Raw genomic sequence first — 57671 nt, 5'->3', positions numbered from 1 at the left:
GGTTGCAGTCACTCGGCGCCGATCAAGTTATCGATCACAACGCATCGATGAGTGAACAATTAGGCATGAAAGATTGCATTGATTATGTGGTGAGTTTGAACAATACCGAGCAACACATGCCAGAGGTGGTGACGCTAATTAAACCGCAAGGCAAATTTGGTTTAATTGATGATCCTATGACCTTTGATATTCGCGCTTTAAAAGCCAAAAGTATCTCACTGCATTGGGAGTTTATGTACACCCGCTCGATGTTTGAAACCGGCGATATGCAGACTCAGCATCATATCTTAGCCAATGTGGCGAAAATGATAGACGACAAGCAGATCACCACCACGCTCGGTGAGCATTTTGGCACTATCAATGCGCAGAACTTAAAGCGCGCTCATGCACTTTTAGAATCGCAACAAGCGCGAGGTAAGATAGTGTTAGAAGGCTTCTAAGTATTGCGCTATTACTTTATGCGCTATTGCTTTACTAGTGCGTGATTAAAACAAAAAGCCCCGTTTACTGTTGATCAGTAGACAGGGCTTTAGTTTGTGTCAGTCGCTATTTTATAGGGACTGATGTAACTGATAAAAACGACCTTGCTGTTTCAACAGGGCGTTATATTGCCCTTGTTCAACAATTTCGCCTTGCTCAAGAATCACAATGTTATCCATTTGACTTAGGCCGACTAAACGGTGTGTCACAAAAATCACCGTCTTATCTTGATAGTGCTGCTCTAACAAAGTCATGATTTGTGACTCTGTTGAACGATCTAAGCCTTCTGTGGGTTCGTCTAACAATAGGATAGGGGCGTTGTGCAATATGCCGCGCGCAATACCAATGCGGCGTTTCTCACCGCCAGACAGTTGACGACCGCCATCACCTAACCATTGTCCAAGCCCAGGCTCTTGCATTAAGTACTCAAGTCCAACGTTTGATAATGTGGTTGCCAATTCTTTATCAGTCGCGTCAGGTTTTGCGATTAATAGGTTATCGCGCAAGGTGCCGTTTAAAATATCGACTCGTTGGCTCACTACAGAGATAAGACTGCGCAACTCGGATTCTGATAGTGAAGTTAACGGTTGTCCGGCAACATGGATTTGCCCTTGCTTCACATCCCAGTAGCGAGTAAGTAATTGAATTAACGTTGATTTACCACTGCCAGTTTTACCTAAAATAGCCACTTTATCGCCTTTGGCAATGTTTAGAGACAGCTCTTTGACCGCTAAAGGAGAGTGCTGTTCATCGGTATAACCAAACGAGATATTGTTAAATTGAATGGCATCGTCTTGATCAAAGCGAGCGCGAGGCTCAGAGTAGTTGGCAAATTGCACTTCTGGCTCAGCGCCAATTACCTCGTTAAGGCGTCTAGCAGAGGCAAGAGTTTGCCCTAAGTATTGGAAAGCACCGGCAATAGGCATTAGTAATTCAACACTCGCCAGTGTGGCAAATACCACTAAGGCAATTAATGGACTTGGCCCTGCAGCGCCGACGCCATCAGCTGACATCCATAGGATTAAAATTAGGGTAAAGCCACTGGCCATTAACAGCAGGGCATTGGCAAGACCTGTAATGTGCGCATTGATGGCTTGATTACTCATCAGTGCCATTTGAGCTTGATCTATTTTCTCGCGGTAACGTTTTTCTGCGCCAAATAACAGCAGTTCATTGTGCCCTTCAATCCAATCTAGGGCGCGAATGCGCAGATCGGCGCGGTTTTGCGTCAGTTTATGACCGTTGCCTTTACCAAGCTTGTAAAACAATACCGGCCACACCAAGACTAAGATCATGAGTATCACGCCAAGCGTTAGGCCAATGTCACGATCAAACCAAATCAGGAAGCCTGATAAACAGAAGATTCCCAAAATGCTCAGAATCACTGGGCTCACTAAGCGCAGATAAACGTGATCCATTGCTGAAACGTCTGCAATTAAGCGGTTTAACAGATCTGCATCTCGAAGTACGCCAATACGACCGGGGATCAATGGCGTAAGTTTTTGGTAAAAGTACACACGTAAATCGGTAAGCAATTTAAAGGTCGCGTTGTGCGAGACTACACGTTCACCCCAACGACCCGCGGTGCGTCCCATGGCAAAGCCTCTTACGGCGCCGCCCGGCAACATATAGTTAAAGGTTTCGCGAGCAATCGTCAGTCCTGCCACAGCCGCCGCCGATAAGAACCAACCAGATAGCGTTAATAGACCAATGGACGCAAATAGGGTTAGAAAACCCAAGATCATACCTAGCGATAGGCCAAACCAATGTTTTTTATAAAGTTTAAGGTAGGGCAGTAACTCACGCATCGATATCGCCTCCCAATCCTTGTTGTTGCTGATTTAACATTTTCTCGAAGGTGCCTTGATGTTGTAACTCTGCAAAAGTGCCTTGCTGGGTGAGCTTGCCACTTTCTAAAACGAAGATTTGATCCATCATTTGTAAGTTGTTCAATTGGTGAGTCACCATCAGTGCCGTTTTGTCCACCAAAGCGCTTTGTAGGCTTTGGTTAATCAATGATTCACTGCGTGCGTCTAAACTGGCGGTTGGTTCATCGAGAAGCCAGAATTGACCGTCTTGCAATAATGCGCGAGCAAGGGCAATACGTTGCGCTTGACCCACAGACAATCCGCCTGAGCGATCCGAGATAGGGTGTTCAAGGCCCAATCTATCGATGAACTCATCGGCATGCGCTTGTTTGATTTTCTGTTGCAGTTCTTGCTCAGTAAAGGGTTTTTGCGCCAGATTCAGGTTATCGGCAATGGTGCCGTGTACTAGCAATGGGTTTTGTCCCACCCAGCTGACTAAGCCGCGATAGCTATCTAAATCCGCCTCGGCAAGCTCAATGCCATTGACCTGTAAGCTACCTTGATAAGGTAAAAAGCCAAGTAGGGCATTCATGAGCGAGGTTTTACCTGCGCCACTTGGGCCAACCAGTGCCGTTTTCTGACCGTTTTGTAAGGTAAAGCTAATCGGGCCAACCAATACTTTGCCTTCAGCGCTTGTGACCACTAGATCGCGCGCTTCAATAATGCAGTGTGATTGTTTATCAATTGCTTGCAGGTTCTGCTGTTTTTGCTCTGGCTCTTCGATATTCAAAAATTCAACAATGCTTTCAGCTGCGCCAATCGCTTGTTGTTTGGCATGATAGAAAGTGCCTAAGTCGCGCAGTGGCTGATAAAACTCAGGGGCCAGAATTAAGATAAACAGACCGGTAAATAAGGTAACGCTAGTACCGTAGTGACCAAAGTTCAGCTCACCGATAAAGGTAAAACCAAAGTACACCGCAGTTAAGGCGATAGAAATTGAAGTGAAAAATTCCAATACCGCTGACGATAAAAAGGCAATTTTTAACACGCTCATAGTGCGTTCGCGAAAGACTTCCGATGCGGCGTGTAACTGCTCTTTTTCGTCTGCAGCTCTATCAAACAAGCGAATGGTGGTCATTGCTTGCAGTCGGTCATAGAAATGCCCGGATAGGCGTTGCAAGGCTTTGAAGTTTTTGCGGTTAGCATCAGCGGCGCGTTTGCCCACTAAAGCCATGAAAAAAGGAATAAGAGGCGCAGTCAGTAAGAAAATAAGGCCTGCAAGCCAGTTTTGTGGGAATACCACCACCAAAATCATCAACGGGACTAGTGTTGCCAGCGCCATTTGCGGTAGGTATTTAGCGAAGAAATCTTGCATCTCTTCCACTTGCTCAATCAGCATAGTGCCCCAAGCACCGGCAGTTTTGCCTTTAATGTGTGCAGGGCCTAAACGGCGCATTTTATCAATGATAAGGCCACGGATATAAACGCGAATTTGCTCACCGCTACGGTAGCCAGCGATTTCTCGTACCCATGCCAATAGACTGCGCACCACAACGGTTGCGCCAAGGCCAACAAATAGGGGGATGAGTTCTGATTTATTTTGATGGCTAATGATCAAACTATGCAGAATTTGCGCAATCAATGACGCTTGAACAATCAAGGTTATTGCCGAGGCGACGCCGGCCACCACAGTGAGGGTTAGCCATCGCTTTGCCAGTTTACTTTGCTGTTTTAGCCATCGGCTTAACTCGCTTTGCGTTTTCTTATCCATGAATTAGGTACTAAATGAGAATAATTTTGATTTGCGGAGTATATCGAAAAACGTCCACGGTTGTTACACGTGGACGCTAAGATTTCAATACAAGAGGGTATTATTTAACTTAACTATCAATTTCATCAAGATAGCGTTCAGCATCAAGTGCCGCCATACAACCTGTACCAGCAGAAGTAATGGCTTGACGGTAGTGACTGTCCATTACATCACCTGCGGCAAAGACACCGGCAACACTCGTTTGAGTAGCATTACCTGCAAGGCCAGAGTTGATCACAATGTAGTCGTGGTTCATCTCTAGTTGCCCTTTAAAAATACCGGTATTTGGCTGATGACCAATGGCGATAAATGCGCCCATTACTGCGATATCTTCGGTTGTGTCTGATTTAGTATCTTTAAGGCGCACACCTGTTACACCCATATCGTCACCCAGCACTTCATCTAAGGTGCGATCAGTGTGCAGAACAATGTTGCCTGATTCCACTTTGTCCATTAGGCGCTTAATCAAAATCTTTTCCGCGCGGAATGAATCACGGCGATGCACAAGATGTACTTTAGCTGCAATGTTAGATAAATAAAGCGCTTCTTCGACTGCGGTATTACCACCGCCAACAACCGCAACTTCTTGATTGCGATAGAAGAAACCATCACACGTGGCGCAGGCTGATACACCGCGGCCTTTAAAGGCTTCTTCTGATTCAAGGCCGATGTATTTCGCCGAAGCACCGGTTGCAATAATTAAGGCGTCACAAGTAAATTCTTGGCTATCACCAATCAGGCGATACGGCTTTTGGCTAAGATCTACCGTATTGATGTGGTCGAAAATGATTTCAGTTTCAAATTTTTCGGCGTGCGCTTGCATGCGCTCCATCAATGCTGGGCCTGTTAAATCACTTGCATCACCGGGCCAGTTTTCTACTTCTGTGGTGGTGGTTAACTGTCCGCCTTGCTGCATACCTGTCACGATCACCGGATTAAGATTGGCGCGAGCGGCATAAATTGCCGCTGTGTATCCTGCAGGACCAGAGCCCAAGATAAGAAGTTTGCAGTGTTTAACATTGCTCATAAGTATTTGATCCTTTTTAATTCCGACTCGATTGTAGGTAATTAATGAGACGAATAGAATATGCTGATTATAGGTATATTGGTTCTAATTTTTAAAACTCAAGGATGGGTCAAGTTTTGTGAAAAGCATTACCGCAAAATGCGCCCAATGACAGTGAGTATTATTACGGGTCAATTCCCCTCGTTGTCGTCAGAATCGTTATCTTTAGGCACAAATCTAGGCATGATTGGCCCATAATCGTAGGTGGGCAACATTTCTAAAATAGGCTGTTGCGGGCCCAAAAATTTAGGTTGTGTATTGATGATGTATAGGTCGAGCATGGCTTTAGTCCGAGCAAACACTTCTCTAAAACGCACATTAAACCAAGAGGAAGGCATTGGAGAAGGCACCCCTAAACACACCGCATCCACGTCATAATAGTTCGCGATAAACAGCGCTCGGTCACAATGGAAAGTCTGGGTAACGATAATAAAATCATCCAGATTAAAGATCTGTTTAGCGCGTACCACCGAATCTAAGGTGCGAAAGCCGGCGTAATCTAAGAAGATTTGTTGTTCAGGAATACCTGCCGCAAGCAGATCACGCTTCATCGTCCAAGGCTCATTGTATGAGCGATGGGCGTTATCGCCGCTTAATAGAAATCCGCGCACTTTGTTTTGTTTATAAAGCTCAATGGCTGCGTCTATACGATAGGTGTAGTAAGGGTTGCGCGTTCTGCCAATATATTTGCTAGTGCCTAAGATAAGGGCAATGTCTCTTTCTGGCGTCGATTTTACCTGTTTATAAATGTGGCCTTTAGCCTGATAGCTCATCCAAAAATCCACAGAGCTGAGCAATAAAATAATGGATAAGCCAACCGCACCCGTAACAAGCACTAGCACTTTTATCAGGTGCATGACAATGCGCCAAAGGGAAGTTTGGCGCCAATATTGCGTAAGTCTATCTCGGGTGCGTGTTATCACTAGAACGCGGTACGTTTGTAGCGGCGATACACAGGTTGCCAGAAATGGTTGTCGATGGATTCTTTAATGGCTTGATCGGTAATTTCTAACGCTACGCCTTGTTTTATGGCCTGTTTTGCAACGATAAAGGCGATTTTCTTCGATACGGAATGGATCTCTTCAAGCGGTGGTAATAGTGCGCCACTGCCTGTAATCGCCAGTGGTGAACATTCGGATAATGCGCGGCTGGACTCCATTAACATTTCATCGGTAATGCGTGATGCTGATACTGCCAATACGCCAAGCCCGATCCCAGGGAAAATATAGCTGTTGTTACACTGCGCTATCTCTATGCGTTGCCCATTCACTATCACAGGTTCAAAAGGGCTACCGGTTGCGACAAGTGCTTGGCCTTGTGTCCATTCCAAAATATCTTTTGGCACCGCTTCTACGCGACTGGTTGGATTCGATAATGGGAATACAATTGGGCGAGGGCAATGCTTATGCATCGCTTCAATCACTTGCTGACTGAATACCCCTGGCGCTCCTGATACGCCAATTAATACAGTTGGCTTAGCATTTACAACCACATCCAATAGTGAGTAATCAGGGCCTTCAGCTTGCCATTGGCTTAAGTGTGAGGCTTTTTGCGCCAAAGGTTTTTGGAAGTCTAATAGGTTGTGCATACCATCTTGCAATAGGCCCCAACGGTCGACCATATAGACGCGCTCTCGCGCTTTGTCTTCATCAAGCCCTTCAAGCTTCATTTGTGCCACTATTGCCTCAGCAATGCCGCAACCAGCGGATCCTGCGCCAACAAAAGTGACGCGCTGCTCTGAAAGCTTACTGCCGGCAGCGTGACATGCCGCCATCAAAGAGCCGACAGTTACCGCTGCGGTACCTTGAATATCATCGTTAAAACAGCAGATGCGATTTTTGTAGCGTTTAAGCAGTGGCATGGCGTTTTTCTGCGCAAAGTCTTCAAACTGAATCAGCGCATCCGGCCAGCGACGTTGCACTGCTTGGATAAATTCTTCAACAAACTCGTCGTATTCTGCGCCAGTAATACGAGGATGACGCCATCCCATATACATAGGATCAGCAAGACGTTGTGGGTTGTTGGTGCCAACATCTAACACTATCGGTAAGGTATAAGCAGGGCTGATACCGCCACATGCTGTGTATAAAGAGAGCTTACCAATAGGAATGCCCATACCGCCGATACCTTGGTCTCCCAGACCTAAGATACGTTCGCCATCAGTAACAACAATGACTTTTACATTGTGCGTTGAAGCGTTGTTAAGCAGATCGTCAATACGTTCTCTGTTTGAGTAAGAGATAAACAGACCACGTCCGCGACGGTAAATGTTAGAGAACTTTTCACAAGCCGCACCAACCGTTGGCGTGTAGATGATTGGCATCATCTCAGTAATGTGGTTTTGCACTAAGCGATAAAAGAGCGTTTCGTTAGTATCTTGAATATTACGCAGGTAAATATGGCGATCCATATCGTTATCAAACTGCTGATATTGCTGATAAGCACGTTCGACTTGTTCAGCAATGGTTTCAGTATTCTCAGGCAACAAGCCGTCGAGATTAAAGTAAGAGCGTTCAGCCGCAGTAAATGCGCTGCCTTTGTTGAGTAAAGGCGTACTTAATAATGCAGGTCCTGCGTGTGGAATATACAGAGGTCTTTTATCGTTATTCATTATTTAACCTAGTTATTGGGAGAGGGCACGTAAGGGAAAAGGCATTGTAAAGTATCCCTTTTATAAATTGAACGCTATCAGGTTCATTTTTTGTCAAATGTAACAGTAAGATCTTAATAAATAGTGTGTTGTTGGAGGTAAGTCGAGGTTTTTGTGGCACTGCGCAAGGTTTGCTGTGAATAGAAAAATTGGGCATCTGACTTTCGATAGCTAAATGCTTGGCTGACATTAGAACATTGCTGTTTATCGTTGTGCTTCCGTGTCGGCTTTTACAGCGAATGCGCCATGAGCCAATTGGACTAAGGTATCAAATTTTGGCGAGGTTCTTGGGCTTAGAGCCTTATAGATACTCGGTCTGCTTTTAAGGTTGGTTTTGGCTTGAACTTTTTGCACCCCATATTCTTCGATATAACCTCGAATAGCCGCTTGTAATATGTCTGGGCGATTTAGGGTGATTGAATCCCAAGCGGCTTGCTTGATGACCGCTTCCATGTCGTTGGCTGAAATCGTTCGCTGTTTTGCGGGTAGGTAATCACCATTATTTTGCGCAAGCTGTCGTAACTTGTTTGCGGATATTTCAGCATTACCCCAGTCAAGGTGTGAACCTTCCAAGGAAAATTCAGTGAAAGACTCGACGTGAGCAAATGCTGCAGATTGGAAGATTTCAGTAAGATCTGCTTTGCCTTTAAAGCCATCGCTAAACTCTAGCTCCAGTTCAAAGCCGTTTTCCCAATCAACATCAATGATCTTTAGCATTAGTTTACTCTCCGAATAGATGTACCTTGTATTGCGCCATTCCATGCGATCAATAATGCAGCTTGGTGCTCTAGAATGTACTTCTCAGCTGTTTTTAATTTTTTAGGAGGAAGATAGCCTGCAAGTAGCTCTATATCATCGATAGCGATAGAAGCTTGATGTTCGCCATACCTAACGTGAATGTGTGGTCGATTATGAGCCCCATCATCCAATAGATACATTGCAAAGCGTAACCCTAGCAGTTTCCTTAGTATCTCAGGCACGCAACACGCTCTTTTTCTACGGTTAATAGACTAGCACTGTATCCTTAAGGATACAAATAAGTTCTGCCGAAAATCGTTGTAGGTATCGGTAAAGATTCGACCCTATATACAGATAGAGTTTATTCTGTGCTGAATAGTTATTTGTGTAATAAAGACTGATTTTTATCTATGGTTGAACCCGAGAATTTCACTTGGTGCCTTTTAAATTGTTCTGCTTCAGTTGGTTAGAACAGGATTTGTAGATATGATGATTGGATAAATTCGTAGTTTTACGATTTTAAAATGAGACGTGAATTAGGGAAATTGAGTATATGAGACAGTTTTTTGCCGCAGTTGTCGCGGTTTTATGTTTATTTTCCATTGGCGCTCACGCCAATAACCTTAAACTGAGACAAGCCTATCAAGATCATCAAAGCAATCTTCAAATTCAAGGTTCAGGAACTGTCATTCGCTTATTAGCCGACGATAATGTGGGCAGCCGACATCAAAAATTCATCCTGAGAGTGGACAGTAAACAGACTTTGCTTGTTGCTCACAATATTGATTTGGCGCCAAGAATCCCGAATTTACGGGTAGGCGATCGAGTTCATTTTTACGGCGAGTATGAATGGAATAAAAAAGGTGGCGTAATGCATTGGACGCATCACGATCCTAGTAATCGACACCCAGATGGCTGGTTAAAGCATAAAGGTAAGAAGTACCAGTAAAATGGAGGCAACATGAGCGCAGTGTACTTATTTGATTGGGGCGATACGCTTATGGTCGATTTTGCTAATCAAAGTGGGAAAATGTGCGAATGGAGCACAGTTCAAGCTGTTGATGGCGCACAGCAAACCCTGAAAAAGTTATCCGCTGTTAGCACAATCTATGTAGCAACCAATGCGGCAGATTCGTCTGAAGCTGATATTAAATCTGCGTTTGAGCGAGTCGGGCTATCGCCATATATCACAGGCTACTTTTGCAAAGCAAACCTTGGAATAGGAAAGGGCACACCTGAGTTCTTTCATAAAATTATCGAGGTGTTGGGTGTCGATCCTCAGTCAGTGGTGATGGTTGGAGATAGTTTTGATAATGACATTCAACCAGCCATTGCTGCAGGAATTAAAGCCATTTGGTTTAACCCTACACCACAAGCTTGTAATGCTAGTCTCAATATTAAGCAGAGCTATTTAACCCGGAGCACCGTAACCCAGAGCAGGGTAAAACAGATAAGTCATTTAACGCAAATGTGCATATAGCTATCCTTGGCTATAGAGATCTCTGGTGTGAGAGTGAAAGAGAGTCGCACTCAATATGACATAATGAATGCGACTTTCTACTAAGTGCGGCTCTCTACCAAGTGCGATTCTTCACCAAAGTAATTAATTAACCCAATCTTTGAGCGTAAACGTTAACGTATGTTCTGGATTTTTTAGCTCTATTTCTTTTTCGGTTAAGGTCAGTTTGTTCCATTGTGCAAGAGATTTTAGGTATAACATCTCAGTAAGCATAATGTTGTCTGGACACATTTTCATCGTGGCGCCAATTTGCTCAATGCGGAAATTACTGCCATCGAGTTCACTTTGACCAAAAAAGTTATTACAGCCCGCGGTGCCGTTGGCGGCCATTTTTTCACCTATCTCTAGCGTTGGCGCACTGAAGTGCTCATCGACTCGCAATTGCTTGCCGTCTATTTTAGTGAGTACCCAATGATGGTGTTGTAGGGTGCTTTCGCTGACTTGAAGGGTTGCAGGCATAGTTGACGTCATTTTTGCGTCTGAATTATCCGATGTTGCCGATTCATTGCTTCCCATTGTTGAACATGCAGAGATGAGTAGCGCTGAAGAAATAGCGACTGCTTTTTTGTACATTAAGTGGCTCCAAAAGGGTGAATAAGTTATTTTAAGTGTATAACAAATAACAGAAAGCATGTCAGCGATAGGTGATAAGTTTCAGTGGTGTTGTTTGAATAATGTTTGGCTTTGATAAATACTAATACATCGATTGGGCAAAATGAGGGAGGCAAAATGGAGCAGTTAGACTTTTTTGATGTCCCTAGCCCTTGTATTGGCGTGTGCAGTTCGGACGATAAAGGGTATTGTCAGGGGTGTATGCGCAACAGGGATGAGCGCTTTTCTTGGCAGACGCTGTCTTGCGCCCAGAAAAAGCATGTGATTCGATTATGTCGGCAACGATATTTGCGTAAAGTGAAGAAAAACAGCGCAGCGGCGAATGCGATAGAAGAGGCTGAGCAGAGTCAGCAGAGAGCGTTGTTCTGACTTAAGCTTTATTTTTCTTTGTTTAAAGCATCTATATAGAATGCAGTAAACAAAATAGCGAAAGCCCGATTGTTGGTAGCAATCGGGCTTTCTAATTTTTAAGAATCTACAGTTGGTAAGACTGAGTTCTTGGTATACGCAAAAGGCTGGATGTTATCCGATTAATTCCTTGGTAGGGAATTAGATGCGGATGAAGTCCATGTGCTCAACTTTTGGCTTGAACGCGTGACGTTGAACGTCTTGTGGCTTAACCTTAACTTCTGCGCCGTCGATCACAAGAGTGATTTCTTCGTAGAATTCTGGTTTGTCCATTTGGTTGATTACGTCAGAATGAACTAGCGCGATAGATACTGGCGCTGCTTCACCACCGTAAACGATTGCTGGGAATTGGCCAGCGTGACGTAGGCGGCGGCTCGCACCCTTACCTAGTTCAGTACGTACTACTGCTTCAAATTTCATAGTATTTACTCTCAAATTAGTAAAATAAAAAGGATTTTCATCAATCACTTAGCGACCTAGTATTGATGACGTTCGTTTAATAACGAGAAATCGTTAAAACGAGCGCGGATACTACCACTCTAAAGGTCTATGAGCAATAGTCTGCGTGCGTATTTTAGCAGAATAGTCGCTAATAGTTATAGAGAAAACTCATTGTCAAAGATCACATCTCTGAGTTTCCAAAAACGGCCGTCTTTTCGAGCAATGACAAATTTGGGTAATTTAAAGCGATGTTGCTGATTGACGACCTTGGTCGGGGATAATCCTTCAAATGGATGATGCTTGTCTGCCAAATGCAATTTTACAAAACGCGCATGAAAGCTTTTCTTTTGCGCTGGGGTATTAAGGTAATAAAAAGTGCTGACTTTATTACCACTTTCTCCAAGGTAAGCCACTTTCAGATAATTCTTACCTTTACTGTCTTTTGCCACCTCAAATTGCAGGTCGGTACATTCAAAGACCAGTGCATCTTTTAAGCTTAAGGCTTCTTTTAACTTTTTATCAGGGTCGACTAATACCGCTTCACATTCGTGACAAATTCGGGCCGCAATATCATTGTCTGCGCCACATTCTCGGCAATACTTGGCGCGAAAGCGGTAATTACAGTGTTCTCGCTCGCCATCTTCATCTTCAAAATACCCTTGGCATTTTCTGCCATAGTGTTCGATGACAAAGCCGTTATCCGCGGTTTTACCCCAGAAGTTATTGTTAAAACCGCAAGCAGGACAGGGCACAGTCACGATTTCACTGTCAGGGTCGGGTTTGGGCGCGCCAACTTCAGGTTGATATAGGTCATAACAGTTACCCGCGTATTCCAATACCAGACATTCGGTTTTGCCTTCCGATAGACGTAAGCCTCGGCCAATGATTTGCTGATATAAACTGATGGATTCGGTTGGGCGTAATACCGCGATTAAATCGACGTGCGGCGCATCAAAGCCTGTGGTGAGCACAGAAACATTGACCAAATACTTAAACTTTTGCTGTTTGAATTCGTCGATGATGCGATCGCGCTCTTTAGTGTGAGTATCACCAATCACTATAGCCGCATCCCCTTGCGGCAATAATGAAAACACCTCTTGTGCGTGTTTTACGGTCGCGGCGAAAATCATGATGCCTTTGCGTTTTTTACCTAAGGTCATAATTTGATTGAGTATCTGCGGGGTGGCGCGTTTTGATTTTTCTATGACTAAATCCATATCCGATTCGCGATATCGACCCATATGCGTAGGGGATATTTCCGAAAAATCGTAACTAAACAGCGGCGCATCAATAATTTTAGCGGGCGTTAAAAACTCTTGGTCGAGCAAGTAACGAATAGGCAACTCAAACACGCAGTCTCTAAAAAAGCGCGCCTCTTCTGAGCGCACTTGCCCGCGGGTGTGATATTGATAAATCCAGCCTAATCCTAAGCGATAAGGCGTGGCGGTAAGGCCCAATATTTTTAAGTTTGGATTAAGCGATTGTAAATGACTGATGACTTTTTGATAGCTGCTGTTTTTATCTTCAGGTACTCGGTGACATTCATCAATAACCAAAAGGGAGAAAGGTTCGTTAAAGGCCTCTAGATTTCTGGCGACCGATTGAACCGAGGCGAAGACAACTTGTTGCTCGGTCTCTTTACGACCTAATCCCGCGGCAAAGATGGCCCCAGTTAGCCCGTAGCTTTCATATTTAGCGTGGTTTTGCTCAACGAGCTCTTTAACATGAGCCATAACCAGTACCTTGCCGCGAGCCAGCCTTGCCAGCTCTGCAATCACAAGGCTTTTACCCGCCCCCGTAGGCAGTACAATCACCGCAGGTTCACTGCGCTTGCGAAAATAGTGTACAACGGTTTTAACAGAATCCGCTTGGTAGGGCCTAAGTTGATACATAAAAAAGAGGGTATTTCCTAAAAAATTGAAGTTTGAGCTGTGCAAAACAGGTATACTAACGGACTTCCCATAAAAGGAATATCCCTCCTCAGTGTAACTTTTCTCTTTTACCGCAAACAAGCGGAATTGACGACACTTATCATGTTGCATTGAGTGAAATCTCAACTCAAATAACGACCCCTAGGTAAAAATGCGTATAGATAAATACTTGTGTGATGGATTGGGTATTAGCCGCAAAGAAGCGACTAAACTGTTAAAAAGTGGCGACGTGACGCTCGATGATGCGATGATCAAGTCAGGCTCGGTAAAGGTGAAAGAAGGCCAAACCGTGGCATGGCAAGAACGTCCCATCGTGTTACGCGGCCCTCGCTATTTAATGATGAATAAACCCGAGGGCGTAGTTTGCTCTCATGAAGACGGTTTTAATCACACAGTGTTTGTTCTTATTGACGAAGTTCGCTACGAAGATTTGCATTTTGCTGGACGTTTAGATGTGGATACCACAGGCCTACTGCTGATTACCGATGACGGACAGTGGTCGCACCGCATTACTTCGCCAAAACACAAATGTGATAAAACCTATCGTGTTTGGCTTGCCGATCCTGTTCAGGATGATTACCAGCAAAAAATAGCCGAAGGTATTTTACTGCGCAATGAGCGCGAGCCAACGCTACCTGCGCAAATGGAAGTGGTAGCAGAAAACGAAGTGTTGTTGACTATACATGAAGGTAAGTATCACCAAGTGAAGCGTATGTTTGCTGCTTTAGGTAATAAAGTGGTGGGTTTGCATCGTGAGCGTATTGGTAACATTACGCTGGATGAAAATTTAGAACTGGGTGAATATCGCGACTTAACAGAGCAGGAAATCAACTCCATTTTTAATAAACCAGCGGGGTGAGCACTATGAGCAAACAGTCAGTGGTTAAGCTAAGTTTCGCCATGTTCTTAGTGTTAGGGGCGATATCAGCACTAACGCCTCTTGCTATTGATATGTACTTGCCAGCCATGCCTGCCATTGCTGATGATTTTGGCGTGATGCCCGGTGATGTGCAAATTACCTTGACCATCTATACCTTGGGCTTTGCCATTGGTCAGCTATTTTATGGCCCATTAGCCGATAGCATTGGTCGTAAACCGGTATTGCTCGGTGGTGTAGGACTATTTTTATTAGGTGCGATTGCCTGCACCTTTACCCAATCGATTGAAGTCTTGGTGTGGGTGCGTTTGTTGCAAGGCTTTGCTGGTGCGGCCGCTGCTGTGGTTATTCAAGCGGTGGTTCGCGATATGTTTGAAGCTGAAGACTTTGCGCGAACTATGTCGTTTATTACTCTAATCATGACTGTTGCACCTTTGGTGGCACCGTTAATTGGCGGTCATGTTTCGGTATTAATGGGCTGGAGGGCGGTATTTGCTATTTTGGCTATTTACGCCGCGATTATGTTAATTGCGATCAGCATTAAGATCCCTGAGACATTAGCTAAAGAAAATCGGCAACCGTTTCGCCTGCGAACTTCATTACGAAACTACGCACAACTGCTAAGAAACCGCCAAGCTATGGGGCTTATCATGTGCGGCGCGTTTTCGTTCTCGGGAATGTTTGTGTTTTTAACCGCAGGTTCGTTTGTTTATATCGATATCTACGGCGTTGCGCCGCAAGATTTCGGCTATTTATTTGGCCTGAACATTTTGACCTTAGTGCTGTTTACGACCTTAAACGGTAAAGTGGTTAAAAAGTACGGCTCTAACAAGATGATCATGTTTGGTTTGACCATTCAGTTGCTTGCAGGGCTAGGCTTAGTGGTTTGTTGGATTGCTGACCTTGGGCTGGCCTTTATTGTGCCTTGTGTGATGTTTTATGTGGGAACCATCTCCACAATTGGCAGTAATGGTATGGCATTACTGCTAAACAAATACCCAAATATGGCAGGAACCACGTCATCTATGGCAGGCACGTTACGTTTTGGTCTGGGCGGGTTGATCAGTTTGATCGTCACTTTATTACCGGGCGAGAAGAGTTGGCCAATGTTGACTATGATGGGACTGTGCGCCGTCGCATCCATCGTGATTTATAAAGTATATGGAGAAGTGAAACAGTGAGAAGCTACGCAGAGCAAATGCTAGAGCTTGTAGATATTGCGTTGTTGGACATCCACCAAGAGCATCAATCTGGGAAATTGGCTGATACGCCAGTCAGCAACACTAACTTTTTATTGCGCTGGATTACCAAAAGTATCAAAGAAAAGCGTTTTGCCACTTTAATGGCAAAAGATCTGATTGCGTGGCAAAAGCTCGGCCGCAGCCAAGGCAGTAAGACCGCGCTCTATCAACGCTTTCAAACCTTGTCTGAATTTTATGGCATCTTCTTCGGTAAAGATAAAACCGTCAAGCCTGTGCTGGATAAGCAAATAGAGCAATTGATGGATGTGATGGAAGAGGCCGGTTGGAGCGTGACCAACGAATATGATTTAACTGAATCAGCTAAGAGTCAGGTCTTCACTGACGGCGAAAGTTCATTTGTGTTGTGCGCGGATCAGTGTGAGTCATGTTTTGATGGTGGTGAAGAGCTCATGCGCCCGATGAGTTTTTATGTGCGTGGTAATCACAGCCAGTTCATCGAAAAGGCATTGCAGTGTGGCATGATGCTGCACAAGCAAACGGACTATAAATCGAAAGTGAAATATCACGGAGAGTATCTGATTTATCCAAGTAATCAGGGTCCGATATTGGCTGAAATCCCCCTTGGATTTACTTTAGCTGAATATCAGTCTCAGTCTTAAGCGGATGAAATATCAGCATAGTTTGCACAAGCTATGCTGATATTTGTTGTTTTAACAAGCGTTAAGCCTTACGGCAAATGGCTTTCACCATACCTTTAAAGATAAAAAGATGCGCAGGAAACATAGCGTACCAATAAAGCAGCCCTAAAAATCCTTTAGGATGCCACCAAGCCCGTACATCCAACTCTCTATAATCGCCATGATCAATGATGGAACACTCAAGCCGTCCTAATCCTGGGCCTTTCATGCCAAACAGTAGCGACAGAAACTGCTGATCTTTGATGCGTATTACTTTCCAAGAATCAATGTAATCGCCCAATTTTAAGCTAGGGCCTTCTGGCACTTGTCGTTTGGGGCGACCGCCACCAAAAAACAAATCCAGCCACTCACGAGTTCGCCATAGAATATTGGCAAAGAAATACCCTTGTTGCGGGCTTCCTAGTTGCGTAACAACTTGCCATAACTCCTCGGCGGTCTTGTCGGTTTTAATGCTCGCGCCGGCCTGCTTTGGATAATAACCATATCCCGGTTGCCAACGTTTTAGAGCGCCGGGATCAAAGCCCCATACTTTTCCTCGCGCAAATTCATCTTCACGGCTTAAGGTGTCATCAATCATCTCTTGATAGGAGTATAAATTTTGCGGAAAGCGCACGCGTATGGCTTGTGCATCGGCAACAAAGTCATGACTGAGCCCAGCCAGCAGTGCTCGTCCTACATTGCTGGGAACAGACGTCACCATACCAAGCCAACGAGACGCCATTGACGGAGTCAGCAGGGGAGTCGCTAATAAGCGATAGCGATTGTTGGTGGCATGACACAGCACTTTAAATTGTTGTCGATAGCTCAAAGTATCAGGGCCACCCACTTCATAAGATTGATTTTCGCTGGCCGCTTCTTGCACTAATGACAGTAGATAATGATTGAGATTTTGCAAAGCGATAGGATTGGCTTTGGAATCGACCCATTTTGGCGTAATGAGTATGGGTAGGTTGTAGACAAAGTCGCGCATGATTTCAAAGGCGGCGGAGCCGGGCCCAATAATGACCCCAGCGCATAGCTCAACAATAGGAACAGGCGTGTTGCGCAGAATATTACCGGTTTCTTTGCGAGCGTTAAGATGTTCGGAATACCCTGTTTGGGGTTGCAAAGAACTTAAATAGATCACTTGGCCGATGGTATTTTGTGTTAGCGCCGCGGCAAAATGCTGCGCCAGAGAAAGCTCATAATCTAAAAAATCATGGCCGTGATTCATGCCATGCACTAAGAAGAAAACCGTGTCGAAATTATCAACAACTTGTAGTGTTTGCGGTTTATTTGCTAAGTCGAGTTGCGTAAATGTAAGATTGGGGTGAGAATTGATACGAGATTTTAATAATGTAGAGTTTCGTGCACTAGCGGTAACTTGATGCCCTTGCTCTAGTAATAGAGGTACAAGTTGCGATCCAACATACCCTGAGGCACCAACGACCAATACCTTTTTCTGTTTCATTCTCATTCCTACTTGGTTCTATCCTATAGATAAGAGTATACTAATCAGAGAAAACCCTCACTTTTTCATGGTCTTGTTGAAAAGAACATCACATTTTACTGAAGATAATCCAAATTATAGAAAATGAGCGAATTATATAACTTTAAAATGGTTAAAAGGTAATCATAAATGTTAAGACTGGTAAATGTTAGCAAGGGCTTTGTTGACGGTGGAGAATTTAATCCTGTTTTACAGAGTGCTAATTTTACGATTAACCGAGGTGAACAGATTGCGCTAATGGGAGAATCAGGTGCGGGCAAAAGTACTTTGCTTAACTTGATTGCAGGCCTAGATAGAGTCGACTCTGGCGAAATTTGGTTTGACGACTATGATATGCATAATTTTAAAGAAAATAATCGCACCCGTTTTCGTCGCAATCAAATAGGGCATGTCTTTCAACAATACAACCTTCTCACTACACTTAACGTTGCGGATAACATTCGTTTTTGCCGTCAATTGAAAGGGTTACCAGAGAACAGTCAGTTGTGGCGTCAAATTTTAGCGACGCTTGATCTTATGCCACTGCTTGGCCGATACCCAGAAGAGTTATCTGGAGGCCAACAGCAACGTGCGGCCATAGCGCGTGCGCTTTATATGGAACCGTCTATTTTATTGGCCGATGAACCAACAGGTAGCCTTGATGAAAAGAACGCAGAAGCGGTGATGCGCTTGCTTTCTTCTTTAACCAAAGAATTTAACTGTACCTTGTTGGTGGTTACGCACAGTGAGAAGGTAGCCTCTTTCATGGATAAAACAGCGCGTCTGCAAGGAGGGCAACTGCATGTTATGGCCCATAGCTAAAGCGCTACTTGGTCATTATAAAAGACACCCGTTGCAGATAATCCTAGTTTGGCTAGGACTCTCTCTGGGCATCTCTGTATTGGTCGGCGTTTTGGCGATCAATCAACATGCACAGCTGTCGTACACTCATGGTGAGCGTCTTTTTTCAAACCCGATGCCTTACCGTATTCAGTCGAAAAACAACTCCAACACCATTCCTCAAGGCTTTTACGTTCAAATAAGACGTGAAGGTTTTAGCCAATGTTTACCGTTTGACCTTTATCGTACTCAAACCAAAAAAGGTGCCGATATTCAACTGCTGGGTATTGATAGCCTAGCCACAGCAGAAGTCTTCTTCCGCAGCAATATTCTTGAAAACCCGATGCTGAGGTTAATGCAACAGCCGCATCCGGTATTGATCAACGAAACCTTTATGAAGTACATGGGCTGGCAAGAAGGGCAACAACTGGTGCTTTCTGACGGTCAGATATTGGGGCCTTTGGTGGTTGATCAGCAGCAACTGGTGAAAGGGTCTAACTTAGTTGTTGATATGGCGGTCACCCGCAAACTTCGCCAAGGCACTGGATTTTCACTTATTGGTTGTGGAAATCTAAGCCAAGATAAACTTGATCAAATTCGCACTATGCTTCCTCAAGGCGTGACGTTACGTAAAAATACTCGCGCTGAATTAGTGTCTCTTACCGAAGCGTTCCACTTAAACCTGACTGCGATGGGAATGCTCTCGTTCTTGATTGGCTTATTTATTTTCTATCAAGCCATGTCGCTCTCCTTTATACAAAGACAAACCGTAGTGGGCGTACTGCGCCAAATTGGGGTGTCTGGCTGGCAGTTAATGGCCGCGTTAGCATTAGAGTTGATTATTCTAGTTACCATCAGTTGGATCTCGGGCAACGTGCTGGGCTTAATGCTGGCCAATAAGCTGTTACCTGCGGTATCCATGAGTATTGGCGCTATTTATAACGCTAGTATTGATTTAGTGATTCATTGGCGCTGGTCTTGGAGCGCCAAAAGTTTATTGATGGCGTTTGTTGGGGTACTACTGTCTTGTACTTGGCCTCTATTGCGTCTGATTCGCTCACAGCCGATTCGCTTAACGGCGCGACTTTCTTTGATTCGATTTGCTGGAAAAGAGTTTTTCTGGCAAGCGGTGTTGGCGGCAATTTGTCTGTTCCTTGCGGTATTTATTTTGCAATTTGGTGAGGGTATTTACGCCGGCTTTACCATTTTGGCATTGATGCTGATTGGCATTGGTTTGATGGTGCCCTACATTATTTTTGAGCTATTTACCTATCTTTCCTATCATTTGCATTGGGTTAAAGCGCGTTGGTTCTTTGCAGATGCGGCCGCCTCTATGAGTTATCGTGGCGTTGCCTTAATGGCGTTTATGCTTGCGATTACCGCCAATGTTGGGGTGGAAACCATGGTGGGGAGCTTTAGAGATACGACCGATAAATGGTTATCTCAGCGTTTAGCTGCCGATGTGTATGTACACCCTACCGCTAACTCTGCGCCGCGAATGATTAAGTGGCTAGAGAAACAACCAGAAGTAAAAGAAGTGTGGCAACGCCGAGAAACCGAGCTTGCTACCTTAGACGGCAACATTAATTTAGTCAGTAGCGGTCAAAGCAGTGGCGAGAAAAGCTCGCTGTCCGAGAAAGTCACCATTCCGAACTATTGGCATCATTTGCATCATTCACGCAGTGTCATGATCAGTGAGTCGATGTCTTTAAAACGCCATATTAGAGTGGGGGATTATATCTCGCTTCCGGCTCCGGTGGGGCAACAGTGGCGAGTGGTAGGGGTGTATTATGATTATGGTAATCCTTACGATCAGGTATTGTTATCCGAAAACAGTTGGCGACTGCTATTGCCCGGGCAAGGCAGTGTTGGTTTAGGTGTGGTGCTAAATGACAAATCACAATCCGCTAATCTGACGTCTAAGTTGGTGAATATTTATCGTACGCCAGCAGATCGGGTAGTGAACAACCATACTATCCATACTCAAGCGTTGCGTATTTTCGATCGCACTTTCGGTATTACCGATACGCTGGGTAACTTAACGCTTATTGTTGCGGTATTTGGCATCTTCTTTGCGACGCTTGCCGGTGAAGCCTCCCGTTTACATAACGTTGCCCTGCTACGTTGTCTTGGCGTTTCGGGCAAAGAGTTGGTCTTTGTTGGAGGGGCGCAACTGTTTGCGTTTGGTCTGGTTTCGTCGTGTGTTGCCATTCCTTTAGGTATGGTATTAGCCAGCAATGTAGTAGAACTGATTTTGAAAAACACATTTGGTTGGAGTATGCAGCTGCATGTCGTCCCATGGGATTATCTAGGGACATTAGCATTAACCGTAAGTGCGTTAATGTTAGCGGGAGCGATTCCGGTGTTGCAAGTAATACGCCGTACGCCAATTAAGTCGCTTCGTGACGCGTTATAGAGTAATCAATGAGAAATGTTTTTAAGAAACGCCTTATTCTTTTGTTAGCCAGTCTGTTGGTCATTGTGGTGATCGCAGGATTGATAACTCGTTATCATTTGGCAAAAGAGCAGGCTCATCAAGAACAAATGCAACAATTGGCGGAAGAAGCACAATCGACTTTTGAGCCTGTGTTACCCAACAAAACGGTGTCATTTCCGCAAGATTTTACCGTACATCCAACTTATGAGCAGGAAGTATGGCGCTTTATTGCTACGGTTAAAGATAAGCAGGGTAATCCTTACTTAGTGCAATGGTTTTTGTTCCGAATTGCCATGTCGGAAATACAGGGCGTGAGCTGGGAATCGCCACAAATTTATACTTCACAAGCGATTGTGACGACCCCAAAACAGATCTTCCTTGATCAACGATTTGCCAGAGGCGGTATTGGCTTGGTGGGGATACGTCAACGTCCTTATCAACTCTCTATTGATAACTGGTCTATTCGCTCTTTCTCAGAGCAACCGATCCCGGGCAGAATTTCGGTGTCGACAGACCAATTTAAAGTGCATCTAAACACGGTATTAATTCGCCCTTATGTTCCCCTAGGAAACAACGGTTATCAAGTGACTCACGATTTAGCTTCGAGAGCCTTATATGGGTATTCCGCACCTTATATCCGCACATCGGGCGTGATAACCGTGGGAAATCAAAATATAAAGGTTGAAGGGCAGGCGTCCTTTAGCCAAGTATGGGGCACCGATATTATTGGTAAAGGGCAAAGTGGCTACAGTCATATGCTGTTTAGGCTGCAAGATGGACGAGTACTGTCTTTGGTGAAATCACGTCATCAAGATGCGGTTCAGCCGTACAGTTTTGGTAATTTATATACCCCTGACGGCCAACATGTAGCATTAACAAATGAAGACGTAGAAATACGCTCAGTGGGAACCACCACATTAAGTAATGGTAAAATATTGCCTCTGCAGTGGGTAGTGAACGTGCCTAAATACAATATTCATTTGACCGCGCATAGTAATCGTTATGATCAGTGGGCAAATCTATCTATCCCTTCCTGGTCTGGCAGAATACAAACCAATGGCAACATTAAAGCTGAAGGCTATTTGCAGTTAGTAGGTTACTAAATATTGCATTGTTAAATGCAGTTGGTCATCAGATTGACTGCGGGCTGAATCACACAATCCAAATGAACCAAGGCTCATAAGGGTTGCCGGTTCAGCCTAGCTTCTTTTTTCCCTCAAATTCCCTGATAAACTGTCTTTATTTTACCGTCTAAATAAGTCTAACTTGTTTAATTAATAAGCAAGGGTGTGATCTGCCTCAAGCTTTGTAACATTGTTCATGCCCATCTAGCGCTGGATAAAACTCTGCTTTTCATATGCTAAACTAGTACTAATTCACATATTGATACATCTTGAGCACACAATATGTCTATTTGGGTGTAATAATAAGCAAATTTTGATTTTACTTCGGAATTTCCGAGCTTTAAGGTCTGAACAATCGAATTTTATATAGCAGTTGTTCGCTATAGACTTTGCCGCACTTAGTTGTGTGAGTCTAATCACAAGTGTAAAGGTTATAATATGAGTCAAATGTTGAAAGATTTTTTTAAGATGGAGTCGGCCGGTGGGGTGATTCTTGTGATCGCTGCTGCATTAGCAATGGTCGTTGCGAATAGCCCTCTTAATGAAGCTTATCAAGGCGCTCTACAGTCTTATGTTTTAGGCATGTCTGTTAGCCACTGGGTTAACGATGGTCTAATGGCGTTGTTCTTCCTACTGATTGGTTTGGAAGTTAAGCGTGAGCTTTTAGAAGGTGCGCTAAAATCTCGTGAAACGGCTATCTTCCCTGCGATTGCAGCGGTGGGTGGCATGGTTGCACCTGCTCTAGTTTATGTTCTATTCAATATGGGCGACCCTGCTGCTCTTTCTGGATGGGCAATCCCTGCTGCGACAGATATCGCATTTGCTCTGGGTATCATGGCGCTATTGGGTAATCGCGTTCCTGTTAGCCTTAAAGTGTTCTTATTGGCACTGGCGATCATTGATGACCTAGGTGTGGTTGTTATTATCGCGCTATTCTACAGTAGCGATCTGTCTACTATGGCATTAGCGGTTGGCTTTGCTATGACGGGTTTGCTGTTCTACCTCAACCACAAGAAAGTGACATCACTTAAATGGTATGCGTTAGTGGGTGCTATTTTATGGTTTGCGGTACTGAAATCTGGTGTGCATGCAACGTTAGCGGGCGTGGTTATTGGCTTCGCGATTCCGTTGAAAGGTAAAAAAGGCGAGCATTCTCCTTTGAAACACCTAGAGCATGGATTACACCCTTGGTCAGCGTTCTGTATTCTGCCTATCTTTGCTTTTGCAAACGCAGGTGTTTCTTTAGAAGGTATTTCATTGTCTACGCTAGGTTCAACACTGCCTATGGGTATTGCACTGGGTCTATTGTTAGGTAAACCTCTGGGTATCTTCAGCTTCAGCTGGCTTGCGGTGAAGTCGGGCGTTGCTAAACTGCCGACAGGTATTGATTTCCGCCATATCTTCGCTGTATCTGTGCTGTGTGGTATCGGTTTCACCATGTCGATGTTTATTGCATCACTGGCGTTTACTGGCGCAAATGCTGATTTCAACACTCACGCTCGCTTGGGTATCTTGATGGGATCATCTATTGCAGCAGTTCTTGGTTACTTCTTGCTAAGTACTTCACTTCCAAAAAAAACAGTAGTGAACGCTCAGATTGAAGCAGAAGCTAAATAATCTAAACTGACAATTACACTGATACGAAGGAGAGCCTATGGCTCTCCTTTCTTTGTTTTAAGTCTTTGATTTTATTGCTTATCTATTTTTGGTGACTCAATAGTCAAAGGGGTGCTAGGAATTATAAACCCTTTTGTTTAGGCAAAAAAAAGCCCAATCAAAAGGACTGGGCATATACAAACATAGGAGTTAAAAAAGAAATAACAGTGGACGTAACCAACATGAATACTGAAATTGTTTACAAAGTAAATTCATCTCACTTGTTGCTTACATAAGTAAGACTGGAAGTTTGATAAAGAGTTCAATAAAAAACCATTTTTATTTGGTGGATATTGAAATAACTCATTAACCCTCTGATTTTTATGAATTTTATACTTAAAATTTATTTCACTTTTTCTTTCTATTATTTTCTTTAGTGATCTGGTCGTACCTGTTGGTGTTTTATTGTTGATCTTGTGTTATTTAATTGTTAAATTCAAACGAGTGTTTAATACAGGTGATTAGATATGGGCGCAGGACTGGCGACAAAACAGAAGATTATTGAAGTTGCAGAGTCTTTGTTTGCACAGAAAGGCTTTAAAGATACCTCTCTGCGTGCGATCACCAGCCAAGCCAATGTCAACCTTGCTTCAGTGAATTATCATTTCGGTGATAAGAAAAGCCTGATTCGAGCAGTATTAAACCGATATCTTGAAGAGTTTATGCCGCAGTTAGAGCATGAGTTGTTGAGCATAGAGGGGCGTGATGATCTGTCTATGTACGATGTTTTTTACACGCTTAAATCTCCACTAATTAAGCTCGATAAAGAGTTTGATAAAGGTGCTAGCCGCTTTTTGTTGTTAGTAGGGCGCGGTTATAGCGATGTGCAAGGGCATCTTCGATGGTTTATTACCACACGTTATGGGCATGTACTGGATAAGTTCAGTGATGCGGTATGTAAGGCAAATCCAAATTTAGATCAGCAAACGTTATTTTGGCGGTTGCATTTCACGTTAGGTGCTTGCGTATTTACCATGGCTTCCAGTGAAGCCTTGTTAGACATTGCCAATAGTGAGTTTGATGTTGAAACCGATATTGAAGCCATGTTTGAACAGATAGTGCCGTTTTTGGCCGCTGGGATGAGCGCAAGTTATCCCACGCATAGTCTTATTAAGAGAAGGGAAAGGATATGACTTCTTACAGAAGAAAATGGGTAAGTGATCCAGCATTTAAAATGTTTAAAAAGGTGTTACCGCCTCTGTCTGATACCGAACGCGAAGCCATGGAAGCGGGCAGTGTTTGGTGGGAAGGGGATCTGTTTTCAGGTGCACCTGATTGGGAAAAGTTGCACGCTTATCCAAAACCGACCCTAACTGTCGAAGAGCAAAGCTTTATTGATAATCAAGTCGAGACATTATTAGACATGATTGATGATTATCAAATAGTGCAAAAAGACCGAGACTTACCGAGTGAAGTTTGGGAATACCTTAAAAAAGAGCGTTTCTTCTCTTTAGTGATCTCGAAACAATATGGTGGTCGTGAATTTTCTTCTTTAGCTAACTCCACAGTGGTGACCAAAATTGCCTCACGCAGTATTAGCGCTGCGGTGACTGTGATGGTGCCAAACTCGTTAGGCCCTGGTGAATTATTGTCTCATTACGGCACGCAAGAGCAAAAAGAGTATTGGTTGCCTCGTCTTGCTGATGGTACTGACATTCCCTGTTTTGCTCTTACTGGACCTGAAGCAGGATCTGATGCAGGCGCTATCCCTGATACAGGCACGGTTTGTTATGGTGAGCACGAAGGGAAAAAAGTATTAGGTATCAATCTGAGTTGGAACAAACGTTATATTACTCTCGCTCCAGTGGCGACGGTGTTGGGTTTAGCATTTAAACTCAACGACCCTGAAAACCTATTAAGTAAAGGCACTGAACTGGGCATTACATGTGCCTTAATTCCAACCTCTCATCCGGGCGTTGAAAATGGTGAGCGTCACGATCCTTTAGGCTTAGCATTTATGAATGGCCCAACACGTGGCGAGAATGTGTTTATTCCTATGGATTGGCTAATTGGTGGCGCGGACTACGCGGGTAAGGGATGGCGCATGTTGGTGGAATGTCTGTCTGCTGGTCGCGGGATTTCATTGCCAGCGTTAGGCACCTCTATTGGGCACTTAACGGCAAAAACCACCGGCGCATATTCACTGGTACGTAAGCAGTTTGGTTTATCGATTGGCCGCTTTGAAGGGGTGGCAGAAAGTTTAGGTCGTATTGGCGGGCTTGCTTATCTATTAGAGGCGAGTCGCACACTGACTACTACTGCGTTAGATAGCGGTGAAAAGCCGGGCATAGTAACGGCGATTGCCAAATATCATATGACCGAAATGGGACGCACTATCTTAAATGATGCTATGGATATCCATTCTGGTCGCGCTATTCAGCAAGGCCCAATGAATTATTTATCGCATCCTTATAGTGGTATTCCGGTCGCTATCACCGTTGAGGGTGCCAATATATTGACCCGTAACTTGATGATTTTTGGTCAAGGCGCAACGCGATGCCATCCTTATGTATTAAGTGAGATGGAACTGGCGTCAGACCCTGATGTTGATAGCGCAGCAGCGAAGTTTGATACTTTATTGTTTAGACATATTGGGCATGCGACCAAAAACAGTTTCGGTGCATTTGGCGCTGCGCTGACGGCTTCGGCATTTATCTCATCACCGGTAGCAGGCAAAACTAAGTCCTATTATAAAGACATGACTCGCTTGAGCCGCGCACTCGCGGTGAGTTCAGATTTTGCCATGCTGACGTTGGGCGGAGAGCTAAAAAGAAAAGAGTTAATCTCAGCGCGTCTGGGCGATTTGCTCAGCTATTTGTATCTTGCCTCTGCGGCATTAAAGCGTTATCACGATGAGGGCGAGCAAGAGAAAGATTTGCCATTTTTGCAATATGCGGTTGAGCACTGTTTGTATCAAGGGGCAAAATCTTTGCAAGAAGCGTACGACAACTTTCCTGTGCGCTGGGCTAAATACGTGATGAAAGGATTAATTTTCCCACTAGGTAACCGATTTGCGCCGCCAAGTGATGATCTGACGTTGCAAGTGGCGCGTTTATTAATGGAGCAAGGCGAGCATCGTGAGCGTTTGACCAAACTGTGTTATGTCAGTGATAAAGAAGATGACGCGGTGGGGATTATGGAACGCGCCTTTAGCGCTATGTTATCTGTTGCGCCGATTGAGAAAAAGATCACTCAGGCGATCAAAGATAAGCGTATTGAGAAAAAGCAGCCTCTACAAGAGAAGCTCAGCACGGCTAAGATGCTAGGGATTTTATCTCAAGAGGAAGTGAATCAAGTGTTAGAAGCCGACAAGTTGCGCTATCGAGCAATACAGGTGGATCACTTTAGCCATGATTTTGATGAGGTGCGCACGCAAAAACCAGCAGGTGTTCGTTCGGTTGATGATGACGCTGCGTAATATGGGCTTGTTTTCAGCAATAGCGTAATACTACCTGCCATCATAATAGAAAAATCCCGTAAACCATAAGGTTACGGGATTTTTAATGTTTGATATAAAGCGAATAATATTTGAAGAGAGTTTAAAAGGTCAGCTTCATCTGCATTCCGATAAATTGTCGGTCGTAAGGTGCGCCCGCATCAAGAGCAAATACCGCAGCGTCTTGATAACCAAACCAAGGATTAGTGACAAACTGCGCTTGAGCGTCACCTCCCCATGCATCGGTGATCCAATAGTGTATTTTCCCCACGGGATTTAAGAAGAACAGCGAAATTCCGCCCATAGTTTCAGAGCCTAATACTTTACCGCCACTGGCAAGTATGCTCTGCTCACCTTGTAGCATCAATTCACCGACCACCGCACCAAAAACGGGAGTGACGAACAGATCCTGCCAAGAAGGCACTTCGGCAAATGCCTCAACGCCATACTCCCAAAAGAAAGTTGACATAGTGAAAGAGTAGGCGAAAGATTCAAACTCATTAAATCCGGCATGTCTTGCCGCCGTATAATAAACGCCGCCAAAATAAGGATGCATAATGTAATTTAAAAAATGTTCATCGCGATCCCAAACTGGGCCTGCCTTAACATTCTCTACCCATTTATCGCCTAACTTAGCCAGATCTCTGTCATCGTCATCCCATTTAGTAATGCTTTCAGGAAGAAAAGTCATTAGACCGACCGTCACCACGCTTAAACCTAAGATGGTATAGGTTTGCTCTGCGAGGTAATCCCAATCTCTTGTATCAGATATGGTATAGTGCATAGGGATTGAACTAGCCTGAGTATCCAGATCTAATTCATTATTATCCAATGACATAGAATGATATTTTGTATGTTCCTTCATACAATATTGGTATGCATTATTACAACTTGATTCATAAGAGAGTTCGATATGGCGACTGGTGTCATAGTCAGCAAACGCCGCACCACTCAATATGCTTAGTAATGATGTAGCAAACTTTTTAAGTTGCACCCAATGGCTCCATGCAAATAAATTCGATCTGTTTCACAATTATCTCTTATTTTTAGGTTAAATAAAACAATAACTTAACATTAAGTTTCATTTTGATTCATTGCGTCATGTATGGATACACTTGCAATTAACATGCATGTAACTTGTACAGATGTGACGTAGACATAAGCTGAGTGAAAAGAAAGTAGTATGAACACAACTAAAGACCACCAATCACAAGCAATCATTAAACCAACAACGCCACGTATCGCCATGCTAAGCACGGGAGAGGAAGTGTTGTTTGGTGATATTGTGGATACTAACGCCAGTTGGCTTTCTTCATATTTATTCGATAATGGTTTTCAAATGACCACTCGAACGACAGTGGGAGATTCGTTACAGGCGATCTCAAACGGCTTATCTCAGTTATCGACAGAGCATGACGTAGTGATTGTCAATGGGGGATTAGGACCAACCAGTGATGATATGACAGCCGAAGCGGCCGCATTGAGTGCGGGCGTGGATTTAGTCTTGTATGAAGAGTGGGTGGTCAGAATCAAACAGATGTTTGCGCAGTGGCAAAGACCCATGCCAGAGTCCAACATCAAACAAGCGATGTTACCTGCTGGCAGTGCGCTTCTAGACAACCTTAGAGGAACCGCTTGCGGATTTAGCTGTGTGATCAACGGCGCTATTTGCTACTTCACTCCCGGCGTGCCACACGAATTTAAATCTATGGTTAAGCAAGAGATTGTTACTGATATGCAGTCTCGATTTAATAGCGTTGAACAAAAACAGATCCACCGCATCCACACCTTTGGTTTATCTGAATCGGGTATTGCCAGTCAAATTGAGCCCCTTGAATGCCCACAAGGGGGGACATTAGGCTATCGTTCGGCGCTGCCTTTTATTGAAGTTAAGGTGTTTTACTCTGAGCTCAATCAACAAGTCACTCAGTTTTTAGCCAATGTAGAGCAAGAGCTACAAGCCAATACCATTTCTATCAATATGGACGTTCGCGATAGAACGATGGCACTGCTGAAAGAGCAACAGCTCAACCTCAATATTTTTGATCATTCGACGCAAGGGTATCTGCATCAATGGTTAGCGGAGCAGGCAATTTCACAACAAGTGACCGTTAATTCAATCAATGTCGCGCACAAAGCACTAAAACCTGTCGGCGAAGACGAACACTTAATGTTTGAACAAAGATACGGTCTATATTCCCTCGAAAGATCAAACAGTAACGGAATTATTATTTTGGATACGCACAGTGGTGGGGTACAGATTGCTCTTGCCGATCAGCGTAATATATCGTCTCAAATAATTGAATTTAAACGAGATTACAGTTACAAGGCTAGAAGTATAGTGATTTCTGCTATCGCTATCGATATGCTACGCCGTAACTTAGACAACCAAGAGTTATTTGCTAACTATGGCAGTGTGACCAGAGTCGCGTCCAGTATAAAAAAACTGTGATACTCGTCGCACTGCACTGATTGTTTCAAATTTGGTAACCTGAACATTCAATTGTGATATAGCGTTTTGTTCTAAGGCTTAAGTTGCTGATTTTTAATGAAATTATCGCAATTTTTAACTTTAGAATATTCCACTACTTTTTGTAGGTGCAACTAAGTTTATAATGATGGTTCGCTTTTTATAAGCACGGCCATATGCACTGTCAGGGAGGAGAGTTATGCATAATCAATCTAGAATTGAGGTTTGGTATACAGTGGGTATTGATCAGGTGTCGCTCGGAGAAGTCGAGAATATTGATCTGATTACGCTGCTGGCTATGTGGCGAGGTGTCTCTGTTCATAATCGCACTAAAGCCAATGATGAAAGGGTTGAAAATGCTAATTACCAACTCAAGTTGTTTGATGATGATGGTCACCTAATTGGACTTAAAAACGTATGTGAATCGGATGCCGAGCACATCTTAGGTCATCATCACTGGATGATGCGTCAAAGTCGCAATCAGTTTGAGAGCCGCGATTCTTTGTATACTTGGGTACCAGTTTCGGGCTAATCCAATCTTTTAGAAACAAATACGGTTTTCTTAGAACAAAAACAAAAAAACGCCCTTAATCGTGATTAAGGGCGTTTTTTAATGCTGGTAATTTAGCGTAGTGCTATGAGGCTGACAGTATCTCATTATGGATATTGACGTCCTCTAGCTGCACGTCAGACTTTGCTCTGCATATACAAGGTAGTATTTCATCACTTTTTAAATACGCCATAGCAAAGCCGATATATTCGACCTCGCCGGAACTCAACTTACAGCGACAAGCGCCGCAGTGCCCATCTCGGCAGTTGAACTCTGGCTTTAAGCCCGATGTTTCCATCGCTTCTAGAAGGGTAGTGTTTCTAGAGTTAACTAATTTAGTGACTTTATTAATCGTAACCTTATGCATTACTTAGCCTGTCGTATCCTTAATTACTAAAGCTCAAAATTCTCAAAGTCGTCTGCTGACACTTCGTTATCAATTTGTCCCACAAGGTAAGAGCTGATTTCAGCTTCTTGCGGTGCAACTTGCACGTTGTCTGATGATAACCATGCGTTGATCCATGGAATAGGGTTGTTGGTTGCGTCAGGGTAAGCAATGTCTAGGCCAACCGCTTGCATGCGGATATTGGTAATGTACTCAACGTATTGGCAAAGGATGTCTTTGTTAAGACCAATCATAGAGCCATCTTTGAATAGGTATTCAGCCCATTCTTTTTCTTGCTCTGCAGCGTCTTTAAACAGATCAAAACACTCTTGTCTGCACTCTTCTGCAATTTGCATGAAGCTAAAGTCGTCTTGACCGTTGCGCAGTAAATTCACCATGTGCTGGGTACCTGATAAATGCAGCGCTTCATCACGAGCAATCAGCTTGATGATTTTTGCGTTACCTTCCATCAGTTCACGCTCAGCAAAGGCAAATGAACAGGCAAAGCTCACATAGAAACGAATCGCTTCTAGGGCGTTCACTGACATTAGGCAAAGGTATAATTTCTTTTTCAGCGTGTGCAGATCGACAACTACGGTTTCACCATTGATTTGGTGTGAACCTTCGCCGTAACGATGGTAATCGTTGGTCGCTTCAATCAGGTCATCGTAGTAATGCGCAATGTCTTTAGCACGTTTTAAAATATGTTCGTTTTCAACGATATCATCAAAAACCGTTGATGGGTCGTTTACGATATTACGGATAATATGCGTATAAGAGCGCGAGTGAATTGTCTCAGAGAATGACCAAGTTTCAATCCAAGTTTCAACTTCTGGTAGTGAAACCAGCGGTAGCAATGCCACGTTCGGGCTACGACCTTGGATAGAATCGAGTAGGGTTTGGTATTTTAAGTTACTGATGAAAATGTGTTTTTCATGGTCGGGTAACTTGTTGTAGTCGATACGGTCACTAGAAACGTCCACTTCTTCAGGACGCCAGAAAAAGCTCAGTTGTTTTTCAATCAGCTTTTCAAAAATCTCAAATTTTTGTTGGTCGTAACGCGCTACGTTGACAGGTTGGCCCAAAAACATAGGTTCTTTAAGCTGATCATTTTTGTTTTGAGTAAAGGTACTATAGGACATACTAGCCTCGATTATTCCATAAGTTAAACAGCAAAATAGGGGCGAATGTTCGCCCCTTCAGCTTAAAAATTAAATCTTACAACCGCCGCCTGCGCAGTCATCATCTTGCTCAACAACCACATCTTTCTGGTCGTCTTTCGCACCATCACGCGTGTTGTGATAGTAGAGTGTTTTTACGCCCATTTTGTAGGCATTTAACAGATCACGAAGTAGCAACTTCATTGGTACTTTACCACTGTCGTAATTGTTTGGATCGTAGTTGGTATTAGCTGAAATCGATTGGTCGACAAATTTTTGCATGATGCCAACGAGATTTAGATAACCGTCGTTGCTTGGAATATCCCATAGCAATTCGTAGTTGTCTTTGTACTTGGTAAATTCAGGTACAACTTGCTTCAAGATGCCGTCTTTTGACGCTTTTACCGATACATAACCGCGTGGTGGTTCAATACCGTTGGTTGCGTTCGAGATTTGCGAAGAGGTCTCTGACGGCATTAGTGCCGTCAAGGTTGAGTTACGTAGACCGTGTTGTTTGATCTCTTGACGTAAGGTTTCCCAATCGTAGTGCAGTGGTTCATCACACACTTGATCCAGTGAGCTCTTGTAAGTATCAATCGGTAAAATACCTTTTGAGTACGTAGTCTCATGGAACGATGGGCAAGCGCCTTGCTCTTTAGCCAAATCAACCGAGGCTTTTAGCAAGTGGTACTGAATTGCTTCAAAGGTTCTGTGGGTTAAGGCATTACCTGAACCATCAGAATACTTAGCGCCATTTTTGGCTAAGTAGTAGGCGTAGTTAATTACGCCAACACCTAAGGTGCGTCGGTTCATGGTAGAAATGCGCGCCGCAGGAAGTGGGTAGTCTTGATAATCCAGCAGAGCATCCAGTGCGCGAATCACCAGATCAGAAAGCTCAGCAAGATCGTCAAGGCTATCAATTGCGCCTAAGTTAAACGCTGATAGCGTACAAAGGGCAATTTCACCATTTTCATCTTCAACGTTAGTTAAAGGTTTAGTTGGCAGAGCAATCTCTAGACATAAGTTAGATTGACGAACAGGCGCAACCTTAGAATCAAACGGACTGTGCGTATTACAGTGGTCGACGTTTTGAATATAGATACGGCCTGTTGAAGCGCGCTCTTGCATCAAGATGCTAAATAGCTCAACCGCTTTAACTTGTTCTTGCTTAATGCTTGGATCGTTTTCGTATTGGGTATATAGACGCTCAAACTCATCTTGATCTTCAAAGAAGGCATCGTATAGCCCAGGAACATCAGAAGGCGAGAATAGAGTGATATTGCCGCCGCTAATAAGGCGAGAATACATCAGTTTGTTTAGTTGTACGCCGTAGTCCATATGACGAACACGGTTTTCTTCAACGCCACGGTTATTTTTTAATACCAGCAGGTTTTGTACTTCACCGTGCCATAGTGGGTAGAAGACTGTCGCTGCGCCGCCACGTACGCCACCTTGTGAACAACATTTTACTGCGGTTTGGAAATACTTATAAAACGGGATACAACCCGTATGGAAGGCTTCACCATTACGGATTTCTGAGCCTAGAGCGCGGATGCGTCCAGCATTGATACCAATACCAGCACGTTGTGATACGTAGCGAACAATCGAGCTTGCTGTCGCGTTAATTGAATCTAAGCTGTCGCCACATTCAATTAGTACACAAGAGCTAAATTGACGAGTAGGGGTACGCACGCCAGCCATAATTGGCGTTGGTAGTGATATTTTAAATAGAGATACCGCATCATAAAAACGACGAATGTAGTCTAAACGGGTCTCTCTTGGGTATTTGGAGAATAGGCATGCGGAGACCAAAATGTATAAAAACTGCGCACTTTCATAAATTTCTTTAGAAACGCGGTTTTGTACAAAGTATTTGCCTTCTAACTGCTTAACAGCAGCGTAAGAAAAGTTAAGGTCACGTCTGTGGTCGATGAACGAGTCCATCACCTCTAACTCTTCACGAGTGTAATCTTCTAATAAATGCTTGTCGTATTTACCCGCATCAACCATTTTAGTGACATGGTCAAACAGCGTTGGTGGCTCATATTGGCCGTAGGCTTTTTTACGTAGGTGGAATACCGATAAACGAGCCGCTAGATATTGATAATCAGGCGTTTCTTCAGAGATAAGGTCAGCGGCCGCTTTGATCATGGTTTCATGGATATCTGAAGTCGTTATCCCGTCATAGAACTGAATTTGAGATTTAAGTTCTACTTGAGATACAGAGACATTATCTAAGCCTTCTGCTGCCCAAGTGATCACTCGATGGATCTTTTCTAGATCTATCGTTTCTTTGCGTCCATGACGCTTGGTGACGGTAAGTTTTTGATTCATTCGGTTTGATATCCATAACATCAATGGTGAAAGCCACACTTCTTAACATCGACTGAAATGTTTGGCGGCTTTATGATCCATACCTACCTTTGCTGTAAAGGTAGGAACACTACATATAGGGGTCTATCCCTTGGCGACTTACAAGATAGTGCGCTTATGAGAACTTTTCAAGTTTGAGTTATAAATAGCACTGTGGATAAACAGTGGATGAAAATTTATGGGTTAGCGTTTACTTACCGATGAGTTTAAAGCGAAATTGGCTTAGCGTTTTTTCGCTATCGCTAATGCGCTAAAATCGAACACACCAAAAAAAAATTCACTTGATCTTTATCAAAGAAATGGATCACTTTTGCGTAGAAAAATAACGCACAAAAGCGACAATAAAACAGCAAATTAATGCGGTAATTTGCAGTGCACTAGATTTGAATTAACGCCCAACAAAAATGCCTCGTTATTGGTAAATGTTTACCAATAACGAGGCATTATAATGAAGTGAACAGCAATGGTTACAATTGATAGCCTAATAAGCCGTTATAGAAGCTTTTGGGTGTTCACAATGTAATTAACGTCGACGTTTTTACCCAAAGAGTAGCGATCAAAGAGGGGGTTATAACTAAGCCCTGTAATGCCTTGCTCTTGCAAAGAAGTGTTATCGACCATTTTGATAAGTTCGGCGGGTTTGAGGAACTTATTATAGTCGTGTGTGCCTTGTGGTAGCAGTTTAAGTACTTTCTCTGCGCCGACAATGGCGAACAAATACGATTTTAAATTGCGGTTTAGGGTAGAGAACAACACATAACCGCCGGGCTTGACCAATGTAGCGCACGATGAGATCACTGATTGTGGATCAGGTACGTGCTCAATCATTTCCATGCAAGTGACTACGTCATATTGCTCAGCGCAGTTTGCGGCATGCTCTTCTACGGTTGTGCGAATGTAGTCTAGCTTAGCGCCCGTCTCTAATGCATGCAGGCGTGCCACCTCTAAAGGTTCACGTCCCATATCCAGACCCGTCACCTTAGCGCCTTCCAGTGCCATGCTCTCGGCTAAGATGCCGCCGCCGCAGCCAACGTCTAACACTTTTTTACCAAACAGTCCGCCAACGCAGTCTTGCACATAGCGCAAACGCAGTGGATTGATTTGATGAAGTGGCTTAAATTCACCTTCCTTGTCCCACCATCGACTTGCCATATCGGCAAATTTTTTGATTTCAGCAGGATCGACGTTTTTTCCTTGTTCCATATTCATTACGCTTTTTAAAATTTTGCTTATTATAACCCTATCTAAACAGGGAATGCATTTGCCTTTGTCGTGATGAGATGTCTGTAGTTGTCTTGGCGAAGAACTGACTGTTTTTTAAGCCATAATTTACGAATAGTGTAAATAATGCGCATCTAGTTGCTAACGTATATCACATCGGGGGTAACAGATAATGAAAGTAATGCAGAAACTGCGAAAATTGTGTTATATTTTTTGTTCTTATTAGGAATCGAAAAGACGATCTAACAATAGAGGGATAATGGCTCTATGAGCGATCTAGCGAAAGAGATCACACCGGTAAATATTGAAGACGAGCTGAGAGGCTCGTACCTTGACTATGCAATGTCCGTCATCGTAGGTCGAGCATTGCCAGATGTTCGCGATGGTTTGAAACCCGTACACCGACGCGTTTTATTTGCGATGAATGTATTGGGCAATGATTGGAACAAACCTTACAAAAAATCAGCGCGTGTCGTTGGTGATGTAATTGGTAAATATCACCCACACGGTGATAGTGCGGTATACGATACTATCGTTCGTATGGCGCAGCCGTTTGCATTGCGTTACATGTTAGCTGATGGCCAAGGCAACTTTGGTTCTATCGATGGTGACTCTGCTGCGGCAATGCGTTACACCGAAGTACGTATGTCGAAAATTGCTCATGAGTTGCTAGCCGACCTTGAGAAAGAGACCGTGGATTACGTGCCTAACTATGATGGCACTGAACAAATTCCAGCGGTATTACCGACACGTGTACCTAACTTATTAGTGAATGGTTCATCAGGTATTGCTGTAGGTATGGCAACCAATATTCCACCGCATAACCTCACTGAGGTTATCGATGGCTGTTTGGCCTTCATTAAAAATGAAGACATCACCATTGATCAGTTGATGGATTACATCCCAGGCCCTGACTTCCCAACAGCGGCAACCATCAGTGGCCGTAAAGGCATCATTGATGCGTACAACACGGGTCGTGGTAAGGTTTACATGCGTGCTAAAGCTGATATTGAAGCGGATAGCAAAGGCAAAGAAACCATCATTGTTACTGAGATCCCATATCAGGTTAACAAAGCTCGTTTGATTGAAAAAATCGCCGAGCTAGTAAAAGACAAAAAAGTAGAAGGCATCAGTGCGCTACGTGATGAGTCGGATAAAGACGGCATGCGTATCGTGATTGAATGTAAGCGTGATGCAGTGGGTGAGGTGGTACTTAATAACCTTTACGCTCATACTCAGCTGCAAACTACCTTTGGTATCAACATGGTTGCCCTTGATAAAGGCCAGCCTAAACACTTCAACCTAAAAGAAATGTTGAAAGCGTTTGTTGATCACCGCCGTGAAGTGGTTACTCGCCGTACTATTTTTGAACTGCGCAAAGCGCGTGACCGTGCTCATATCCTTGAAGGTTTGGCACTGGCACTGGCTAACATCGATGAAATCATCGAATTGATTCGCCATGCTGCAACACCGGCTGGAGCAAAAGCAGGCTTAGTGGCTCGTGGTTGGGACTTAGGTTTAGTTGCCACTATGCTTGAGCGCGCTGGTACTGACGCCGCACGTCCAGAGTGGCTAGAAGAGCAGTTTGGTATCCGTGATGGTCAATACCACCTAACTGAGCAACAAGCACAAGCGATTCTAGATCTTCGTCTACAAAAATTGACGGGTCTAGAACATGAAAAAATCCTTGATGAATACAAGGCTCTGTTAGATGAAATCGCAGAGTTGATGCACATCCTTGCAAGCACTGAGCGCTTGATGGAAGTGATCGTAGAAGAACTAGAAGCTATCCGTGAAGGCTATGGTGATGAGCGTCGCACAGAAATTACTGCGGCTATTCACGATATCGACATGGAAGAGCTGATTGCTCAAGAAGACGTAGTCGTCACGCTTTCTCACGAAGGCTATGTTAAGTACCAAATCCTAAGCGACTATGAAGCACAACGTCGTGGTGGCCGTGGTAAGAGTGCGACTAAGATGAAAGATGAAGATTACATCGATCGTCTATTGGTTGCGAACACGCATGACAACATCTTGTGTTTCTCTACTCGTGGAAAAACGTACCGCTTGAAAGTGTACCAATTGCCATTGGCGAGCCGCACCGCGCGTGGTAAACCAATTATTAATATTCTGCCTCTTGAAGATGGTGAGCGTATTACTGCAATTCTACCTGTTTCTGAGTTTAGTGAAGATAAGTTCATCTTCATGGCAACCGCAGACGGTACGGTTAAGAAAACGTCTCTAGACCAGTTCTCGAACGTGCGTAGTAATGGTTTGATTGCCGTTAACTTGCGTGATGAAGATTCACTGATTGGCGTTGATATTACTGACGGCAACAGCGACATCATGCTGTTCTCTAAAGCCGGTAAAGTGGTTCGATTCAACGAAGAGCAAGTTCGTGGTATGGGTCGTACAGCTGCGGGTGTTCGTGGTATTAAGTTACTTAACGAAGACCAAGTAGTGTCACTGATTGTTCCGCAAAATGACGGCGATATCCTAACCATTACTGAAAATGGTTACGGTAAACGTACGATTTTGTCTGAGTACCCAGCGAAGAGTCGTGCGACTCAAGGCGTTGTCTCTATTAAGGTCTCTGATCGTAATGGTAGCGTCGTCGGCGCAGTACAAACTGAAGACGGTGATGAGTTCATGGTGATCACTGATGGCGGTACGCTAGTGCGTAGTCGTGTATCAGAAGTGAGCCAAGTGGGTCGTAACACCCAAGGTGTGACTCTGATTCGTACCGTTGAAGGTGAAAACGTAGTAGCGCTACAACGCATCGATGAAATCGAAGAGAGCGAAATTGAAGAAGTGGCAGAGGGCGAAGACGCTGCAACGGATACTTCTGAAGCGCCTCAAGCACCTGAAGCTTCTACTGATGCGGATGAATCTGACGCAGAGCAAGAGTAACCATAAGCTTCTTAGAATAAGAACTTAGTACTCAGAGCTTAGAACAGGACCCAATAGTTGTTATTCAGCTATTGGGTTTTTTTATAGCCATTATCGGTTTAAAAACAAACGTTTGTGGCATAAATAATGCCAAGGTTGTTGCTATATTAAGCAAATCGTATCAATAACAAATAAAATCAAAAATTGATGTAGGTCAAAGGCTTGAAAAGGTTTCTTTTAACCCAATATTAATCCTATAGTTAAAGAGCTTGTTTAAGCGACTCAATCAATGAGTGATCAATAGAGAGAAATTTATGGCAGATGTAAGAGCCCGTGTAAACTTTAAGGTGGGAATGAAAAGCGATATTGAGGCTGAGCTTCTCTCTTTTCATGGCTTAAAAACTGACAAAGAACATGTCGCTATAATCTTTAAGTCTGCGGATAAAAATCAACAAGCTCCGATTGTTCGAATGCATTCTGAGTGTTTAACCGGTGATGTTTTCCACTCTTCACGTTGTGACTGCGGGGAACAGCTTGATGAAACGATCAATAAAATGTCTGAACAAGGCGGTATCTTGCTTTATCTTCGCCAAGAAGGGCGCGGTATCGGCCTTTACAACAAGATAGATGCTTATCAGTTGCAAAGCGAAGGTCTCAACACTTACGAAGCCAATAATAAATTGGGCTTTGCTGACGATCTGCGCAGCTTTGAAGAAGCAGCGCAAATGTTAGATGCGCTCAATGTTGAGCATATCCGTTTGGTCACAAACAACCCTAAAAAAATCCGCGAACTTAAGCAGTATGGCATTGTGATTGATGAAGTGATTAACACTATGGCGCACGTAAAACACGGTAATGAAGGCTATTTAAAAGCCAAAGCGTCTCACGGAAAACATAATTTAGACGTATAAAATAGCGTTGTAAACCTAAAGTAATTTCAACTATTTAAGCATGCTATTTGCTTACTTTTAGCCCTAAAGTTGGCGGTGAAGCGAATAGCTATTTAGCTTATTTGTTCGAGAAAACAGAGGTTGTTTGCCATACTTAATAGATCAAGTCTATTGAGTGGCGACGATCATGTTGAAAAGCAAAAGGGTGTCGTGGTCAATTTTAGTTGTTTGCATCACCCTTGCAATTCCTACATATGCACAGAGTATGTTCCATACCCTCGGCTGGGTAAGCTCTGCTGTGCCAATAGAGCAAGCCTTTCGTTACCCTCACCTGACTGAATCCCTCTACAGCTCCAATCGTCACCAATTGGTATGGCTACAATCTGAAGACAGGCAACTGTTTGAAGATTTAATTGAAATGACCGTACTCGCCGAATTAAGCCCGTTTTTTGAGCAGCGTTTGCAACACTTACAGCATTTGCGCACCACCGAACAACATTATCAATACGATTTAGTTGCCAGCGATCTGTTATTGTCCTTTATCAGCTATCGAAGTTTACTTAAAGAGAACAAAACCACTTGGTTATATGGGCAAGGGCTTCCCAATGATTGGGCCGCTCCTTCGCCAGAGCTTGTTACTGAGCTAGAGCAGTCTATTACCGATGGCAAACTGACAGACTATTTAAAACAGCTAGGTATAGATTCTAGGGCATATCGAGATTATCTGGGTTCTATAGAGCATCTTAAACAGAGTTTGAACGCCAATATTGCGCCATACCCGCCGCAAGTTGTGCGAGTAGGGGAAACCATACCGGAAAAAGAGGTGCTATTTACTCGTTTGGCGCTGGCTGGATTGGCGGTACCGCCATCTATTCAACAACAGCAATGGTACGGCAAAGAGTTACGTGCAGTGATTAAACGCTTTCAACGGCAGCATGGCTTAAAAATCGATGGTGTTATTGGCCCTGATACGGCGCACTGGCTTAATTACCCTATAGAGGAGCGCATACGCCGTTTAGCCTTAAATGCGGAGCGTAGCCGTTTATGGCCAGAACAACGCAAAGCGTTAGTGTTAGTGAATCTACCCAGTTTTGATCTTAATTATTATTTCAAAGGCGAGGTGGTGTTTTCATCTAAAGTCATTGTTGGCAAGCAAAAACGCAAAACGCCTTTGCTAGAAATTAAAATGGATTCGTTGGTGCTTAATCCCACTTGGAATGTGCCGCCTAAGATCATGCGTGAAGACATTATTCCTATTTTGCGCTACAACCCTGATTACCTAAATAACAAAGGAATTCAAGTAATTAAGGGGTGGGGCAATCCGGTGATCATCGATCACGGCGCAATCCAATGGCGCAAAGTCAATCCTAAAAAGTTTCCGTTTCGTATGCGCCAGTTAGCGGGTAATAGCAATGCATTAGGTGTGTATAAATTTAATACGCCAAATCGCAGAGCAATTTACTTACATGACACGCCAGCCAAATATTTATTTGATAAACCCTCACGCGCCTTTAGCTCTGGCTGTATTCGAGTGCAACATGCAGATAGGTTTGCTCACTCTATTTCCAAAACTCAAGGTTTTAGGAAAAGTAACATATCCCCACAAGGGCAACAGTCTAATGCTCGAATTCCTCTAAAGCGCCGATTACCCGTGCATCTTATTTATAAAACCTCATGGGTTGAGTCTGGCCGAGTGTTTTTTAGAGAAGACGTGTACGGCTACGACGTGAAGACAAACCAAGCAGATTTAGCATTAAAACAGCACTGAAATCTTATTCCTTACAATAAAATGACGCACAAAGTTGATTAAATTTTGATCAATCTGTACAGTGTGCGACTGTTTTTATTTGTATGGGATGAGTAGTGGTAGAGTTAAATTTGAACCGTCGTCGCTTTTTGCAGTATTCGGCGGGGGCAGCAGCATTATTAAGCATGCCCAAGTTTGCATTGGCTGCAACGCAGTCACCAAAAGTAATTAACTTCAATAATCTGCACACCGGAGAACACCTGCAAACTTGTTATTTTGACGGTAAAAACTTCGTCGATAACGAGTTAGATAAGATTAATCACATCTGCCGTGACTTCCGTCGTAACGAAGTCCATCCAATGGATCGTCGATTATTAGTACAAATCAGTGAAATACAGCGCATTTTAGCCACTGACAACGAAGTTCAAATCATTTCAGGGTATCGTTCTCCTGCAACGAATGAATCGTTGCGAGCTCATGGTCATAAAGGCGTGGCGCGTAAAAGTTTGCATATGCAAGGGCGTGCCATTGATATCCGAATCTCAGGAATTGACATAGCGGACGTGCACAAAGCAGCATTACAAATGAAAGCGGGTGGTGTTGGGTATTACCCAGGAAGCCGATTTGTACATATTGACACCGGAGCGGTGCGCTCTTGGCATGGCTAGGCTTGAGTTTGCAAGCATAAGCTGTCATATTCTTGATAGGCTTATCTGATAAATAAAAGGTTTTTCATGGCGTTGCAGTATCAAGTTGTTCCAGTAACCCCTTTTCAACAAAATTGTTCAATCGTATGGTGTGATGAGACCCAAAAGGGCATCGTCATCGATCCGGGCGGTGATGTAAAACAGCTTCTTATGATGATTAAAGAGCTGAATGTAGAAGTGGAAAAACTGGTGTTGACTCACGGACATTTAGATCACGTTGGTGGCAGTGAAGATCTTGCCAGAGAGCTGAATCAGCCTATCTGGGGACCACATAAGGACGACAACTTCTGGTTGCAAGGTCTTGAAGGGCAAAGCCAAATGTTTGGTTTTCCTTTAACTGAGGCATTTGAGCCAAGTCAGTGGTTAAATGATCGTGACATTGTCACTTTTGGTAATCAATCACTGTCTGTTTTACACACTCCAGGACATACTCCGGGGCATGTAGTGCTACACAGTGAATCGGCAAAAGTTGCCTTCGTGGGTGATGTACTGTTTAAAGGTGGAATTGGTCGTACGGATTTCCCGAAAGGCGATTATGCGACCTTGATTAACTCAATCAAAACCAAACTGTGGCCATTGGGTAACGAAACCCGATTTGTTCCAGGCCACGGCCCAGAGTCTACTTTTGGCTCAGAGCGAGTAAGCAATCCATTCGTCGCGGATGAAATGCCAATCTAAATAATGTAGGGGGTAGCTATACCGATACCCCCGATTTCTTTTACTGTTTTTCTTTAGCCGTGTTTATTTTACCGTGTTTCTTTTGCTACGCCTCTTTAAATCTTAATGGGCGTGTATTCAGTTGCCATTGTTCGACAGATACTATTCAACAGCTATTATTCCGCAGGTATGGCTTAGCTAATCACTATCGCGACAAGATCCTGCCCAATAACGCCTCAATAATCCCACAAACTCTTCCGCATCACGGTCTAAATCGGCGGTAGCAATAAAAATATCGTATCCCCAATACTCCCTTTGATACTGCATTCGGCGCAACATACTGGCTTGAAGACCGCTAAATACCTGCTTGTCTTTGACGGTAACAGAGCGGGAATCTAATACCTGATCTTGAAAGAAAGTTTCTTGCTTGGTTTCCATCGCGCCTAAATACAACAAACTTCTTTGCTCTAATAGCAGATGTGAAATAAGCCTAGGGCAGGTACTTTCTACAAAAGGTACAGGATCATTTAGGCGAATGCCTATCCATGGCAGATTGGCGGGCGCAGCAGGGTTATGGCTTTGACAGAGCCCAAGGGCGGTAACATTGTGCCATTGCACCACCCAACCGCCTTTATAAGTGTGCTGCTGAAAATGACTGTCGGTTAGGGTGTAACGAATGATCCCGCGTAAGTAGATTTGAAAAATACTCACATAGAGCACTAACCCTATGAACATAATGCCGAGTTTACCTTGCACGCTATGCGCGTAGTAACTGATGCTGACCGTCACGCCTATGGCGCACAGCGCAAGTAAACGCTGTCCTGTTTTACCAAGAATGAGTTTTTGGTTTGTCAGTTGTAATGAGGACATGCGTACCTGCTTAAATAATGATGTTAGGTCGCGCAAGCAAAGGCGCTGTAAAGCATAAGATCGTTAAAGTAATTAAAACAATGACTTATAAGGAAGATAGTAACGAAAGTCGGTGTCTATGCTGTACTTATCGATATCTGTACCTTATATAACATCGTATGAAACCTCTGTAATTGTTAAATAAATAAGATCGAATAGCACACAGATTTAACAAATATTTAGCAATTATATTGTGTTTGTTCCATATTTAATTGATTTTATAGTCAATTATGACCACGCAAGGAGCAAATAAGATGGTAATTAAGTCAACATGGGGAAAGGCGTGCGTACGCAGTTTAGCGGTACTAATTGGGGTGGCAAGTATTGCTACCGCTTCAGCCGCTGATAAAGTCTATCGATTGAAACTTGCTGAAACTTGGGGTCCAAACTTCCCAATTTTTGGTGATGCTACAAAAAATATGGCGGCAATGGCAGAAAAAATGTCGAACGGACGTTTAGTGATTCGCGTTGATTCGTCAAACAAGCACAAAGCACCGTTTGGTGTGTTCGATATGGTTAAGTCTGGTCAGTATGATATGGGGCATTCTGCGTCTTATTACTGGAAAGGCAAAGTGCCAAACACCTTGTATTTCACCACTATGCCGTTTGGCATGACGGCGGAAGAGCAATACGCTTGGTTCTATCACGGCGGTGGCATGGAGTTGATGGAACAAGTTTACGCGCCGCACAATATGTTGTCCTTCCCAGGTGGTAACACTGATGTACAAATGGGTGGTTGGTTCCAAAAAGAAATCAATAGCGTTGATGATCTTAAAGGTCTGAAAATGCGTATCCCAGGTTTTGCTGGGGAAGTGCTTGCTGAGTTAGGTGCAAAACCGACCAATATTGCACCGGGTGAGCTTTATACCGCATTGGAAAGAAAAACCATTGATGCATTGGAGTGGGTAGGGCCATCGTTAGATCTGCGTATGGGCTTTCACAAAATTGCCCCTTACTACTATACCGGTTGGCATGAGCCAGCAACCGAGCTTCAGTTTATGGTCAATAAACGCGTTTGGGACAAACTGCCGGCAGATCTTCAAGAAATCCTGCGCGTAGCGATGCGAACGGCCGCTTACGATATGTACATCCAATCAACTCATGAAAGTGGTAAAAACTGGGCAAGTATTCGAACTGAGTACCCAGATGTTCAAGTTAAAAACTTCCCACCAGAAGTCATGACAGAGCTTCGCAAAGTGAATGACCGCTTGCTTGCAGAACATGCCGCTGAAAACGAAATGGCGAAGAAAATCCAAATGTCACAGGCGCAATACTTAGAGCGAACTCGCTCTTGGACAGACATTTCTAAACGTGCGTACCTAAATAGCGCAACCGCACAATAAAGTGAGTAAATTGTTCGCGCTATAGCACCCATGGCTTTAGTCATGTGTGCTATAGCGCGACATTTAATGTGAAAGTTTCAGCTGACAGGGAGGTCAATTGCTGACTGTAATAGAAGGGATTTGTAACAGAATAAGCAACGCACTAGGGCATATCACTAGTGTGTTGTTTCTGCTTTTGGTGGCAAACGTCGTTTATGATGTGGTGATGCGTTACGTGTTTAATGACGTTTCGATTGCCTTTCAAGAACTGGAATGGCACCTGTTCTCAGCAGTATTCTTACTTGGCGTACCCTACGCAATTAAAACGGGTGGACACGTTCGTGTCGACATTTTCTACGAGCGTTTTTCACTGAAAACGCAAGCCATCATAGATATCTTTGGCATCTTAGTCTGGTTGTTTCCATTTAGCCTGTTAGTGGCATGGTATGGCATCGACTTTGCCTACCAAGCTTACGATATTGGAGAAACCTCGGGCGATCCCGGCGGTCTGCCGTATCGTTGGGTGATCAAAGCCGTGATACCCATTTCATTCTCATTTATCGCCATTAGTGGCTTAGGTTTGCTGTGCAAATCACTCAATCAATTTTTCAATTCAGATTCAATCAGTAAGGAAGAAGCATGATAGGGATTATTATGTTTGCGGTCGCTTTATTTGCGCTGTTGCTCGGCTTTCCGGTGGCCTTTACCTTTGGCGGTATCGCGCTGATATTTGGCGTGTGGTCCGAAGGTTGGGATATGTTTGCCTTTATGCCGTATCGCATTGAATCTATTATGCAAAACACCGTATTAATGGCAGTGCCACTGTTTATATTCATGGGGCTGGTTTTACAAAAAACGCGTTTGGCTGAGCAGTTATTAGAAGCTATGGGGCGTTTATTTGGCAGTATGCGTGGCGGCATTGCCATATCCACGGTACTGGTGGGAGCGCTACTTGCGGCATCGACCGGAGTTGTGGGGGCATCGGTGGTGGCAATGGGGCTTATCTCATTACCCGTAATGCTAAAGTATAACTACGACAAAAAATTAGCCTGTGGCACCATTTGTGCATCAGGCACCTTGGGGCAAATTATCCCGCCTTCTATTGTATTGATCTTATTAGGTGACGTACTCGGTGTACCGGTTGGCGATCTTTTTCAGGCCGCTGTTTGGCCGGGTTTAGTGTTGGTTATTGCCTATGTTTTGTATATCGCTATCTATGCGCACTTAAAGCCTGAAGCGGCGCAGCCTATCCCTAAACTTGATGATCAAAGCCGTAAACAAGAAATTATCACCGCGCTCAAGGCTATTCTTCCGCCACTGGCGTTAATTATTGTGGTGTTAGGTTCTATTTTTGCAGGCATTGCTACGCCAACCGAGTCGGCGGCATTAGGTGGTGCTGGCGCAATTATATTGGCGATGTTGTATCGTCAATTTAGCTGGAAGCTTTTGTACGAGTCATCCAAAGAGACCATCAAAGTTACGGCGATGGTGTTTGCTATTTTACTGGGCGCAACTGCCTTTTCGATGGCATTTACCTATACAGGTGGCGACTATCTAGTGGAAGAGTGGCTGTTGGCACTTCCGGGTGAAAAGTGGGGTTTCTTGTTCCTAGTGATGTTGGTGATTTTGATTCTTGGCTTCTTTATCGACTTTGTTGAGATCTGTTTTATCATCGTGCCTATGATTGCACCGGTGGCCGAACTACTCGGCATCAACATGGTGTGGTTTGCCATTTTGGTGGCGATGAACCTGCAAACCTCCTTTTTGACCCCGCCTTTTGGTTTCAGTTTGTTTTATCTCAAAGGGGTAGCACCAAAAGAGGTGACGACTAGGGATATTTATTCAGGTGTGATGCCCTTTATTGGCATACAAATAGTGGTGCTTGCCACGCTATTACTATTCCCAGGATTGTACGGATTATCCATGTAACTTAATTTATTGATAAGCCTGAATTAATTATTTAGATACGTTATAATTGCAAGTTAATTACATGAAGTAATTGTGTTTGGTACGCTTTTTGTACCTAAAAGGAGGTCAAATGACCAAGGGTATTGATAAATACAGTATAGATAGTACTGATTATCAAATTGGACAAGATAACGTCCAAAAGTGGGGGTTCGATGTACATAATGCGGTATTTTCCATTAGTGCAGGACTAACTATTCTTTTTCTTCTTGCTATGGTATTCCTCGATCCAGAGACTGCAAAGTCTGCGCTCGACGGATTAAAATGGCAGATAATTCATTCTTTTGATGCATTATTCATTTGGGCTGGTAACATTTTTGTTATCTTCTGTTTAGCTCTTATTGTTTCCCCATACGGTAAAATCCGTTTAGGTGGTAAAGAAGCTAAAGCGGAATACTCAATGTTGTCGTGGATAGCAATGCTATTTGCTGCAGGTATGGGTATTGGTCTAATGTTCTGGAGTGTGGCTGAGCCGGTTGCATACTACACTGGCTGGTATGAAACGCCATTGAATGTAGTCGCTAACACACCAGAAGCGGCTAAGCTTGCATTAGGCGCAACTATGTACCACTGGGGATTACACCCGTGGGCAATCTATGCTGTAGTTGCACTATCATTAGCTTTCTTTACCTACAACAAAGGTTTACCGCTGTCGATTCGTTCTATCTTTTACCCTATTTTAGGGGATAGAGCATGGGGTTGGCCGGGTCACATTGTTGATATTCTAGCTGTATTGGCTACGTTGTTTGGCCTTGCGACTTCGCTTGGTCTAGGTGCGCAACAAGCGGCTAGTGGTATTCACCATGTATTTGGGCTTGATGCAGGGCTAGGATTACAAATTGCGGTAATCAGTTTTGTTACCTTGCTGGCGATAATATCGGTGATACGTGGTATCGATGGTGGCGTTAAAGTCATCTCGAACATCAACATGATCATTGCCTTTATCCTATTAGCATTTGTAATGTTGATTGGCTATCACGTTAGTTTTAGCAGCATTTCTACTACTTTCCTTTCTTATGTTGAGCATATTATTCCTCTAAGTAACCCGCACGGTCGTGAAGACGAAGCATGGTTCCAAGGTTGGACTGTATTCTACTGGGCATGGTGGATTTCATGGTCCCCATTCGTAGGTATGTTCATCGCTCGCGTATCTAAAGGTCGTACTGTTCGTGAATTTATGACAGCAGTATTGATTGTACCAACAACTGTAACTCTTATTTGGATGTCTACATTTGGTGGCTTGGCTATTGACCAAGTGATCAATAACGTTGGTATTTTAGGTAGCAAAGGTCTAACAGACGTTTCTTTGGCTATGTTTGAAATGTTTGATGCTATGCCATTAGCGAATGTACTTTCTATCATTGCTATCATTTTGGTTATGGTGTTCTTTGTAACGTCTTCAGACTCAGGTTCATTGGTTATCGACAGCATTACTGCTGGTGGTAAAGTGGATGCGCCTGTACCACAACGTGTGTTCTGGGCGTTCATGGAAGGTGCTATTGCAGTTGCTATGCTTTGGGTGGGTGGCTCACAAGCCGTTCAAGCGTTGCAAGCGGGTGCGATTTCGACCGCGTTGCCGTTTACCTTCATCCTACTTGCCATGTGTGTGAGTTTGTTGATGGGTATGGCGACAGAAGAGCGTTAAGCCGAAATACAAATAGAATAATTACAAAGGACCTGAATTTTCAGGTCCTTTTTCGTTTTAATTCCATCGTAGCAAACTCTCTTGGGTAATAGATTACGATTGGCCTTATAAAGGAGTCATTATGAGCTTAACCAGTATGACGTTTTTTGAACGTTTTGAATCTGACATTCTTGCAGGTAAGAAAACCATTACTATCCGTGATGAAAATGAGTGCGACTTTGCGCCTAACTCTATCGTTGAGGTTGCCACTTACGAAGATAACCGCTGGTTTTGTCAGTTGCGTATCATCTCAGTAACGCCAGTGTTATTTGATGAACTGACCGATTTTCACGCCAGCCAAGAGAATATGACGTTGCCTGAATTAAAGTCGGTGATTGCGGATATCTACCCTAATATCAATAAGTTGTTTGTTATCACTTATCAAAAAGTAGGGTAGATTTGGTGGTGTTCACTTTAATGATTAGGCGTATTAATTACAGCCATAAACTTTCGATGGGATCATCAGAGTTGAAGTGATGTGCGACTTGAGCCTGCAACAATTCTGCAGTGGCGATGGCATCAACTAGCGCATCGTGCGGAGTATAGGTAGGTAAGTTGTAGCGCTTACGACTCGCGCCTAATCTCACCGAACCGGGGCGGTTTCCTTTAAGGCGGTTGATAAATCCAGCGGAAAGTTGCTGCTGAATGTCCCATTCAATTTGTAAGGTATCCACCACAGGAAATTCAATACCTTCATTAAGACGGCGTCGTAAAATGCTGTCCAAGAAATCACGCTCAATTTGGCGATAATGAACCACACAAATTTTACCCGCAATGGCTTCAAGTATTTCAGGTAGCACCGCCATAAAGTCAGGTGCATATTGCAACTCTGAGTGGGTGATACCATGAATGACCACAGAGTCGGCATTGAGTGCTTTCTGCGGTTTAATCAACCATTGCTGACTTTGCTTTAAGTAAATACGATTTAAATCAAAGGGTACGAGACCGACAGATATGATCTCATCTTTTGAGGAATCTAGCCCTGTAGTTTCAAAATCCAGAGCAAGAAACGGCACCTCTTTAAGTGGAGTTTCTTTCGCGATAGTCCCAGCCGAGTAAAAGCTTTTCAGATGCCCGTGATTGCTTTGGGCAAGCAAGCTTTCAAAGTGAGATTGCCAGTCATCGACTGGCTGGAATATCTTTTTAGTGGGTTGGTTTTTTTTGAACATAGGCTTATTTTATTGAAGTACCTTGATAGCGAAACTTCAAAAAGTTCTGCGCATTGCTGAGAATTTGAAAAGCATTTTTTAGGTTGCGTCGTTCAAAATCGGATAAGTTTTCAGGTTCTATATTATTGTCTGGTTCACGCTCTTCGTTAATATCAATCGCTTGGTGGCGGATGCGAACCAAAGAGATAAATTCTAATGCATCTTTAAGATCTTGCGCGCGGCCTCGTGGCAAAATGCCTGAGTCGAGAATATCATCCAAACGTTCAAAAGAGTTTTTCTGAGTCGAACCCACCGCCAGTGCATGCACTCGAATCAGATCGGCTAGTGGCGCCGTGCCGCGTCGTTTTAGGTTAATCGAGTTTTTATGGTTGCCGTCTTTTTCCATTACAAAGCTTTTAAAGAAGCCTAATGGCGGTGTGCGGTTTAGCGCATTTCGCGCCAAGCAATACAAAAACTTAGAGTTGTTTTTCGCACGTTCGGTAATAAAGCGATTGAGTTTATCGGCCCATTTGAGTTGACCATGTACACCCACAAGATCAAAAAATATGGATGCGTTAAGTAGCGCTTTTGCGTTTGGATTATCTATCCAATCAGCAAAACATTCTTCCCATTCAGTTTGAGTCATGCGCCACATAGGGTTGGTCGCCATGATGTCACCGGTGCAGTAAGGATAACCACACTGATCTAATCCATCGCTGACGATGCTCGCCAACTTCGCAAAGTACTCATCATGTTTCTCTTTATCAAAACTGTTGGACAAAATGATGGCGTTGTCTTGGTCGGTGACAATCAATTGCTCATCACGTGCCATTGAGCCTAAGGCTAAGAAACAATATGGCACAGGCGAGGGGCCTAATTCTTCTTCCGCCAGTTCAATAATGCGCTGTTTGAAACTCATGGCGATAATCGCCATTGCGCTACCCACCATATGTGAGTTGGCGTCTTCGTTGACCAATCTTACGAAACTGTCACTCACTTGCTCAGATAAAGTGACCAAGTCGGCTACCGTGTTTTGTTGGAAAATAGAACTGACCAGTAGTAACGAGTTTTGCGATTCGTAACGCACAATATCACTGGCTTCAATGACCGCAATTGGGGTGTTCTTTTTAACGATAGGTAAGTGGTGAACATTGAATCTTTGCATGGTCAGCATGGCTTCATAAATATAAGCGTTGCTGTCTAAAGAGATCACATCTTGAGTCATCACAGACTTGATGGTGTCATCGGGTGAAACGCCTTGTGCGATAACGCGAGTACACAAATCACGATCAGTCAAAATGCCACGCAAACGGTCACGACTGTCAGTTTGTTCATCATCAACCACCAATAAACACGAGGTATTTTCATCGTCCATCAAGATAGCCGCATCTCTGATAGATGCCCCTTCCTTGATGGTAGAAGCGGGGTGGTTGATTAACGAGGTGACTTTTGCGGTAGTCAGGTCGTTGTCATCATTATTGGCAATGGCGCGGCGTAGACGCTTTCCGTCATCTAGCGCAACAAAGTCGGCAAAGGAGTCAAAGTTGTCGTACAGGTTTTGAAATGTATCTGAAGGGATGCAATATAATAAGCAGTCTTCAATTGCGGTTGCGGGAAACAACACCTTACCATTACTCAATAACGCCATTTGCCCGAAGATAGCACCTTCATCAAGTCGGTTGTACAGCGAACCGTTACGTTTGGAGATTTCTACAACGCCACTACGCACAACGAAAAAATCAGAAATAGCTTCACCCAGAGAAACCACCAATTCGCCTTTACGAATGTAGGAGATTTCAGTGGCGAGTGCGATTTGATTTAACGTTTCATCGGGTAAATCATTAAACGGAGGGTATTGCGCTAGAAACTGTTTAATTTCAAATAGTTCAACTTCCATGATATGCCTTAAATATCGTGATTCTATGCTGAGTTCATCATAGAACGAAAACCTGAATATCCATAGTTTAGTTTGATGATAGTTCGCATCGAAAAGGGAATAATCAGCCGTATTGGTGTTATTTTGCGCACATTTACAGTGTAGCGCAGATTGAAGGTGTAAATTGTTTAATAATGAGCGCTAGACACCGTATCAGGTATGGTTTGACTTACATTTATCAATTCTGTAAATATGGATGAAAATCAGGCAATACTTCATCGAAGAAGTTAGATAGGGTGTGGCATAACCATCTTTCAGGGAGGAAGTTTTAGTGCAAGGATTTAGGATTAGCACAGATAACGATGAGCTAGACTTCGATGTTATTTATCATTTTATTTCAGAGAGTTATTGGGCGAAAGGTATGCTTAAACACACTCTGTTAAAAGCGCTCTCAAACTCATTTTGCTTTGGCTTATATGATAATAGTGGTGCTCAAGTTGGCTTTGCTCGCTTAATCACAGATAAAGCAACGTTTGCCTACCTCGTTGATGTATTTGTCTTGGAGTCTCACCGAGGGCAAGGCTTGAGTAAATGGTTGGTTCAAACCATCTTAGAACATCCTGATTTACAAGGGTTAAGACGTATCATGCTAGCGACAAAAGATGCTCATAGCCTGTATTCCCAATACGGATTTGAAGCTATCGAAAATCCAGAAATGTTAATGCAAATTTGGCATCCTGATGTTTATCGTGCTTCAGCAAGTTAGCATTCAAGTAGGGAGTATGCTCATCAGCACTTAACTTCGCTTTACATTACAGGAGAAAATACCATGGAGTTAGTTGTACCATCACTGGAATATCAGTCCGCTTTTGCGCAGTTCTATGCCGATTTTGCTAAATATGACGTTGAAAATGCTGAACATTATCTTGAAGGGAAAGTGGATTTCCCAAGGTACATTAAGCGAATCAGTGATGAAGCGGAGGGTTTAAATCTGCGTGATGGCTATGTGCCTTGTAGTCACTATTGGCTGGTCAATGCAGAGAAGTCTATCCTTGGTGCTATTCGCGTGCGCCATGATATCAACAATGAATTTCTTTCCCTTGAAGCGGGGCATATTGGTTATGACATCGCGCCCTCTCATCGTGCAAAAGGTAAAGGTAAGCTGATGCTTAAACTGGCTTTAGCAAAAGCGGCAGAGTTAGGCATCGACAGCGCTTTGGTTATCGCAGATGAAGATAACTTAGCTTCAAGAGGCGTAATTGAAGCTAATGGTGGTGAATTCGAGAACGTTGTTATGGGTAAGGTTTTTCCCAATCCTTTAGCAAGGTATTGGATTAACTGTAACTTTCAAGAACAATACTGTATATAAAAAAGAAAACCACAATACATTGATAATACTGTGGTTTACTTGAATTTTAGCTAATGCCTTTAAGCAATAAGCTTACAGTACCGCTGCAATACCTTTGCACAAAGGCAACATGTTGTTTTTGGTCATGCCAGCAACGCTAATACGGCCAGAGCCAACAATGTAGATGCCAAATTCTTCTTTTAGGCGAGTGACTTGCTCTTTGTTTAGACCAGAGAAAGAGAACATACCGTTTTGGCGTTCAATGAAGCTAAAGTCAGCAGTTACGCCTTGCGCTTTAAGAGTTTCTACAAACAAAGTGCGCATTTCGTGGATGCGATCGCGCATCTCTTTAACTTCTTGTTCCCATTCTTGACGAAGCTCAGCGTTATTAAGAATGTGAGTCACTACTGCCGCGCCGTGTGCTGGTGGGTTAGAGTAGATAGAACGGATAATGCCTTTTACTTGAGAAAATGCGGTTTGCGCCACTTCTGCGTTATCCGCAACTAGCGTAAATGCACCAACACGTTCGTTGTATAAACCGAAGTTTTTAGAGAACGAGCTTGCTACTAGGATTTCGCTGTTACGTTCAGCAAATGCACGTAGACCTGCTGCATCTTCTTCCACGCCTTTTGCAAAACCTTGGTATGCAAAGTCAAACAGTGGGATCAGTTTTTTATCTGCTGCAAGTTGCGCCAGTGTTTGCCACTCTTCAAATGTTGGGTCGATACCTGTAGGGTTGTGACAACAGCCGTGAAGCAATACGATGTCGCCTTCATTTGCTTGGTTAAGATCAGCAAGCATGGCGTCAAAGTCTTTCGCTTTTGTTTCTGCGTTGTAGTAACGGTACTCTGCGATTTCTAGACCAGCCGCGGTAAACACGCCTTTGTGGTTTGCCCATGTTGGGTTGCTGATCCAAATTTTAGCGCCGCCTAAATGACGTTTAATGAATTCACCGGCTACACGTAGCGCACCTGTACCGCCAGGAGCTTGCGCTGTTTTAGCGCGCTTGTCTGAAACGATAGTGCTGTTTTCACCAAATAGAAGTTTTTGTACTGCTAGACCGTATTCAGCAGTACCTTCAATAGTTAGGTATGACTTCGTTTTCTCAGTGTCTAAGATAGCTTGTTCTGCTTTCTTTACAGTCGCAAGAACAGGGGTTGAGCCTTGTTCATTTTTGTAAATGCCAGCACCAAGGTTAATTTTGGTTTCGCGTGTGTCTTTTTTAAATTCTTCAGTTAAGCCAAGAATAGGGTCGGCAGGAGCAGCAACTACTTTTTCAAACATGAGAATCGTCCGTGTTTAGTGAATTAATGAAAAGCGATAGACTTTATTTATACCTTTAGAAAATCGCCAAAACAATAGATTTGTAATTAATTTTGAAGTCGAAAGCGTTTCACCTGTTCAACATCAATTATTTTTCAATAGGCTCAAAAAAACCGCCGAAAGGGCGGTTTAATATAAAAGCTTCTTATTAGAAGTTTGCGCTACGTGGTGTACGTGGGAATGGAATCACGTCACGTACGTTGCCCATGCCAGTTACGTAAGAGACTAGGCGTTCAAAACCTAGACCGAAACCTGCGTGAGGCACTGTGCCGTAGCGACGTAAATCGCGATACCAGCTCATGTGTTCTGGGTCGATACCCATCGCAATCATGCGCTCGTCTAAAACGTCTAAACGTTCTTCACGTTGTGCACCACCGATGATTTCACCGATACCCGGAGCAAGAACATCCATTGCCGCTACTGTTTTACCATCGTCATTTAAGCGCATGTAGAAGGCTTTAATGTCTTTAGGGTAGTTTTTCACGATAACAGGTGCTTTGAAGTGTTCTTCTGCAAGGTAGCGTTCGTGTTCAGAAGACATATCGATGCCCCATTCAACAGCGAACTCAAACTCACGACCAGAATCTTTAAGGATTTGAATCGCATCTGTGTAATCTACTTGAGCAAAATCAGCGTCAACAAATTGCTCTAAACGAGTGATCGCTTGTTTGTCGATACGTTGTGCAAAGAACTCAAGATCGTCACGACGCTCTTCAAGAACTGCTTTAAATACGTATTTCAGCATGTCTTCAGCCAGTTTTGCCGCGTCGTCTAGATCCGCAAAAGCAATCTCAGGCTCAACCATCCAGAATTCCGCTAGGTGGCGACTGGTGTTTGAGTTTTCAGCGCGGAACGTCGGGCCGAAAGTGTACACTTTGCTTAGTGCACAAGCGTACGCTTCTGCGTTTAGCTGACCAGATACAGTTAGGAAGGTTTCTTTACCGAAGAAATCTTCGTTGTAGTCCACATTGCCTTGCTCTGTGCGAGGTAGGTTTTCAAGATCCAGCGTTGAAACGCGGAACATTTCACCTGCACCTTCTGCATCAGATGCCGTAATTAACGGCGCTGAAGTCCAGAAGAAACCTTGCTCGTGGTAGAAGCGGTGAATAGCTTGAGACAAGCAGTTACGAACGCGCGCTACTGCACCAATTACGTTAGTGCGAGGGCGAAGGTGTGCAACTTCACGAAGGTACTCAATTGAGTGACGAGTCTTAGCCATAGGGTAAGTGTCTGCGTCTTCAACCCAGCCAACAACTTGTACAGCAGTGGCAGCAAGTTCAAAGTCTTGACCTTTTGCCGGAGATTCAACGATGGTACCCGTCACTTCAACAGAACAACCTGTAGTCAGCTTAAGGACTTCATCATTGTAATTATTAAGACTATTTGGGACCACGGCCTGAATCGGGTCGAAACAAGAGCCGTCATAGATGGCGAGAAAAGAGATCCCAGCTTTGGAATCGCGACGTGAACGGATCCAGCCTCGAACAGTGACTTCACTGTTTACTGCTAGCTTGCCGCTAAGAACGTCTGTTACAGGCGCGTAAGTCATTTGGTATTACTCTCCAATAGATGCTATTGAGAAAAAGATAAGAAATAGAACCTATCAGTTTACATTCCAATAAATTTGCATCAAGTAAAGAGTGACAATTTATAACGGATTTTTTTTTAAGCGCTGTTTATTCCACCAAACGGAGCCAGTTGTCTTTGCATTGCATCAATTATTTGTGCGGTAACGCCCCAAATAAAATGTTTTTGATAGGGCATGGCAAACACTTTGTGGGTGACGGTTTTTAATTGGAAATGAAAATTAACCAAGTTAGTGGATGAAAAAAGAAAATCAGCAGGGACTTCAAACACCTCTGCCACTTCATTGGCATCAATTTTAGGCTGATAGTTTGAGTCTATCCACGCAAGATAGGGGGTGACGGCAAATTGGCTAATGGTGGGCAGTGACGGAAGCGTGCCGATGATCTCAATCATATGACTGGGAATGCCCACCTCTTCAGTGGTTTCTCGCACTGCGGTATTGAGTAGCAATTTATCGCTGCTTTCATATTTACCGCCGGGAAAACTAACTTGTCCCGGATGATGTTTAAGATGCGCCGCTCGCTTGGTAAACACAACGTGCAGGCCGTTTTTTCGCTCAACTAAGCCAATTAACACCGCCGCAGGGCGCAGTACGTCTTGGCTAAAATGCGCAAGACGTTGCAAACTAAAAGCGTCGTAATCACTGGGCGTTGTAAAATTAAATTGTTGTAAAAACTCGGCTTTAGTCATTGCTGGCTCTGTGGCTTTATTGGGCTAAGGTTATTCTAATATTGGCAGAATTTTACTGAGCTTATGTAAAGTTTCTTCATATTCTAAGGTACATTCACTGTCCGCGACCAATCCGCCACCTGCCCAAGCGTAGATATTCTGCGCTTCAGTGATCAAGGTTCGGATAGTAATGCTAGTATCCATTTTGCCACAGCGACTGATGTAGCCAATGCTGCCGCAATACACACTGCGACGATGAGGCTCTAGCTCTTCGATGATTTGCATCGCGCGCACTTTAGGCGCGCCAGTGATAGATCCGCCGGGGAAACAAGCGCGAAGCAGATCGTATTCATCGTATTGGCTATCAAGTTCTCCTGTGACGGTACTGACTAAGTGATGCACCGCAGGAAAACTCTCTATTTCAAACAGATGAGGCACTTGCACACTGCCTGGTGCGGATACTTTGCCAATATCGTTACGCAGCAGGTCAACAATCATTAAGTTTTCGGCCTGATCTTTTTGTGCATTTTTTAAATCATCAATTTGAATTTGATCTTCGATAGGGTCGGCAAAGCGCGGTCGGGTGCCTTTTATCGGTTTGGTTTCTACGTGTCCGTCATGGCACAAAATAAAACGCTCTGGCGAAATGCTCAGCACCGCATTGTGCTGTAAACGAATAAAGGCTGAGAAGGGCGCTTGGTTTTCATCTTCTAGCGTTTTATAAGCTTGCCATTCACTACCGGTATAAGAGGCGCAAAAACGTTGTGCTAAGTTAATTTGGTAGCAATCACCGGAGAGTAAATACTCTTGCACCGTTTCAAAGCGAGTTTGATACTCAGCTTGAGTCATGTTGGCTTGCCACGGACTACACAATTGAAAATGATGGCTTGTTGCGTGGCGAGCACCTGCATCGCTAAACAGAATGTTAGATGAAGCGTTTGCCGATGTTGGGGTTAACGAGTCTGTGCTCCCTGCGCTAGAGGTTACACTTACCCAAGTGGCTTGCTTAAGTTTGTGGTCGATAATTAACGCTTGGTCGTACAAACCAACTGCCATATCCGGCGCGTTTAAGTCGTGCTCAGCTATGGTGGCAATTTCTTCCACACAGCGGCCTAAATCGTAGGAAAATAGCCCTAACCAGCCACCAACAAAAGGCAGTTCGGTCTGGTTGTCGAGCGGCGGAAGGTGTTGCTTTCCTAATTGGCGTAACAGCTCAAAGGGATCACAAGTCGCGTGTGAGACTTTACCTTTTTGAGTGATGGTGCTGTGTTTGCCAAAAGTCTCAACCGTTAAAATGGGCGAATGCACCAATATGTCGTAACGACTATTGGGATGCTCATCTGAGGCAGACCTAAGTAACATGGCATAAGGTTGATGCTCAACGCGCTCAAACAGGGTAATGGCGAGTTTTTTATGGTAAACGAGTGGACTAGTTTCTATTTTTAAATCAGACATCTATCAAATTGCTTGAAATGTGATGACACCGTAATGGTGAATGTGGTTTGATAATCCGCTCAAGAGTATCATAGATTTATCTCAAGTTCAGAATGTACGTAAAGTCTATGCTCTGTATGTGCATGAAATGGAATC

50 protein-coding genes (1 of these 50 only partly in view) are annotated in these 57671 nt (G+C 43.7%); 27 read left to right on the top strand and 23 right to left on the bottom strand.

Annotation, left to right across the window (positions count from 1 at the left end; translation table 11 throughout):
- On the top strand, positions 1 to 440 hold the end of the coding sequence (locus OCU38_RS06920; RefSeq protein WP_261822500.1) for a zinc-binding alcohol dehydrogenase family protein. Its footprint begins 556 nt before the window's first position; 440 of the gene's 996 nt are visible here — the last part of the coding sequence; the start codon falls outside the window, past its left edge; it ends in the stop codon at positions 438 to 440.
- Between the two features lie 111 nt (positions 441 to 551).
- Here OCU38_RS06920 and cydC read toward each other — a convergent pair whose 3' ends face one another.
- The 7 genes from cydC to dhiT form a co-directional block, all read right to left on the bottom strand.
- Positions 552 to 2288: a heme ABC transporter ATP-binding protein/permease CydC gene (gene cydC, locus OCU38_RS06915; protein WP_261822499.1), complete on the bottom strand. Its 1737-nt coding sequence runs from the start codon at positions 2286 to 2288 to the stop codon at positions 552 to 554.
- Positions 2281 to 4059, bottom strand: coding sequence for a heme ABC transporter permease/ATP-binding protein CydD (gene cydD / locus OCU38_RS06910; RefSeq protein ID WP_261822498.1), 1779 nt, complete (start codon positions 4057 to 4059; stop codon positions 2281 to 2283). Before cydD ends, cydC begins: the two co-directional genes overlap by 8 nt.
- Before the next feature lie 109 nt (positions 4060 to 4168).
- Positions 4169 to 5125, bottom strand: coding sequence for a thioredoxin-disulfide reductase (trxB, locus tag OCU38_RS06905; protein ID WP_261822497.1), 957 nt, complete (start codon positions 5123 to 5125; stop codon positions 4169 to 4171).
- 170 nt (positions 5126 to 5295) lie between these two features.
- Positions 5296 to 5937, bottom strand: a complete 642-nt coding sequence (locus tag OCU38_RS06900; RefSeq protein WP_261824249.1) for a SanA/YdcF family protein — start codon at positions 5935 to 5937, stop codon at positions 5296 to 5298.
- 149 nt (positions 5938 to 6086) lie between these two features.
- Positions 6087 to 7775 (bottom strand): NAD-dependent malic enzyme, encoded by a 1689-nt coding sequence (locus tag OCU38_RS06895; protein ID WP_261822496.1) that lies wholly within the window; start codon positions 7773 to 7775, stop codon positions 6087 to 6089.
- 243 nt (positions 7776 to 8018) lie between these two features.
- Positions 8019 to 8531 carry a type II toxin-antitoxin system antitoxin DhiA gene (gene dhiA, locus OCU38_RS06890; RefSeq protein ID WP_261822495.1) on the bottom strand — a complete coding sequence of 171 codons (513 nt, stop codon included), beginning with the start codon at positions 8529 to 8531 and terminating at the stop codon, positions 8019 to 8021.
- Positions 8531 to 8794: a type II toxin-antitoxin system toxin DhiT gene (dhiT, locus tag OCU38_RS06885; RefSeq protein ID WP_261822494.1), complete on the bottom strand. Its 264-nt coding sequence runs from the start codon at positions 8792 to 8794 to the stop codon at positions 8531 to 8533. Before dhiT ends, dhiA begins: the two co-directional genes overlap by 1 nt.
- 311 nt (positions 8795 to 9105) lie before the next feature.
- Here dhiT and OCU38_RS06880 point away from each other — a divergent pair, with 311 nt between their 5' ends.
- Entirely contained in the window at positions 9106 to 9501 is a 396-nt protein-coding gene (locus OCU38_RS06880; protein ID WP_261822493.1) for a DUF3465 domain-containing protein, read from the top strand.
- 12 nt (positions 9502 to 9513) lie between these two features.
- Positions 9514 to 10032 carry an HAD family hydrolase gene (locus OCU38_RS06875; RefSeq protein ID WP_261822492.1) on the top strand — a complete coding sequence of 173 codons (519 nt, stop codon included), beginning with the start codon at positions 9514 to 9516 and terminating at the stop codon, positions 10030 to 10032.
- A 123-nt stretch (positions 10033 to 10155) separates the two neighbouring features.
- On the opposite strand, the gene OCU38_RS06870 is transcribed toward OCU38_RS06875, so the two are convergent.
- Positions 10156 to 10644 (bottom strand): META domain-containing protein, encoded by a 489-nt coding sequence (locus tag OCU38_RS06870; protein WP_261822491.1) that lies wholly within the window; start codon positions 10642 to 10644, stop codon positions 10156 to 10158.
- A 156-nt stretch (positions 10645 to 10800) separates the two neighbouring features.
- On the opposite strand from OCU38_RS06870, the gene OCU38_RS06865 reads away from it, so the two are divergent.
- Complete coding sequence (locus OCU38_RS06865; protein ID WP_261822490.1) at positions 10801 to 11052, top strand: DUF1289 domain-containing protein; 252 nt, start codon at positions 10801 to 10803, stop codon at positions 11050 to 11052.
- 180 nt (positions 11053 to 11232) lie between these two features.
- Here the strand turns inward: OCU38_RS06865 and rplY are convergent, their stop codons facing one another.
- Together rplY and OCU38_RS06855 are read right to left on the bottom strand one after the other, a co-directional pair.
- Complete coding sequence (rplY, locus tag OCU38_RS06860; RefSeq protein ID WP_021712865.1) at positions 11233 to 11511, bottom strand: 50S ribosomal protein L25; 279 nt, start codon at positions 11509 to 11511, stop codon at positions 11233 to 11235.
- Between the two features lie 176 nt (positions 11512 to 11687).
- Complete coding sequence (locus OCU38_RS06855) at positions 11688 to 13424, bottom strand: DEAD/DEAH box helicase (protein ID WP_261822489.1); 1737 nt, start codon at positions 13422 to 13424, stop codon at positions 11688 to 11690.
- Between the two features lie 190 nt (positions 13425 to 13614).
- Here OCU38_RS06855 and rsuA point away from each other — a divergent pair, with 190 nt between their 5' ends.
- From rsuA to OCU38_RS06840, 3 genes are read left to right on the top strand one after another with little or no spacing between them, the layout of a single operon-like run.
- A complete protein-coding gene (rsuA, locus tag OCU38_RS06850; protein ID WP_261822488.1) occupies positions 13615 to 14322 on the top strand; it encodes a 16S rRNA pseudouridine(516) synthase RsuA in 708 nt (235 codons plus the stop codon).
- Between the two features lie 5 nt (positions 14323 to 14327).
- On the top strand, positions 14328 to 15521 hold the full coding sequence (locus OCU38_RS06845) for a Bcr/CflA family multidrug efflux MFS transporter (protein WP_261822487.1): 1194 nt from the start codon (positions 14328 to 14330) through the stop codon (positions 15519 to 15521).
- A complete protein-coding gene (locus OCU38_RS06840; protein WP_261822486.1) occupies positions 15518 to 16201 on the top strand; it encodes a DUF2913 family protein in 684 nt (227 codons plus the stop codon). The genes OCU38_RS06845 and OCU38_RS06840 overlap by 4 nt, the downstream gene beginning before the upstream one ends.
- 61 nt (positions 16202 to 16262) lie before the next feature.
- Here the strand turns inward: OCU38_RS06840 and OCU38_RS06835 are convergent, their stop codons facing one another.
- On the bottom strand, positions 16263 to 17690 hold the full coding sequence (locus tag OCU38_RS06835; protein WP_261822485.1) for an SDR family oxidoreductase: 1428 nt from the start codon (positions 17688 to 17690) through the stop codon (positions 16263 to 16265).
- A 168-nt stretch (positions 17691 to 17858) separates the two neighbouring features.
- On the opposite strand from OCU38_RS06835, the gene OCU38_RS06830 reads away from it, so the two are divergent.
- The 6 genes from OCU38_RS06830 (at position 17859) to OCU38_RS06805 (ending at position 27183) form a co-directional block, all read left to right on the top strand.
- Positions 17859 to 18530, top strand: coding sequence for an ABC transporter ATP-binding protein (locus OCU38_RS06830; RefSeq protein WP_261822484.1), 672 nt, complete (start codon positions 17859 to 17861; stop codon positions 18528 to 18530).
- A complete protein-coding gene (locus tag OCU38_RS06825) occupies positions 18511 to 20964 on the top strand; it encodes an ABC transporter permease (protein ID WP_261822483.1) in 2454 nt (817 codons plus the stop codon). The genes OCU38_RS06830 and OCU38_RS06825 overlap by 20 nt, the downstream gene beginning before the upstream one ends.
- A gap of 8 nt (positions 20965 to 20972) precedes the next feature.
- Entirely contained in the window at positions 20973 to 22088 is a 1116-nt protein-coding gene (locus tag OCU38_RS06820) for a lipocalin-like domain-containing protein (protein WP_261822482.1), read from the top strand.
- Positions 22089 to 22547: 459 nt separating this feature from the next.
- Positions 22548 to 23726, top strand: a complete 1179-nt coding sequence (nhaA, locus tag OCU38_RS06815; RefSeq protein ID WP_261822481.1) for a Na+/H+ antiporter NhaA — start codon at positions 22548 to 22550, stop codon at positions 23724 to 23726.
- 506 nt (positions 23727 to 24232) lie between these two features.
- Positions 24233 to 24898, top strand: coding sequence for a TetR/AcrR family transcriptional regulator (locus tag OCU38_RS06810; RefSeq protein WP_261822480.1), 666 nt, complete (start codon positions 24233 to 24235; stop codon positions 24896 to 24898).
- Entirely contained in the window at positions 24895 to 27183 is a 2289-nt protein-coding gene (locus tag OCU38_RS06805) for an acyl-CoA dehydrogenase (RefSeq protein ID WP_261822479.1), read from the top strand. The genes OCU38_RS06810 and OCU38_RS06805 overlap by 4 nt, the downstream gene beginning before the upstream one ends.
- Positions 27184 to 27304: 121 nt before the next feature.
- Here the strand turns inward: OCU38_RS06805 and OCU38_RS06800 are convergent, their stop codons facing one another.
- Positions 27305 to 28195 (bottom strand): DUF3943 domain-containing protein, encoded by an 891-nt coding sequence (locus OCU38_RS06800; RefSeq protein WP_261822478.1) that lies wholly within the window; start codon positions 28193 to 28195, stop codon positions 27305 to 27307.
- 189 nt (positions 28196 to 28384) lie between these two features.
- Between OCU38_RS06800 and OCU38_RS06795 the strand changes: the two genes are divergently transcribed.
- Together OCU38_RS06795 and OCU38_RS06790 are read left to right on the top strand one after the other, a co-directional pair.
- Positions 28385 to 29653, top strand: a complete 1269-nt coding sequence (locus OCU38_RS06795) for a molybdopterin-binding protein (RefSeq protein ID WP_261822477.1) — start codon at positions 28385 to 28387, stop codon at positions 29651 to 29653.
- A 217-nt stretch (positions 29654 to 29870) separates the two neighbouring features.
- Complete coding sequence (locus tag OCU38_RS06790) at positions 29871 to 30203, top strand: hypothetical protein (protein ID WP_261822476.1); 333 nt, start codon at positions 29871 to 29873, stop codon at positions 30201 to 30203.
- Between the two features lie 103 nt (positions 30204 to 30306).
- Here OCU38_RS06790 and yfaE read toward each other — a convergent pair whose 3' ends face one another.
- From yfaE to ubiG, 4 genes are all read right to left on the bottom strand, one after another.
- The gene (gene yfaE, locus OCU38_RS06785) at positions 30307 to 30588 is read right to left on the bottom strand and encodes a class I ribonucleotide reductase maintenance protein YfaE (protein WP_152819847.1); all 282 of its coding nucleotides are present in this window, start codon (positions 30586 to 30588) and stop codon (positions 30307 to 30309) included.
- Positions 30589 to 30614: 26 nt separating this feature from the next.
- On the bottom strand, positions 30615 to 31748 hold the full coding sequence (gene nrdB / locus OCU38_RS06780; RefSeq protein WP_261822475.1) for a class Ia ribonucleoside-diphosphate reductase subunit beta: 1134 nt from the start codon (positions 31746 to 31748) through the stop codon (positions 30615 to 30617).
- 69 nt (positions 31749 to 31817) lie between these two features.
- A complete protein-coding gene (gene nrdA, locus OCU38_RS06775) occupies positions 31818 to 34100 on the bottom strand; it encodes a class 1a ribonucleoside-diphosphate reductase subunit alpha (RefSeq protein ID WP_152819849.1) in 2283 nt (760 codons plus the stop codon).
- 531 nt (positions 34101 to 34631) lie between these two features.
- Complete coding sequence (gene ubiG / locus OCU38_RS06770) at positions 34632 to 35342, bottom strand: bifunctional 2-polyprenyl-6-hydroxyphenol methylase/3-demethylubiquinol 3-O-methyltransferase UbiG (protein ID WP_261822474.1); 711 nt, start codon at positions 35340 to 35342, stop codon at positions 34632 to 34634.
- A 285-nt stretch (positions 35343 to 35627) separates the two neighbouring features.
- Between ubiG and gyrA the strand changes: the two genes are divergently transcribed.
- The 5 genes from gyrA (at position 35628) to OCU38_RS06745 (ending at position 42271) form a co-directional block, all read left to right on the top strand.
- On the top strand, positions 35628 to 38270 hold the full coding sequence (gene gyrA, locus OCU38_RS06765; RefSeq protein WP_261822473.1) for a DNA topoisomerase (ATP-hydrolyzing) subunit A: 2643 nt from the start codon (positions 35628 to 35630) through the stop codon (positions 38268 to 38270).
- 293 nt (positions 38271 to 38563) lie between these two features.
- A complete protein-coding gene (locus tag OCU38_RS06760; RefSeq protein WP_152819852.1) occupies positions 38564 to 39160 on the top strand; it encodes a GTP cyclohydrolase II in 597 nt (198 codons plus the stop codon).
- Positions 39161 to 39404: 244 nt separating this feature from the next.
- Entirely contained in the window at positions 39405 to 40907 is a 1503-nt protein-coding gene (locus tag OCU38_RS06755; protein WP_261822472.1) for a L,D-transpeptidase family protein, read from the top strand.
- A gap of 164 nt (positions 40908 to 41071) precedes the next feature.
- On the top strand, positions 41072 to 41554 hold the full coding sequence (locus OCU38_RS06750; RefSeq protein WP_152819967.1) for a DUF882 domain-containing protein: 483 nt from the start codon (positions 41072 to 41074) through the stop codon (positions 41552 to 41554).
- Between the two features lie 66 nt (positions 41555 to 41620).
- Positions 41621 to 42271, top strand: coding sequence for an MBL fold metallo-hydrolase (locus OCU38_RS06745; protein WP_261822471.1), 651 nt, complete (start codon positions 41621 to 41623; stop codon positions 42269 to 42271).
- 177 nt (positions 42272 to 42448) lie between these two features.
- On the opposite strand, the gene OCU38_RS06740 is transcribed toward OCU38_RS06745, so the two are convergent.
- Positions 42449 to 43120 (bottom strand): DUF2982 domain-containing protein, encoded by a 672-nt coding sequence (locus tag OCU38_RS06740; RefSeq protein WP_261822470.1) that lies wholly within the window; start codon positions 43118 to 43120, stop codon positions 42449 to 42451.
- A 293-nt stretch (positions 43121 to 43413) separates the two neighbouring features.
- On the opposite strand from OCU38_RS06740, the gene OCU38_RS06735 reads away from it, so the two are divergent.
- The 5 genes from OCU38_RS06735 (at position 43414) to yqfB (ending at position 48527) form a co-directional block, all read left to right on the top strand.
- Positions 43414 to 44502 carry a TRAP transporter substrate-binding protein gene (locus tag OCU38_RS06735; RefSeq protein WP_261822469.1) on the top strand — a complete coding sequence of 363 codons (1089 nt, stop codon included), beginning with the start codon at positions 43414 to 43416 and terminating at the stop codon, positions 44500 to 44502.
- A gap of 97 nt (positions 44503 to 44599) precedes the next feature.
- Positions 44600 to 45124 carry a TRAP transporter small permease subunit gene (locus tag OCU38_RS06730; RefSeq protein ID WP_261822468.1) on the top strand — a complete coding sequence of 175 codons (525 nt, stop codon included), beginning with the start codon at positions 44600 to 44602 and terminating at the stop codon, positions 45122 to 45124.
- Positions 45121 to 46410 (top strand): TRAP transporter large permease, encoded by a 1290-nt coding sequence (locus tag OCU38_RS06725; protein WP_261822467.1) that lies wholly within the window; start codon positions 45121 to 45123, stop codon positions 46408 to 46410. The genes OCU38_RS06730 and OCU38_RS06725 overlap by 4 nt, the downstream gene beginning before the upstream one ends.
- A gap of 109 nt (positions 46411 to 46519) precedes the next feature.
- Positions 46520 to 48091, top strand: a complete 1572-nt coding sequence (locus OCU38_RS06720) for a BCCT family transporter (protein WP_261822466.1) — start codon at positions 46520 to 46522, stop codon at positions 48089 to 48091.
- 136 nt (positions 48092 to 48227) lie between these two features.
- Entirely contained in the window at positions 48228 to 48527 is a 300-nt protein-coding gene (yqfB, locus tag OCU38_RS06715; protein WP_172972786.1) for a N(4)-acetylcytidine aminohydrolase, read from the top strand.
- A gap of 37 nt (positions 48528 to 48564) precedes the next feature.
- On the opposite strand, the gene OCU38_RS06710 is transcribed toward yqfB, so the two are convergent.
- Entirely contained in the window at positions 48565 to 49299 is a 735-nt protein-coding gene (locus OCU38_RS06710) for a 3'-5' exonuclease (RefSeq protein WP_261822465.1), read from the bottom strand.
- Between the two features lie 4 nt (positions 49300 to 49303).
- Entirely contained in the window at positions 49304 to 51175 is a 1872-nt protein-coding gene (locus tag OCU38_RS06705; RefSeq protein ID WP_261822464.1) for a putative nucleotidyltransferase substrate binding domain-containing protein, read from the bottom strand.
- A gap of 310 nt (positions 51176 to 51485) precedes the next feature.
- Between OCU38_RS06705 and OCU38_RS06700 the strand changes: the two genes are divergently transcribed.
- Positions 51486 to 51920, top strand: a complete 435-nt coding sequence (locus OCU38_RS06700; protein ID WP_261822463.1) for a GNAT family N-acetyltransferase — start codon at positions 51486 to 51488, stop codon at positions 51918 to 51920.
- 63 nt (positions 51921 to 51983) lie between these two features.
- Positions 51984 to 52523 carry a GNAT family N-acetyltransferase gene (locus OCU38_RS06695; RefSeq protein WP_261822462.1) on the top strand — a complete coding sequence of 180 codons (540 nt, stop codon included), beginning with the start codon at positions 51984 to 51986 and terminating at the stop codon, positions 52521 to 52523.
- 72 nt (positions 52524 to 52595) lie between these two features.
- On the opposite strand, the gene OCU38_RS06690 is transcribed toward OCU38_RS06695, so the two are convergent.
- From OCU38_RS06690 to pabB, 4 genes are all read right to left on the bottom strand, one after another.
- On the bottom strand, positions 52596 to 53786 hold the full coding sequence (locus OCU38_RS06690; protein WP_021712903.1) for an amino acid aminotransferase: 1191 nt from the start codon (positions 53784 to 53786) through the stop codon (positions 52596 to 52598).
- A 187-nt stretch (positions 53787 to 53973) separates the two neighbouring features.
- Entirely contained in the window at positions 53974 to 55374 is a 1401-nt protein-coding gene (gene asnS, locus OCU38_RS06685; protein WP_261822461.1) for an asparagine--tRNA ligase, read from the bottom strand.
- A gap of 116 nt (positions 55375 to 55490) precedes the next feature.
- Complete coding sequence (locus OCU38_RS06680; protein ID WP_261822460.1) at positions 55491 to 56102, bottom strand: CoA pyrophosphatase; 612 nt, start codon at positions 56100 to 56102, stop codon at positions 55491 to 55493.
- Positions 56103 to 56132: 30 nt separating this feature from the next.
- Complete coding sequence (pabB, locus tag OCU38_RS06675; protein WP_261822459.1) at positions 56133 to 57536, bottom strand: aminodeoxychorismate synthase component I; 1404 nt, start codon at positions 57534 to 57536, stop codon at positions 56133 to 56135.
- Positions 57537 to 57671 lie beyond the last annotated feature (135 nt).

It is taken from the genome of Vibrio neonatus, assembly GCF_024346975.1.
GTDB classification, from domain to species: domain Bacteria; phylum Pseudomonadota; class Gammaproteobacteria; order Enterobacterales; family Vibrionaceae; genus Vibrio; species Vibrio neonatus.
Note: the sequence above shows the minus strand (reverse complement) of the source record. Positions and strands in the feature narration are given on the sequence as shown.

Coding starts and splice junctions, on each gene's coding strand:
- OCU38_RS06755 (WP_261822472.1), top strand. CDS start 39,405: ATGTTCCATACCCTCGGCTGGGTAAGCTCTGCTGTGCCAATAGAGCAA.
- OCU38_RS06735 (WP_261822469.1), top strand. CDS start 43,414: ATGGTAATTAAGTCAACATGGGGAAAGGCGTGCGTACGCAGTTTAGCG.
- OCU38_RS06695 (WP_261822462.1), top strand. CDS start 51,984: ATGGAGTTAGTTGTACCATCACTGGAATATCAGTCCGCTTTTGCGCAG.
- OCU38_RS06750 (WP_152819967.1), top strand. CDS start 41,072: ATGCCCAAGTTTGCATTGGCTGCAACGCAGTCACCAAAAGTAATTAAC.
- OCU38_RS06855 (WP_261822489.1), bottom strand. CDS start 13,424: ATGTATCAACTTAGGCCCTACCAAGCGGATTCTGTTAAAACCGTTGTA.
- OCU38_RS06875 (WP_261822492.1), top strand. CDS start 9,514: ATGAGCGCAGTGTACTTATTTGATTGGGGCGATACGCTTATGGTCGAT.
- OCU38_RS06895 (WP_261822496.1), bottom strand. CDS start 7,775: ATGAATAACGATAAAAGACCTCTGTATATTCCACACGCAGGACCTGCA.
- OCU38_RS06690 (WP_021712903.1), bottom strand. CDS start 53,786: ATGTTTGAAAAAGTAGTTGCTGCTCCTGCCGACCCTATTCTTGGCTTA.
- OCU38_RS06845 (WP_261822487.1), top strand. CDS start 14,328: ATGAGCAAACAGTCAGTGGTTAAGCTAAGTTTCGCCATGTTCTTAGTG.
- trxB (WP_261822497.1), bottom strand. CDS start 5,125: ATGAGCAATGTTAAACACTGCAAACTTCTTATCTTGGGCTCTGGTCCT.
- OCU38_RS06720 (WP_261822466.1), top strand. CDS start 46,520: ATGACCAAGGGTATTGATAAATACAGTATAGATAGTACTGATTATCAA.
- OCU38_RS06820 (WP_261822482.1), top strand. CDS start 20,973: ATGAGAAATGTTTTTAAGAAACGCCTTATTCTTTTGTTAGCCAGTCTG.
- nhaA (WP_261822481.1), top strand. CDS start 22,548: ATGAGTCAAATGTTGAAAGATTTTTTTAAGATGGAGTCGGCCGGTGGG.
- rsuA (WP_261822488.1), top strand. CDS start 13,615: ATGCGTATAGATAAATACTTGTGTGATGGATTGGGTATTAGCCGCAAA.
- OCU38_RS06825 (WP_261822483.1), top strand. CDS start 18,511: ATGTTATGGCCCATAGCTAAAGCGCTACTTGGTCATTATAAAAGACAC.
- OCU38_RS06705 (WP_261822464.1), bottom strand. CDS start 51,175: ATGGAAGTTGAACTATTTGAAATTAAACAGTTTCTAGCGCAATACCCT.
- OCU38_RS06865 (WP_261822490.1), top strand. CDS start 10,801: ATGGAGCAGTTAGACTTTTTTGATGTCCCTAGCCCTTGTATTGGCGTG.
- OCU38_RS06680 (WP_261822460.1), bottom strand. CDS start 56,102: ATGACTAAAGCCGAGTTTTTACAACAATTTAATTTTACAACGCCCAGT.
- pabB (WP_261822459.1), bottom strand. CDS start 57,536: ATGTCTGATTTAAAAATAGAAACTAGTCCACTCGTTTACCATAAAAAA.
- OCU38_RS06760 (WP_152819852.1), top strand. CDS start 38,564: ATGGCAGATGTAAGAGCCCGTGTAAACTTTAAGGTGGGAATGAAAAGC.
- OCU38_RS06795 (WP_261822477.1), top strand. CDS start 28,385: ATGAACACAACTAAAGACCACCAATCACAAGCAATCATTAAACCAACA.
- OCU38_RS06870 (WP_261822491.1), bottom strand. CDS start 10,644: ATGTACAAAAAAGCAGTCGCTATTTCTTCAGCGCTACTCATCTCTGCA.
- OCU38_RS06830 (WP_261822484.1), top strand. CDS start 17,859: ATGTTAAGACTGGTAAATGTTAGCAAGGGCTTTGTTGACGGTGGAGAA.
- asnS (WP_261822461.1), bottom strand. CDS start 55,374: ATGACTTACGCGCCTGTAACAGACGTTCTTAGCGGCAAGCTAGCAGTA.
- cydC (WP_261822499.1), bottom strand. CDS start 2,288: ATGCGTGAGTTACTGCCCTACCTTAAACTTTATAAAAAACATTGGTTT.
- nrdB (WP_261822475.1), bottom strand. CDS start 31,748: ATGTCCTATAGTACCTTTACTCAAAACAAAAATGATCAGCTTAAAGAA.
- gyrA (WP_261822473.1), top strand. CDS start 35,628: ATGAGCGATCTAGCGAAAGAGATCACACCGGTAAATATTGAAGACGAG.
- OCU38_RS06805 (WP_261822479.1), top strand. CDS start 24,895: ATGACTTCTTACAGAAGAAAATGGGTAAGTGATCCAGCATTTAAAATG.
- OCU38_RS06745 (WP_261822471.1), top strand. CDS start 41,621: ATGGCGTTGCAGTATCAAGTTGTTCCAGTAACCCCTTTTCAACAAAAT.
- dhiA (WP_261822495.1), bottom strand. CDS start 8,531: ATGCTAAAGATCATTGATGTTGATTGGGAAAACGGCTTTGAACTGGAG.
- yfaE (WP_152819847.1), bottom strand. CDS start 30,588: ATGCATAAGGTTACGATTAATAAAGTCACTAAATTAGTTAACTCTAGA.
- OCU38_RS06740 (WP_261822470.1), bottom strand. CDS start 43,120: ATGTCCTCATTACAACTGACAAACCAAAAACTCATTCTTGGTAAAACA.
- OCU38_RS06810 (WP_261822480.1), top strand. CDS start 24,233: ATGGGCGCAGGACTGGCGACAAAACAGAAGATTATTGAAGTTGCAGAG.
- OCU38_RS06835 (WP_261822485.1), bottom strand. CDS start 17,690: ATGAAACAGAAAAAGGTATTGGTCGTTGGTGCCTCAGGGTATGTTGGA.
- OCU38_RS06725 (WP_261822467.1), top strand. CDS start 45,121: ATGATAGGGATTATTATGTTTGCGGTCGCTTTATTTGCGCTGTTGCTC.
- OCU38_RS06710 (WP_261822465.1), bottom strand. CDS start 49,299: ATGTTCAAAAAAAACCAACCCACTAAAAAGATATTCCAGCCAGTCGAT.
- OCU38_RS06880 (WP_261822493.1), top strand. CDS start 9,106: ATGAGACAGTTTTTTGCCGCAGTTGTCGCGGTTTTATGTTTATTTTCC.
- OCU38_RS06900 (WP_261824249.1), bottom strand. CDS start 5,937: ATGAGCTATCAGGCTAAAGGCCACATTTATAAACAGGTAAAATCGACG.
- cydD (WP_261822498.1), bottom strand. CDS start 4,059: ATGGATAAGAAAACGCAAAGCGAGTTAAGCCGATGGCTAAAACAGCAA.
- nrdA (WP_152819849.1), bottom strand. CDS start 34,100: ATGAATCAAAAACTTACCGTCACCAAGCGTCATGGACGCAAAGAAACG.
- yqfB (WP_172972786.1), top strand. CDS start 48,228: ATGACGTTTTTTGAACGTTTTGAATCTGACATTCTTGCAGGTAAGAAA.
- ubiG (WP_261822474.1), bottom strand. CDS start 35,342: ATGGAACAAGGAAAAAACGTCGATCCTGCTGAAATCAAAAAATTTGCC.
- OCU38_RS06790 (WP_261822476.1), top strand. CDS start 29,871: ATGCATAATCAATCTAGAATTGAGGTTTGGTATACAGTGGGTATTGAT.
- rplY (WP_021712865.1), bottom strand. CDS start 11,511: ATGAAATTTGAAGCAGTAGTACGTACTGAACTAGGTAAGGGTGCGAGC.